Source organism: Rugamonas fusca, from assembly GCF_014042365.1.
GTDB classification, from domain to species: domain Bacteria; phylum Pseudomonadota; class Gammaproteobacteria; order Burkholderiales; family Burkholderiaceae_D; genus Rugamonas; species Rugamonas fusca.
In genome coordinates this window covers 1-57,671 of record NZ_JACEZS010000022.1, presented here as the reverse complement: position 1 = coordinate 57,671, position 57,671 = coordinate 1, and the positions used below count along the sequence as shown (strand labels likewise).

General features: G+C 65.7%; 49 protein-coding genes and 2 pseudogenes (1 of these 51 running past the window's edge). 19 read left to right on the top strand and 32 right to left on the bottom strand.

Annotated elements, in window-relative coordinates; all coding sequences use genetic code 11:
- Positions 1-231 carry the beginning of an aldo/keto reductase gene (locus tag H3H36_RS21140; RefSeq protein ID WP_182220066.1) on the bottom strand. The gene continues 747 nt to the left of window position 1, outside the view, so only the first 231 of its 978 coding nucleotides appear in the window; it begins with the start codon at positions 229-231; its stop codon lies off the left edge, out of view.
- A 109-nt stretch (positions 232-340) separates the two neighbouring features.
- Here H3H36_RS21140 and H3H36_RS21135 point away from each other — a divergent pair, with 109 nt between their 5' ends.
- Positions 341-1,219, top strand: coding sequence for a LysR family transcriptional regulator (locus tag H3H36_RS21135; RefSeq protein WP_182220065.1), 879 nt, complete (start codon positions 341-343; stop codon positions 1,217-1,219).
- 301 nt (positions 1,220-1,520) lie between these two features.
- On the top strand, positions 1,521-4,178 hold the full coding sequence (locus tag H3H36_RS21130; RefSeq protein WP_182220064.1) for a TonB-dependent receptor: 2,658 nt from the start codon (positions 1,521-1,523) through the stop codon (positions 4,176-4,178).
- A gap of 107 nt (positions 4,179-4,285) precedes the next feature.
- On the opposite strand, the gene H3H36_RS21125 is transcribed toward H3H36_RS21130, so the two are convergent.
- The 8 genes from H3H36_RS21125 to pal form a co-directional block, all read right to left on the bottom strand.
- Complete coding sequence (locus H3H36_RS21125; protein WP_182220063.1) at positions 4,286-5,581, bottom strand: RNA polymerase sigma factor; 1,296 nt, start codon at positions 5,579-5,581, stop codon at positions 4,286-4,288.
- The gene (locus tag H3H36_RS21120; RefSeq protein ID WP_182220062.1) at positions 5,581-6,306 is read right to left on the bottom strand and encodes a YciI family protein; all 726 of its coding nucleotides are present in this window, start codon (positions 6,304-6,306) and stop codon (positions 5,581-5,583) included. Before H3H36_RS21120 ends, H3H36_RS21125 begins: the two co-directional genes overlap by 1 nt.
- Positions 6,307-6,323: 17 nt before the next feature.
- A complete protein-coding gene (locus H3H36_RS21115) occupies positions 6,324-6,746 on the bottom strand; it encodes a YciI family protein (RefSeq protein ID WP_182220061.1) in 423 nt (140 codons plus the stop codon).
- Between the two features lie 15 nt (positions 6,747-6,761).
- A complete protein-coding gene (locus tag H3H36_RS21110; RefSeq protein WP_182220060.1) occupies positions 6,762-7,235 on the bottom strand; it encodes a VOC family protein in 474 nt (157 codons plus the stop codon).
- 179 nt (positions 7,236-7,414) lie between these two features.
- The gene (locus H3H36_RS21105; protein ID WP_182220059.1) at positions 7,415-9,124 is read right to left on the bottom strand and encodes a ClcB-like voltage-gated chloride channel protein; all 1,710 of its coding nucleotides are present in this window, start codon (positions 9,122-9,124) and stop codon (positions 7,415-7,417) included.
- Positions 9,121-10,428, bottom strand: coding sequence for an ATP-binding protein (locus H3H36_RS21100; RefSeq protein WP_182220058.1), 1,308 nt, complete (start codon positions 10,426-10,428; stop codon positions 9,121-9,123). Before H3H36_RS21100 ends, H3H36_RS21105 begins: the two co-directional genes overlap by 4 nt.
- Positions 10,425-11,087 carry a response regulator gene (locus H3H36_RS21095; RefSeq protein WP_182220057.1) on the bottom strand — a complete coding sequence of 221 codons (663 nt, stop codon included), beginning with the start codon at positions 11,085-11,087 and terminating at the stop codon, positions 10,425-10,427. Before H3H36_RS21095 ends, H3H36_RS21100 begins: the two co-directional genes overlap by 4 nt.
- Positions 11,088-11,248: 161 nt before the next feature.
- The gene (pal, locus tag H3H36_RS21090; RefSeq protein ID WP_229219016.1) at positions 11,249-11,773 is read right to left on the bottom strand and encodes a peptidoglycan-associated lipoprotein Pal; all 525 of its coding nucleotides are present in this window, start codon (positions 11,771-11,773) and stop codon (positions 11,249-11,251) included.
- A gap of 286 nt (positions 11,774-12,059) precedes the next feature.
- Between pal and pstS the strand changes: the two genes are divergently transcribed.
- Complete coding sequence (gene pstS, locus H3H36_RS21085; protein WP_182220056.1) at positions 12,060-13,103, top strand: phosphate ABC transporter substrate-binding protein PstS; 1,044 nt, start codon at positions 12,060-12,062, stop codon at positions 13,101-13,103.
- A 46-nt stretch (positions 13,104-13,149) separates the two neighbouring features.
- Here pstS and H3H36_RS27755 read toward each other — a convergent pair whose 3' ends face one another.
- Positions 13,150-13,431 (bottom strand): helix-turn-helix domain-containing protein, encoded by a 282-nt coding sequence (locus tag H3H36_RS27755; protein WP_375539613.1) that lies wholly within the window; start codon positions 13,429-13,431, stop codon positions 13,150-13,152.
- Between the two features lie 9 nt (positions 13,432-13,440).
- A pseudogene (locus tag H3H36_RS21080) lies at positions 13,441-14,640 on the bottom strand (sigma-54 interaction domain-containing protein); the annotation flags it as partial.
- Between the two features lie 253 nt (positions 14,641-14,893).
- On the opposite strand from H3H36_RS21080, the gene H3H36_RS21075 reads away from it, so the two are divergent.
- The 7 genes from H3H36_RS21075 to H3H36_RS21045 all read left to right on the top strand — a co-directional run bounded on the left by H3H36_RS21075 (position 14,894) and on the right by H3H36_RS21045 (position 24,669).
- On the top strand, positions 14,894-15,778 hold the full coding sequence (locus tag H3H36_RS21075) for an MBL fold metallo-hydrolase (protein WP_182220054.1): 885 nt from the start codon (positions 14,894-14,896) through the stop codon (positions 15,776-15,778).
- A gap of 31 nt (positions 15,779-15,809) precedes the next feature.
- Positions 15,810-17,480, top strand: a complete 1,671-nt coding sequence (locus H3H36_RS21070; protein ID WP_182220053.1) for a bifunctional protein tyrosine phosphatase family protein/NAD(P)/FAD-dependent oxidoreductase — start codon at positions 15,810-15,812, stop codon at positions 17,478-17,480.
- A gap of 73 nt (positions 17,481-17,553) precedes the next feature.
- The gene (locus tag H3H36_RS21065) at positions 17,554-18,351 is read left to right on the top strand and encodes a sulfite exporter TauE/SafE family protein (RefSeq protein ID WP_182220052.1); all 798 of its coding nucleotides are present in this window, start codon (positions 17,554-17,556) and stop codon (positions 18,349-18,351) included.
- Positions 18,352-18,725: 374 nt separating this feature from the next.
- Positions 18,726-19,934 (top strand): MFS transporter, encoded by a 1,209-nt coding sequence (locus H3H36_RS21060; protein ID WP_311196668.1) that lies wholly within the window; start codon positions 18,726-18,728, stop codon positions 19,932-19,934.
- 179 nt (positions 19,935-20,113) lie between these two features.
- Positions 20,114-20,821, top strand: a complete 708-nt coding sequence (locus H3H36_RS21055) for a DUF4386 domain-containing protein (protein ID WP_182220051.1) — start codon at positions 20,114-20,116, stop codon at positions 20,819-20,821.
- A gap of 123 nt (positions 20,822-20,944) precedes the next feature.
- Positions 20,945-23,626, top strand: a complete 2,682-nt coding sequence (mutS, locus tag H3H36_RS21050; RefSeq protein ID WP_182220050.1) for a DNA mismatch repair protein MutS — start codon at positions 20,945-20,947, stop codon at positions 23,624-23,626.
- 50 nt (positions 23,627-23,676) lie between these two features.
- On the top strand, positions 23,677-24,669 hold the full coding sequence (locus H3H36_RS21045) for a hypothetical protein (protein WP_229220029.1): 993 nt from the start codon (positions 23,677-23,679) through the stop codon (positions 24,667-24,669).
- A gap of 53 nt (positions 24,670-24,722) precedes the next feature.
- Here the strand turns inward: H3H36_RS21045 and H3H36_RS21040 are convergent, their stop codons facing one another.
- On the bottom strand, positions 24,723-25,262 hold the full coding sequence (locus H3H36_RS21040; RefSeq protein ID WP_182220049.1) for an FKBP-type peptidyl-prolyl cis-trans isomerase: 540 nt from the start codon (positions 25,260-25,262) through the stop codon (positions 24,723-24,725).
- Between the two features lie 113 nt (positions 25,263-25,375).
- Between H3H36_RS21040 and H3H36_RS21035 the strand changes: the two genes are divergently transcribed.
- Together H3H36_RS21035 and H3H36_RS21030 are read left to right on the top strand one after the other, a co-directional pair.
- The gene (locus tag H3H36_RS21035) at positions 25,376-26,497 is read left to right on the top strand and encodes a cupin domain-containing protein (protein WP_182220048.1); all 1,122 of its coding nucleotides are present in this window, start codon (positions 25,376-25,378) and stop codon (positions 26,495-26,497) included.
- 24 nt (positions 26,498-26,521) lie between these two features.
- On the top strand, positions 26,522-26,998 hold the full coding sequence (locus H3H36_RS21030; protein ID WP_182220047.1) for a DUF7931 domain-containing protein: 477 nt from the start codon (positions 26,522-26,524) through the stop codon (positions 26,996-26,998).
- Positions 26,999-27,246: 248 nt separating this feature from the next.
- On the opposite strand, the gene H3H36_RS21025 is transcribed toward H3H36_RS21030, so the two are convergent.
- From H3H36_RS21025 to H3H36_RS20975, 11 genes are all read right to left on the bottom strand, one after another.
- Entirely contained in the window at positions 27,247-27,606 is a 360-nt protein-coding gene (locus tag H3H36_RS21025; RefSeq protein ID WP_182220046.1) for a hypothetical protein, read from the bottom strand.
- A gap of 189 nt (positions 27,607-27,795) precedes the next feature.
- A complete protein-coding gene (gene bamC / locus H3H36_RS21020) occupies positions 27,796-28,953 on the bottom strand; it encodes an NlpB/DapX family lipoprotein (RefSeq protein ID WP_229220028.1) in 1,158 nt (385 codons plus the stop codon).
- Positions 28,954-29,045: 92 nt separating this feature from the next.
- On the bottom strand, positions 29,046-29,924 hold the full coding sequence (gene dapA, locus H3H36_RS21015) for a 4-hydroxy-tetrahydrodipicolinate synthase (RefSeq protein WP_182220045.1): 879 nt from the start codon (positions 29,922-29,924) through the stop codon (positions 29,046-29,048).
- An 85-nt stretch (positions 29,925-30,009) separates the two neighbouring features.
- Positions 30,010-30,558 (bottom strand): class I SAM-dependent methyltransferase, encoded by a 549-nt coding sequence (locus H3H36_RS21010; RefSeq protein ID WP_182220044.1) that lies wholly within the window; start codon positions 30,556-30,558, stop codon positions 30,010-30,012.
- The gene (locus tag H3H36_RS21005; protein ID WP_182220043.1) at positions 30,555-31,757 is read right to left on the bottom strand and encodes a tryptophan--tRNA ligase; all 1,203 of its coding nucleotides are present in this window, start codon (positions 31,755-31,757) and stop codon (positions 30,555-30,557) included. The genes H3H36_RS21010 and H3H36_RS21005 overlap by 4 nt, the downstream gene beginning before the upstream one ends.
- Positions 31,758-31,763: 6 nt before the next feature.
- Positions 31,764-32,420: a site-2 protease family protein gene (locus H3H36_RS21000; RefSeq protein ID WP_182220042.1), complete on the bottom strand. Its 657-nt coding sequence runs from the start codon at positions 32,418-32,420 to the stop codon at positions 31,764-31,766.
- 106 nt (positions 32,421-32,526) lie between these two features.
- Positions 32,527-33,153 carry an L-threonylcarbamoyladenylate synthase gene (locus tag H3H36_RS20995; protein ID WP_182220041.1) on the bottom strand — a complete coding sequence of 209 codons (627 nt, stop codon included), beginning with the start codon at positions 33,151-33,153 and terminating at the stop codon, positions 32,527-32,529.
- A gap of 42 nt (positions 33,154-33,195) precedes the next feature.
- Positions 33,196-34,077 carry a protease HtpX gene (gene htpX, locus H3H36_RS20990; protein WP_182220040.1) on the bottom strand — a complete coding sequence of 294 codons (882 nt, stop codon included), beginning with the start codon at positions 34,075-34,077 and terminating at the stop codon, positions 33,196-33,198.
- Positions 34,078-34,159: 82 nt separating this feature from the next.
- A complete protein-coding gene (locus H3H36_RS20985) occupies positions 34,160-34,993 on the bottom strand; it encodes a 3',5'-nucleoside bisphosphate phosphatase (RefSeq protein ID WP_182220039.1) in 834 nt (277 codons plus the stop codon).
- A 121-nt stretch (positions 34,994-35,114) separates the two neighbouring features.
- On the bottom strand, positions 35,115-36,818 hold the full coding sequence (gene ltrA / locus H3H36_RS20980; protein ID WP_182220038.1) for a group II intron reverse transcriptase/maturase: 1,704 nt from the start codon (positions 36,816-36,818) through the stop codon (positions 35,115-35,117).
- Positions 36,819-38,046: 1,228 nt separating this feature from the next.
- Positions 38,047-38,925, bottom strand: coding sequence for an alpha/beta fold hydrolase (locus tag H3H36_RS20975; RefSeq protein ID WP_182220037.1), 879 nt, complete (start codon positions 38,923-38,925; stop codon positions 38,047-38,049).
- Between the two features lie 192 nt (positions 38,926-39,117).
- Between H3H36_RS20975 and H3H36_RS20970 the strand changes: the two genes are divergently transcribed.
- Both H3H36_RS20970 and hslO read left to right on the top strand, forming a co-directional pair.
- Entirely contained in the window at positions 39,118-39,642 is a 525-nt protein-coding gene (locus tag H3H36_RS20970) for a gamma carbonic anhydrase family protein (protein ID WP_182220036.1), read from the top strand.
- Positions 39,643-39,647: 5 nt separating this feature from the next.
- Positions 39,648-40,595 (top strand): Hsp33 family molecular chaperone HslO, encoded by a 948-nt coding sequence (gene hslO / locus H3H36_RS20965; protein WP_182220035.1) that lies wholly within the window; start codon positions 39,648-39,650, stop codon positions 40,593-40,595.
- A 108-nt stretch (positions 40,596-40,703) separates the two neighbouring features.
- On the opposite strand, the gene H3H36_RS20960 is transcribed toward hslO, so the two are convergent.
- Entirely contained in the window at positions 40,704-41,021 is a 318-nt protein-coding gene (locus tag H3H36_RS20960) for a hypothetical protein (protein WP_182220034.1), read from the bottom strand.
- 171 nt (positions 41,022-41,192) lie between these two features.
- Between H3H36_RS20960 and H3H36_RS20955 the strand changes: the two genes are divergently transcribed.
- Both H3H36_RS20955 and H3H36_RS20950 read left to right on the top strand, forming a co-directional pair.
- Positions 41,193-43,637 carry a TonB-dependent receptor gene (locus H3H36_RS20955; protein ID WP_229220027.1) on the top strand — a complete coding sequence of 815 codons (2,445 nt, stop codon included), beginning with the start codon at positions 41,193-41,195 and terminating at the stop codon, positions 43,635-43,637.
- On the top strand, positions 43,637-44,761 hold the full coding sequence (locus tag H3H36_RS20950) for a glycerophosphodiester phosphodiesterase family protein (RefSeq protein ID WP_182220033.1): 1,125 nt from the start codon (positions 43,637-43,639) through the stop codon (positions 44,759-44,761). Before H3H36_RS20955 ends, H3H36_RS20950 begins: the two co-directional genes overlap by 1 nt.
- Positions 44,762-44,855: 94 nt before the next feature.
- Here the strand turns inward: H3H36_RS20950 and H3H36_RS20945 are convergent, their stop codons facing one another.
- The 6 genes from H3H36_RS20945 to pyrG form a co-directional block, all read right to left on the bottom strand.
- Positions 44,856-46,739 (bottom strand): methyl-accepting chemotaxis protein, encoded by a 1,884-nt coding sequence (locus H3H36_RS20945; protein WP_182220032.1) that lies wholly within the window; start codon positions 46,737-46,739, stop codon positions 44,856-44,858.
- Between the two features lie 147 nt (positions 46,740-46,886).
- The gene (locus H3H36_RS20940; protein ID WP_182220031.1) at positions 46,887-47,312 is read right to left on the bottom strand and encodes a GFA family protein; all 426 of its coding nucleotides are present in this window, start codon (positions 47,310-47,312) and stop codon (positions 46,887-46,889) included.
- Between the two features lie 218 nt (positions 47,313-47,530).
- A complete protein-coding gene (ftsB, locus tag H3H36_RS20935) occupies positions 47,531-47,839 on the bottom strand; it encodes a cell division protein FtsB (protein ID WP_182220030.1) in 309 nt (102 codons plus the stop codon).
- Positions 47,840-47,882: 43 nt separating this feature from the next.
- Positions 47,883-49,166, bottom strand: coding sequence for a phosphopyruvate hydratase (gene eno / locus H3H36_RS20930; protein WP_182166404.1), 1,284 nt, complete (start codon positions 49,164-49,166; stop codon positions 47,883-47,885).
- A gap of 130 nt (positions 49,167-49,296) precedes the next feature.
- Complete coding sequence (kdsA, locus tag H3H36_RS20925) at positions 49,297-50,151, bottom strand: 3-deoxy-8-phosphooctulonate synthase (RefSeq protein ID WP_182220029.1); 855 nt, start codon at positions 50,149-50,151, stop codon at positions 49,297-49,299.
- Positions 50,148-51,842, bottom strand: coding sequence for a CTP synthase (pyrG, locus tag H3H36_RS20920; protein ID WP_182220028.1), 1,695 nt, complete (start codon positions 51,840-51,842; stop codon positions 50,148-50,150). Before pyrG ends, kdsA begins: the two co-directional genes overlap by 4 nt.
- A gap of 243 nt (positions 51,843-52,085) precedes the next feature.
- On the opposite strand from pyrG, the gene H3H36_RS20915 reads away from it, so the two are divergent.
- On the top strand, positions 52,086-52,505 hold the full coding sequence (locus H3H36_RS20915; RefSeq protein ID WP_182220027.1) for a PRC-barrel domain-containing protein: 420 nt from the start codon (positions 52,086-52,088) through the stop codon (positions 52,503-52,505).
- 66 nt (positions 52,506-52,571) lie between these two features.
- On the opposite strand, the gene H3H36_RS20910 is transcribed toward H3H36_RS20915, so the two are convergent.
- Together H3H36_RS20910 and H3H36_RS20905 are read right to left on the bottom strand one after the other, a co-directional pair.
- Positions 52,572-53,042 carry a GNAT family N-acetyltransferase gene (locus H3H36_RS20910; protein WP_229220026.1) on the bottom strand — a complete coding sequence of 157 codons (471 nt, stop codon included), beginning with the start codon at positions 53,040-53,042 and terminating at the stop codon, positions 52,572-52,574.
- Between the two features lie 51 nt (positions 53,043-53,093).
- Positions 53,094-56,273, bottom strand: a complete 3,180-nt coding sequence (locus H3H36_RS20905) for an error-prone DNA polymerase (protein WP_182220026.1) — start codon at positions 56,271-56,273, stop codon at positions 53,094-53,096.
- Positions 56,274-56,381: 108 nt separating this feature from the next.
- On the opposite strand from H3H36_RS20905, the gene H3H36_RS20900 reads away from it, so the two are divergent.
- Both H3H36_RS20900 and H3H36_RS20895 read left to right on the top strand, forming a co-directional pair.
- Entirely contained in the window at positions 56,382-57,200 is an 819-nt protein-coding gene (locus H3H36_RS20900; RefSeq protein ID WP_182220025.1) for a PhzF family protein, read from the top strand.
- Between the two features lie 220 nt (positions 57,201-57,420).
- A pseudogene (locus tag H3H36_RS20895) lies at positions 57,421-57,671 on the top strand (TonB-dependent receptor); the annotation flags it as partial.

Sequence of the window (57,671 nt, the reverse complement as noted above, 5' to 3'; positions counted from 1 at the left end):
GGCCACTTGGACGCGGCCCTGCTTGCCGCGCAGGAAGCGCCCCAGCAATTGCTCGTTGTGGCCAAAGCCGTAGGCGTCGGCCGTGTCGTACAGCGTGACGCCGGCCGCGTACGCCGCCTCCAGCGTGGCCAGCGACTGGGCGTCGTCCGTGGCGCCGTAGAACTCGGACATGCCCATGCAGCCCAGGCCCAGCGCCGATACCGTCAATTCCCCGATCTTACGTTGTTGCATGTCGCGCTCCTCCATTGGTTGATGGAGACCAGTCTAGCCACCGGCCCATGCTGGAGGAATGTCCAGAATCGTGATACCTTTTGGGTATCACGACGGAGAACGCCTAGCCATGAGAAAGCTCGACAGCCACGCCTTGCAGGTCTTCGTCGCCGTCGCCACCTGCCTCAACTTCCGCCAGGCGGCCGAGCAATTGCACATGACGCAGCCGCCATTGAGCCGCGCCATCCGCCAGCTGGAAGCCCGGCTGGCCACGCAACTATTCGAGCGCGACACCCAGCACGTGGCGCTCACCCCGGCCGGCCGGCAATTGCTGCCCATGGCCCAGCAAATCCTGGCCATGCTGGACGCGGCCGAACTGGCCATGCGCGACCATCCGGCCCCCACGCGCGTGCGGCTGGGCCTGACATCATCGATGGAGGCGGACCTGTTCCGCCCGTTCACGGACGCGCTGGCGGCCGCGCTGGGCGCCCCGCTGGAGCCCGTGTTCGCCACCTCGCCACAACTGGTGGCCAGCGTGCGCGCCGGCCGGCTGGACGCGGCCGTGATCGCGTTGCCCACCGCCACCCGCGAGCTGCCCGTGCTCACGCTGGGGCGCCAGGCGATGCTGGCCGCCCTGTCCAGCCGCCACCCGCTGGCGCGCCGGCGCACCCTGGCGCTGGCCGACCTGGCCAGCGAACCCGTGTACTGGTTCGAGCGGGCCCGCCAGCCGGCATTCTTTGACCACTGCCACGCCGTGTTCAAGCGCCACCGGTTCGCCCCCGCGTTCGTGCGCGAACCGCACGACCACCATGTGCTGCTCAGCGACGTGGCGGCCGGCAAGGGCATCGCCCTGCTGCCCGCCTCGTTCGCGGCCCTGCGCCGCAGCGGGGTGGCCTACCGCAAACTGGCCGAGGGCGACGAGCTGGCGGCCCGGCTGGGTCTGGTGACGGCGCCCGGCCATCCGGCCGCCGCCACGCTGGCCGGGCTGGCCCAGCGCACGCTGGCCTGAGTACCGCCCCCGCCAGCCGCCGCGCCGCCCCAATACCAGAAGCATACCGAATCGCCAGGTAGCGATGCCTGAAATACGTTCTTTTGCACCAAAGCCGTGTGAATCGTGGGAATTTCCTGCTTTTCTTGTCAAATATACGCGTAAAATCCGCAACGTTTCAAAAATTTATTAAACTGGTAGTAGTTTGGTATTTGAAATTGCCGTATATTGGCGTCGAACTGGTTCTGTTATTGGTTATGCAAGGGAGACTCCCGGCCGCCGCGGCCCTGGGCGTCATGCGAACAAACTTTGGAGATAGACGATGAGTGTCGAATTGAATGCAAGCAAACGCAACGCCGTCCGCCTGACGCCGATCGCGGCCGCCATCGGCCTGCTGATGGTGGGCGCGGCTGTGCCGGGCCAGGCCCAGGAAGCGGCCACCCAGGAACAGCCGGCCGTGGTCACCGTGTCCGGCGTGCGCGCCGCGCTGGAACAGTCGCTGAAACAAAAACGCAACGCCGATTCCGTGGTGGAGGTGGTGACGGCCGAAGACATCGGCAAGATGCCCGACAAGAACGTGGCCGACGCCATCCAGCGCCTGCCCGGCGTGAACATCCAGTCCTCGGCCGGCGGTGAAGGCGGCTTTGGCGAGAACGACCGCGTCAGCCTGCGCGGCACCAGCCCCAGCCTGCAGCAAACCCTGTTCAACGGCCACGCCATCAGCACCGGCGACTGGTTCGTGCTCAACCAGGTGGGCGGCTCCGTGGGCCGCTCCAGCAGCTTCTCACTGCTGCCGTCCGAACTGGTGGGCTCCATCGTCGTGCACAAGAGCCAGACGGCCGACCTGGTGGAAGGCGGCGTGTCCGGCGCCATCGACGTGATCACGCGCCGCCCGCTGGACTTCAAGAAGGCACTGACGGTGGAAGCGTCGGTACAGGCCGCGTACAACGATTTATCGGGCAAGACGGAGCCGCAATTCTCCGGCCTGGTGAACTGGAAGAACGACGAGAAAACGGCCGGCGTGCTGCTGCAAGCGTTCTCGGAGAAGACCCGCGTGCGCCGCGACGGCCAGGAAATCCTCGGCTACTCGACCATCTCCCCCACCAGCGCGGCGGCCAAGGCCAATCCGGCGCTGGCCGGCCTGCGCGTGCCCACCTTCATCGGCGCCTCGCTGTTCGAGCAAACCAAGAAGCGTGAAGGCGGCGCCTTCGACGCCGAAATCCGCCCCAGCAAGGAACTGACGCTGGACCTGAACGGTTTCTACTCCAAGCTCAGCGCCCCGCACCAGAACACCAACTGGCTGGCCGCGCCGGCCAACTCCATCAACCGCGACGGCCTGATCCCGACCGGCACCACGGTGGCCAACGGCACCCTGACGGCGGCCAACTTCAGCAGCAACTCGGGCGAGGTGGACAACATCTACCGTCCCGACGCGGGCGGCGAATCGTGGTACGTGGACGCCAACTTCAAGTACCGCGCCACGCGCGACCTGACCCTGAGCGGCAAGGGCGGCTCCACCCACGGCGTGGGCTTCGACCGCAACGACGTGTACTACCAGAACAACGTCGACGGCGGCATGCACTACGCCTTGAACGGCCTGAGCCCGGCCAGCGTCAGCTACCCCGGCGGCCACACCGACAAACCCGGCTCCACGGCCTGGGCGGGCGGCGGCGAATCGCAATCGGTCGACAAGGAACAATATGGCCAGCTCGACGCCGACCTGCGCATGGCCGACGGCGTGCTCGAATCGCTCAAGTTCGGCGCCCGCCTGACCGACCACAAGCGCAGCGCCGAACACCCGCTGGAAACCCGTCCCGGCCCGCTGGGCTTTTCCAACCCCGGCCCGGCCTGGAACGGCCAGATGTACCCGAGCGACTTCGGTTCCAACCTGGGCGGCAACCTGTCGTCGAACTACTTCAAATACGATGGCGCGGCGCTGGGCGCCTGGGGCGCCGTACCGGGCAACCGCCTGCTCGACTACACGCTGCGCCACAACTGGACCGACGAATTCCGCCTGCAGGAAAAGACCTCGGCCATCTACGGCATGGCCAACCTGCAGGGCGACGCGTGGAGCGGCAATGTCGGCCTGCGCGCCGTGCGCACCAGGCAGACCACGGTGGTCAACCTGTCGGGCGGCGCCAACCCGATTACCGGGTCCGCGTTTGGCCCGTACACGCCGACCACCTATGAGCGCACCTACCATGACGTGCTGCCGAGCGCCAACGTCAAGTTCGACGTGAGCCAGGATCTCGTCGTGCGCGCCGCCATCGCGCGCGCCATGTCGCGTCCCGACTACAGCGCGCTGGGCGGCTCCGTGTCGCTCAACGACGACGCGCTCAGCGGCAGCGGCGGCAACGTCAACCTCGACCCGGTGCGTTCCAACAACGCCGAAGTGAGCGCCGAATGGTATTTCGCGCCCAAGTCGGCCGTCTCGCTGGGCCTGTTCTACATGGACCTGACCTCGATCGTGGCCCAGGGCACGTCCAGCGGCACGTTCTTCAACAACAAGCAGAACAAGCCGACCGTGTACCAGATCACGTCGCCGTACAACACCAGCGGCAAGAACAAGGGCCTGGAACTGAGCTACCAGCAACCGCTGCTGGGCAGCTTCGGCACGCTGCTCAACTACACCTATGCCGATGGCGAACTGGCCGACGGCAGCGAGTTGATCAACTCGTCCAAGAGCACCTACAACGTGACGGGCTTCTACGAGGACGCCAAATTCAGCGCCCGCCTGGCCTACAACTACCGCTCGGCCTACAAGGCGGGCGTGGACCGTGGCGCCAGCCAGCACGTGGCCGGCAGCGGCAACCTGGCCGCCTCGCTCAACTACAAAGTCAACGAGCAGCTGACGCTCACGTTCGACGCGCTGAACCTGACCAACACCACCATCAAGATGTACGCGGAGACCAAGGACCAGCCGCGCGCGTTCTACTCGAACGGCCGCACCTTCTACCTGGGCTTGCGCGGCAAGATGTAAGGCCAGCACGGGCCGCCGCGCGCTGGCGGCCCGCTCATCCTGTCACGCCGGCGCTTGCACCGCGCCACTTGCACGCAGGTCCCGTCCCCCGGGCCTGCGTTTTTTTGCTATCGCCGAAGCCATGCGGCACCGGCCGCTTCGGCCCGCGCCAGCAACAATTCACGCTCGCGTGCGTTGTGCGCCAGCGCGGCGGCCCGTATGAATTCCTGGCGCGCTTCCCCATGGCGGCCCAGCTTGAACAGCAAGTCGCCGCGCACGCTGGGCAGCAGATGGTAGTGGCGCAGCGCCGGTTCATCGAGCAAGCCATCGACCACTTCCAGCCCGGCCGCCGGGCCGAACGCCATGCTCAGCGCCACCGCCCGGTTCAGCTCCACAATGGGCGACGGCGCCAGTTGCGACAGCGCGTCGTACAGCGCGGCGATGCGGCCCCAGTCCGTGTCGGACGCCGTGCGCGCCCGCGCGTGGCAGGCGGCGATGGCGGCCTGCAGGCCATATGGCCCCAGTCCCTGCCCCGTATCGCCGGCCCGTTCCAGCGCCGCCAGGCCGCGCCGGATCAGCAACTGGTCCCAGCGCGCGCGGTCCTGCTCGAGCAGCAGCACGGGCGCGCCGTCCGGCCCCACGCGGGCGCGGGCGCGCGAGGACTGGATTTCCATCAGCGCCACCAGACCGTGCACTTCCGCCTCCCCTGGCACCAGCCCGGCCAGGATGCGCCCCAGCCGCAGCGCTTCGTCGCACAGGGCCGGCCGCATCCAGTCGGCGCCCGCGCTGGCCGTGTAGCCTTCGTTGTAGATCAGGTAGAGTACTTGCAGCACGGCGCCCAGCCGCGCCACCAGTTCGTGCGCGCGCGGCACCTCGAACGGCACGCGCGCCTCGGCCAGCGTGCGCTTGGCGCGCACGATGCGCTGCGCCACCGTCGCCTCGGGCACCAGGTAGGCGCGTGCGATCTCGCCCGTGCTCAGGCCACCGAGCATGCGCAGCGTGAGCGCCACCCGGCCATCCATCGGCAGCACCGGATGGCAGGCCACGAACACGAGCCGCAGCACGTCGTCGCCGATGTCGTCCTCCAGCGCGCGCGCCACGTCCGCCTCCAGGTCGGGGGCCGCGTCCTGCAGCAGGCCTTCGATTTCGTAGCTGATCTGTTCTTGCCTGGTTTGATGCAGCTGGCGCTGGCGCAGCACATCGAGCGCGCGGTGTCTGGCCGCCGTCATCAGCCACGCGGCCGGATTGTCGGGCACGCCCGTTTGGGGCCAGCGCTCCAGCGCGCTCACCAGCGCATCCTGGGCCAGCTCCTCGGCCGTGCCCACGTCGCGCAGCATGCGGGCGACGGCGGCGATGATGCGGGCCGATTCGATCCGCCACACCGCCTCCACCACCCGCGCTACCGCTGCCGATCCTGCCGCCATCACCGTACCGGCGGCCCGCCCTGCGCCGCCGCTGGCTCGCGCACCTGGCGCATTTCCAGCGTCACGTCGCCTTCGCCCGGGTAGGGATAGTGGCGCATGCATGCCAGCGCCGCCTCGGGCGAGCCGGCCTGCAGCATCCAGTAGCCGGCAATGAGCTCCTTCACTTCCGTGAACGGGCCGTCGACCACCGTGCTGGCGCCGGCGGCCAGGCGTACCCGCGCGCCGCGCGCGCTGGACTTCAAGCCTTCGCCCGCCAGCAGCACGCCGTCGCGCACACCCTGCTCGTTGTGCCGGTTCATGGCGGCGATGATCTCGGGCGGCGGTACGAAGTCCCGCTCGAGACTGGCGTCGGCGCGGATAAAGAACACGTAACGGGTCAGACGCGGATCGCGCCGCGGCACGTTGCCGCCCACCGTGCCGCGCTCGTCGAAGCCCGCGCAGCCGCCGGCGCAGCCGGCTTCGCGCAGCTCGTAGACGGTATCGCCATCACCGGCAGGCCAGGCCCGCACCTGGGCGATGGCGTCCGGCAGCGAGGCCGCGTCCAGCAGTGCGAACGCGTCCACCAGTTCGGACGGCGGGAACGGGCCCGGTTCGACCCGCCACTGGCCGTTCCGGCGCAGCAGGCGCACCGCGTCCGCGCCGTCGCGCAGCGTGATGCCGGGCACCGGCAACGGCCCGGACGACGGCACCGCGCCGTCGCCACGGCGCATCACCATGTAAGCCATGATGGCCGCCCGCCCCGTCAGGCCTGCGCCAGCTGGGCGCGCATGCGTTCCTCCTGCGCGCACAGTTCCGGCGTGACCGCGTCACCGAAATCCTCCATCTCGAACACCTGGCGGATTTCGATTTCGGAGTCGCCCTCGAACGGCTTGGGACAGCGCCGCACCCATTCGATGGCCTCCTCTCTGGACTTGACCTGGATCAGCCAGAAGCCGGCGATCAGCTCCTTGGTTTCCGCGAACGGGCCATCGACCACGGTGCGCTGGTTGCCCTCGAACTTCACGCGCGCGCCGCGCGAGCTGGGATGCAGTCCTTCGGCCGCCAGCAACACGCCGGCGTTGACCAGCTGTTCGTTGTACTTGCCCATCTCGGTCAGCAATTGCTGGCTGGGCATCTTGCCGGCTTCGGAATCGGCCGTCGCCTTTACGATGATCATGAATCGCATGTCGATCTCCTCCGTTCAGGATGCCGGTTGCATCATCTTGGCCATGCCTTGCTTGATCTGTTCCGGCGTCAGGTCCTGCTTGTGGGTGGCGACCGACCAGTGGTGGCCGAACGGATCGGTCAAGGCGCCATAGCGGTCGCCCCAGAACATGTCGGCCACGGGCATGCGGGCCGTGGCGCCGGCCTTCACGGCCTGGGCAAAGGTGGCGTCGGCGTCCTGCACGTACAGGTGGACGGTGACGGGCGAGCCTTTCAGCGCCAGCGGACCGTAGCCGCCGCACTGAGGCGCTGCGTCGCACAGCATCAGCACGGAATCGCCGATGCGCAACTGGGCATGCACGACCTTGCCGTCGGGGCCGTCCAGGCGGCCCAGTTCCACGGCGTTAAATGCTTGCTTGTAGAAAGCGATGGCCTCGGCCGCGCCTTCGCAGAACAGGTGGGGGGTGATGGTATGCATTCCTTCAGGAATGGGACGTACTGGTGCAGTCATGGTGTTCTCCTTGATGGTCAATATGGGGGAGCAGAACGATCCGGATACTGGTTCAGGCACGCGCCGGAAAATTCGTACTCTACCCCTACGACGGGCGAACACACTTCAAATCGACATATTTTTTTATTTTTTTGAGAATATTTTTTAACATGCTGATTTGCCCTGGACAAACCAGCGGTTCAGCCCCCTGCGACGGGGTCGCGGAACAGCAACACCAGGTCGGTCTTGGTCAGGTAACCGAGCAGATGGCCGGTTCCGTCCAGCACCGGCAACCGTTCGCCCGGATGGGTGGCGAACGTTTCCATCACTTGCCAGGCTGGCGCCGTGTCGCGCACGCGCGGGTAGTCCACGCGCAGCAAGGCGGACGGCCAGCGCCCCTCCAGCGCGGCGCCGGCCTGCAACAGCGGTGCGAAGTCGTGCAGCGAGATGGCGCCGGCGAACACGCCTTCGCCGTCCACCACGTACACGTGCTGCCAGCGGCGGCGCTGGAACAGGGCCGCCAGTTCGCCCATGCTGGCGCCCAGCCCGATCACGGGCGGATCGGGACACAGCAGGTCAGACGCCATGGCCAGCATGGGCGCATGCTGGGCCCGGCCCGCGCCGGTGGCGTAGATGGAGCGCGCATGCAGCACGCGCGAGATGGTGTAGGCCAGCACGCAGGCCGCCATCAGCGGCACCACCACGCTGTAGCTCTCCGTCATTTCGAACAGCATCAGCACCGACATCAGCGGCGCGTGGGTGCAGGCGGCCAGGAAGGCGCCCATGCCCACGGCCACGGCGGCCGGTACCGGGATCAAGCCGGGCCACAGCGCATGCAGCGCGCCGCCGCACAGCGCGCCCAGCACGGCGCCGGTGAACAATGTGGGGGTGAAGATGCCGCCCACGGCGCCCGAGCCCGTGGTGGCCGCCACGGCCAGCAGCTTGAACGCGAGCACGGCCAGCAAGGCCTGCCACGCCCAGCCCCCTTGCAGGATGGCGTTGACGACGCTGTAGCCATTGCCCCAGACGGCCGGCTGCGCCAGCGACAACAGCCCCACCAGCAGGCCGCCGGCGCCCAGCTTGCACCACAGGGGGCCATGCCAGCGGCCAAACAGGGCCCGCGCGCCGTCCAGCAACGCCAGGTAAGGTGGCGCCAGCAGGCCGGCCAGCACGCCCACGATGGCCAGCGCCAGCGTCGCCGCCCCGTGGCCGAGCAACAGCGGCGGCATGTGGTAGGCCGGTGCGAAATCCGTCAAGGTGCCCACCACCACGTTGGCCGCCACGGCCGCCACGATCAGCGGCCCCAGGCTCTCGATGGCCAGCGAGCGCAGCACGATCTCGGCCACGAACATGGCGCCGGCAATGGGCGCGTTGTAGGCCGTGGCGATGCCGGCCGCCGCACCGCAAGCCACGTACAGGCGCCGGCGTGGCACGGGCACGTTGCGCCAGCGCCCGAGCAGTGCGCCGCACAGGGCGGCCAGTTGCACCATCGGCCCTTCGCGGCCGATGGCGCCGCCGCTGGCCACGGTGGCGGCCGAGGACAAGGCCCGCAGCAGCGAGGCGCGCGCGCCCAGGTCGCCGCTGCCCAGCGCCACGGCCTCCATGTAGTCGCCGCCCTTTTCCTGTTCCGGCTGGCGCCGGGCCCACGCCAGCAGCAGCCCGGCCAGCACCCCGCCCGCGGCCGGCGCCAGCACGCGCTGCCAGGGCGGCAAGCCGGTGGCGATGTGCACCAGGCTGCCGCTGCGGTCGCCGTAGACCAGCCATTCCACCAGCAGGATGGCGCTGCGAAAGCCGATGGTGGCCAGCGCCCCCAGCACGCCGATGACGCCAGCCACGGCCAGCGTGCGCTGCGCCGCCAGCGGCCGCAAGCGCGCCAGCAGGTCGTCGCGCCAGCGCGCCGGCCCGTTCATGGCGGTGCCGGCTGGAACAGCACTTTCACCACCAGGCCGCCGTGCGCGGAATTGCGCAACTCCAGTACCGCGCCCAGGTGGTTGACCACGGCCTGCACGATGGCCAGTCCCAGCCCGCTGCCGTTCTCCCCGGTGCCAGGCACGCGGTAGAAGCGGTCCGTCACGCGCGCCAGGTCGGCCGGCGGAATGCCGGGGCCGGAATCGGCGATGGTCAGCACGCCCTGCGTGCCGCGCCGCTCGACGCCGATGGTGACGGCGCCGTGGGCGGGTGTGTAGCGCACGGCGTTGTCGAGCAGGTTGCGCAGCAAAATCATCAGGCTGTCGGCGTCGGCCCGCACGGCCACCGGCGAGGCGTCGAGGAAGCTCAGCTCCACGCCCTTGCCGCTGGCGAACGGCGCCACCTCGGCGATGGCGGCGCTGGCGTACTGCACCAGGTCCACGCTGGCGTCGCCGGCGCTGGCCTGGCTCAGCGCGTCCTGGCGGGCCAATCCCAGCAACTGCTCCACCATGCGGCTGCTGCGCGCGATGGCGCCGCCCAGCGCGGCCAGCGAAGCCTTGCGGGCCGCCTCCGGCTGGCTGCGGCCCAGCATCTGGATCTGCACCTGCAGCACCGTCAGCGGCGAGCGCAATTCGTGCGCCGCGTCGGCCACGAACTGGCGCTGCGAGGCGATGGCGTCGCGCACCTTGCGCAGCAATTCGTTGATGGCCTCGATCAGCGGCATGATCTCGCGCGGCGCGCGCGCGCCGTCCACCTGCTCGAGCGCGTTGGCGTCGCGCTGGGCGATCTGCTGCTGCACGGTCGCCAGCGGGCGCAGCGCCACCGACACCAGCCACCACATGGCGCCAGGCAGCACCACGGCCATCAGCAGGATGGGCCACAAGGTGTTGATGGCCAGCGCGATGGCTTCCTGGCGCCGGGCCGACATCTTCTGCGCCACCTGCACCAGTCCGCCCTCGAAGGCGGCGGCGTAAATACGCCACTCGCCATTGGCCATGGTGACCGTGGAATAACCGAGCGCGGCACGGTGCGGCAGTTCGCGGTGCTCGCGCTGCTGGTAGACGGTCATCTCGTCGTGCCGCCAGCGCTGGATCACCAGGTCGTATTCCAGCGGGTATTCGCGGTAGGCTTCCGGCACCTGGCCCTGCATCTGGCCCAGCGTGACGGCGATGCGCAGCAACTGGGCGTCGAACAGGCGGTTGGTCTGCGCCAATGAGGCGCTGAAGGTGGCGGCGAACTGGATGCCGCTGGCGGCCACGATCAGCACGCCCAGCAGCAGCAGCAAACGGCTGCGGATGCCGTTCATGTGGATTTGGGAACCATGTAGCCCAGGCCGCGCACGTTGATGATGGCTTCCGGCCCCAGCTTGCGGCGCAGGCTGTGGATGTGCACTTCCACCACGTTGCTGTCGACGTCGGCCACGCTGCCGTACAGCGCCAGCTCGATCTTGGCGCGCGAGTAGATCATGCCGGGGCGCGCCACCAGCAGGTCGATGATGGCCCACTCCTTGGCCGACAGCGCCACGGCCTGGCCATCGAGCGTGGCCCGACGCGCGTCCGTGTCCAGCGCCAGGCCGTTGTGCTGGTAAGCCAGTTGCTGGCGCCCGCGCGCGCGCCGCACCAGGGCGCGCACGCGCGCCAGCAGTTCGTCGCAATCGAACGGTTTGACGAGGTAGTCGTCGGCGCCCGCGTTCAGGCCCTGCACGCGGTCGGCGATGGTGTCGCGCGCCGTCAGGATCAGCACCGGCACGTCGTGGCGCGCCGCGCGCAGCGCCTGCAGCACGTCCAGGCCATCGCGGCTGGGCAGCGACAGGTCGAGCAGCACGGCGTCGAACGCGCCGCTGTCGAGCAGTTGTTCCGCGCCGGCGCCGTCGCGCCGCCATTCGACTTCGATATCCTCGCTCACGAGCGCCTGGCGCACGCTTTCGCCGATCAGGGCATCGTCTTCAATCAACAGCACTTGCATGGCCGGCCGGGCTCCTTCGCAATAAAAAAAACCGGGTCCGCGCCGTTCCCGGCACGCTGGCGCGTGCTGGGGGCGGGAACCCGGCGGTCTGGCATGGCGGCCCAGTCAGACTGTGGCCGCACGCCGCGCGCATGCCTGACGGCCTGCGCGCGGCTGCGACATCAAGGATACACGATGTCGGCGCGGCGGTTCTGCGACCAGGCCGCTTCGTTGTGGCCTTCGGCCTTGGGCTTTTCCTTGCCGAAGCTGACCGCTTCAACCTGGGCTTCCTTGGCGCCCTGCACGACCAGCACTTTCTTCACGGCTTCGGCGCGCTTCTGGCCCAGGGCCAGGTTGTACTCGGCGCTGCCGCGTTCGTCGGAATTGCCTTCCACGCGCACCTTGATGTCGGCCGCGGTCGACAGGAACTTGCCGTGCGCGGTCAGGGCCGTGTTGTACACGGGCTTGACGGTGTAGTTATCGAAGTCGAAGAACACGCTGCGTTCCTTGTACAGGATGTTGCTGGGGTCCTTGTACGGTGGCAGCACCGGCGCTGGCGCGACCACGGCGGCCACTGGCTTGGCTGGCGCCGGCTGGGCAGCGGCCACGGGAGCGGCCGGTGCGGCTGGTGGAGGGGTGGTGGCGCAGGCGCCGAGCAGCGCGGCGGCAGCGGCGCACGTCAGGATATTTTTCATGGGAGTGGTCATCTAGTTTTGCTTGGTGTTGGATTACGTCCGATACGCCTCAAAGCATGGCCTTGTGGGCTTCTTGTGCCGCCGGCGTCTTGCAGCCCGCATTGTGGCTATACCACGGCGCCGTGATTATGCCCAGCCCAGCTTAACTCCCCCTTAATTTTCTTGCCACGGAGCACGATTTTGTGGCGAACGATGTTTTTTTTCACCACCGGCAACGGCGATGGCCAATTGTCATGCCTTTGTCACAATCGATGCCTAGAATTCGGCGCTTTCCACCCCGTTCCGTAGAGGACTTACCATGCACATCCACACCGTACTGAAGACCATGACCGCCATCATCGGCGCGACCGTTGCCCTGTCCTCCGCGTCGGCCGCCGACATGACCGGCGCCGGTTCGACCTTCGTCTATCCGATCGCCGCCAAATGGGCCGAAGCCTACAAGCACGTCAGCGGCAATGGCCTGAACTACCAGTCCATCGGTTCGGGCGCCGGCATCAAGCAGATCAAGGCCAAGACCGTGGACTTCGGCGCCTCCGACATGCCGCTGTCGGCTGAAGAGCTGGACAAGGAAGGCCTGATCCAGTTCCCCGTCATCATGGGTGGCGTGGTGGCCGTGGTCAACCTGGAAGGCGTGGCGCCGGGCCAGCTGAAACTGAACGGCCCGGTGCTGGCCAACATCTACCTGGGCAAGATCACCAAGTGGAATGACAGCCAGATCACGGCCCTGAACCCTGGCGTCAAGCTGCCAGCCGAAGACATCACCGTGGTGCACCGCGCCGACGGTTCGGGCACCTCCTTCCTGTTTACCGACTACCTGTCCAAGGTCGATGGCGAGTTCAAGTCCACCGTGGGCGCCGGCACGGCCGTCAAGTGGCCGGTGGGCGTGGGCGGCAAGGGCAACGAAGGCGTGGCCGCCAACGTGCAGCGCATCAAGGGTTCGATCGGCTACGTGGAATTCGCCTACGCCAAGAAGAACAAGATGGGCTACACCCAGCTCAAGAACAAGGATGGCCAGTTCGTGCAGCCGACCGATGACAGCTTCAAGGCCGCCGCTTCGGGCGCCGACTGGGCCAAGACCCCAGGCTTCGCCGTGGTCGTGACCGACCAGCCAGGCAAGGCCGCCTGGCCGATCACGGGCGCCACCTTCGTGCTGATGCACAAGACCCAGGCTGACGCCGCCAAGGGCAAGGAAGTGCTGAAGTTTATCGACTGGGCCTACAACAACGGCGCCGGCATGGCCACCGAACTCGATTACATCCCGATGCCAGCGCCGGTCGTCAAACTGATCGAAGGCGCATGGAAGATGCAGATCAAGGACAGCGCCGCCAAGGCCATCTGGTAATCCGAGCGCATGCAGTAACGCCAGCGGGGGCTGGCCTGGGCGATGCCTAGGCCAGCCCTTGTGCTTTCAGGCGCCGGTACAAGGTGCGCTCGCTCATCCCCAGGTGGGCCGCCAGTTCGGCGCGCGTGCCGCGAAAGGCCGCCACGGCGCGGGCGAAGCCGGCCGCGTCGTCCACGGCGCGGCCGGCGGCGGGGCCAACAGCGGCATGGGCGCCGGTGTCCGGGCCAGCATGGGCGCCCGCATCGTGGCCCGCCTGCGCGGGCGCGGCCACTGGCGGCGCCAACGCCGGCACGGCTGGCGTCCCTGCCGCCAGCGGCGCTGTCGTCATGACAGGCATCATTGGCATCATGGGCATTTCCGCCAGCGCCGGCTCGTCCCAGTGCGGCAAATGGGCCGCCCGGATCTTGCCATCATCGGCGAACAGGCGCGCCCGTTCCAGCACGTTGCGCAGCTCACGGATATTGCCCGGCCAGTCGTGGCGCTGCAGCGCTTCCAGCGCGTCCGGCTCGATCGTCAGGCGCTTCTGCCCCGGCACGGCCCGCTGCAGGAAGGAGTGCACCAGCAGCGGAATGTCGTCGCGCCGTTCGCGCAGCGCCGGCAAACGGATCGGGAACGCGCTGATGCGGTAGTACAGGTCGGGCCGGAACAGCCCCTGCGCCATCATCTGCCGCAGCGGCTTGTGGGTGGCCGCCACCAGCCGGAAGTTGGCGTGCTGGGTATCGATGCCGCCCACCCGGCGGTACGTGCCCGATTCGATCAGCCGCAGCAGCTTGACCTGCATGGCCAGCGGCACGTCGCCTATCTCGTCGAGGAACAGGGTGCCGCCCTGCGCCGTTTCCACCAGCCCCTGCTTGCGGGCCGTGGCGCCCGTGAACGCGCCCTTCTCGTGGCCGAACAATTCGCTCTCGAACAGCGTCTCCGTCAAGCCCGAACAATCGACCACCACGAACGGGCCGCTGGCGCGGTCGCTGGCCTCGTGCACGGCGCGCGCGAACAACTCCTTGCCGGTGCCCGATTCGCCCAGCAGCAACACCGGCAGCATGGACGGCGCCACCCGCTGCAACGCGGCCAGCGCCGCGTTGAAGGCGGCCGAGCGCCCCACCAGCCCCGCGCCGCTGGGACGGGCCGAGGCGCTGCGCACCAGCGTCAAGCGCTCCACGTAGGCGGCGATCTCGCCATGCGCGTCGAGGATGGGGCGCAACTCCACTTCCACGTGTTCCGGCCCGCGCGGCGTGTGGTGGATGTGCAGCACCCGGTCCGGCCCGCGCGACAAGCGCGCCTGGCGCATCGGGCAATGCTCGCCGGCCTGGTCGCACGGCACGTCGTAGTGGTGCGAGATGCGGTAGCACTTCTGGCCCAGGTAGGGTGCGTCCACGCTGCCGAACTGGCGCTGGTAGGCGATGTTGGCGGCCAGGATGTTGTAGTCGGGATCGAGCACGATCATGGGCTGGGCCTCGTGCTGGAGAAACGACACCAGGGCCTGGACCTGGGGGACGTTGGGCAAATTCTCTGCGGCGATCGGGATGATGGGGTGCATGGCGGCTCCTGGCGATGACGCTACTGTGCCACAGAACGGCAAACTCTGCCACGCGACTGCCAAATCACCGCCAAAAACTGCCAAATTTGCTGCCAATCACGGCCACGACCGTGCCACGGCACGCCTCGCGCCACCCCGCCCCGTCGTGTTTTCCTTGATTTGAATCAAGGACTTATGACTCGCACTTACTCTAAATAAACGCCTGGCACGCAAATTGCGCTTAGTGCCGTATCATTTAACAAGGAGACCGGCCATGTCCACCACCGCCCAGTTGCATGTCGAAGGCTTTTTCGACCCCGCCACCTCGACTGTCAGCTACCTGCTGCTCGATAGCGCCAGCAAGCAATGCGCGCTGATCGACAGCGTGCTCGATTACGACCACAAGTCCGGCCGCACCTCGACCCATTCGGCCGACCGCCTGATCGAGCGTGTGCGCGCACTGGGCGCGACCGTGCAATGGATCCTGGAGACGCACGTGCACGCCGACCACCTGTCGGCCGCGCCCTACCTGCAGCAGCAACTGGGCGGCCAGATCGGCATCGGCAAGCAGGTGACGACGGTGCAGCAAGTGTTCGGCAAGCTGTTCAACGCCGGCGCCGACATGCGCCGCGACGGCAGCCAGTTCGACCACCTGTTCAGCGACGGCGACACCTTCGAAGTGGGCGGCCTGCAATGCCGCGCCCTGCACACGCCCGGCCATACGCCGGCCTGCATGAGCTACGTGGTCACGGACGGCCGCCAGACCGGCGTGTTCGTCGGCGACACCCTGTTCATGCCCGACTACGGCACGGCGCGCTGCGACTTCCCCGGCGGCGACGCGCGCACCCTGTACCACTCGATCAACCGCGTGCTCAGCATGCCGGCCGATACCCTGCTCTACATGTGCCACGACTACAAACCGGGCGGACGCGAAGTGCAGTTCATCAGCACCGTGGCCGACCAGCGCGAACTGAACATCCACGTGCGCAACGGCATCAGCGAAGACGAATTCGTCGCCATGCGCAGCGCCCGCGACGCCACGCTCGACATGCCGGCGCTGCTGCTGCCGTCGGTGCAGGTCAACATGCGCGCCGGCCACTTCCCCGAGCCGGAAGACAACGGCATGCGCTACCTGAAAATCCCCCTGAACGCGCTGTGATGCGCGCCTGGCACAGCACGGAGACAAGCCCATGACCAAACAACCACTGGCGCCCGGCCTGGCCGTCGCGCCCCAGATCCAGCCCGCCGACGTGGCGCAACTGGCGCGCGAAGGCTACCGCACCATCATCTGCAACCGCCCGGACGGGGAGGCGGGCGACCAGCCCGTGTTCGCCCAGATCGCCCAGGCGGCCCAGGAACACGGCATCGAAGCCCATTACCTGCCGGCCGAATCGGGCAAGGTCAGCGACGAACAGGGCATCGCCTTCGGCCAGTTGCTGGCCAGCGTGCCCAAGCCCGTGCTGGCCTACTGCCGCACCGGCATGCGTTCGACCACCATGTGGGCGCTGTCGCAATCGGCCAGCCAGCCGCTGCCCCAGTTGCTGGCCGCCGCCGCGGCCGCCGGCTACGATTTGAAAGGCGTGGTGCGCCGCATCGCCAACCATGGCCGCACCCCGGTCGAAGTGGCGGAAGCGGAACACGCCGTGGTCATCATCGGCGGCGGCGCGGCCGGCATCGCCACGGCCGCCAGCCTGCTGGCGCGCGCGCCCGAACTGGACGTGGCCATCATCGACCCGGCCGACGTGCACTACTACCAGCCCGGCTGGACCCTGGTGGGCGCCGGCGTGTTCGACGCCGCCTCCACGGCGCGCACCATGGCTTCCACCATCCCGCGCGGCGTGCACTGGATCAAGGCCGCCGTGGCCGCGTTCGAGCCGGAACGCAACGCCGTGATCCTGGACGGCTGCCGCGTGGTGCGCTACCAGCACCTGGTGGTGTGCCCTGGCCTGAAACTGAACTGGCAAGGCGTGGACGGCCTGGCCGACACGCTGGGCCGCAACGGCGTGACGTCGAACTACCTGTACCACCTGGCGCCGTACACCTGGCAGCAGATCCAGTTGCTGCGCGGCGGGCGCGCCCTGTTCACCCAGCCGCCCATGCCCATCAAGTGCGCCGGCGCGCCGCAAAAAGCGATGTATCTGGCGGCCGATTACTGGCGCCGCGAAGGGCGGCTGAATAGCATCGACATCGACTTCTGCAGCGCCGGCGCGGCCCTGTTCGGGGTGGCCGACTACGTGCCGGCCCTGATGGAATACGTGCAGCGCTACGACATCCATTTGCGCCTGGGCGAGACGCTGACGGCCGTCGACGGCCCGGCCAAGCGCGCCACGTTCACGCGCGCGCGCGCCGACGGCGGCAAGGAAGTGATCACGCGCGAATTTGACATGCTGCACGCCGTGCCGCCGCAGATCGCGCCCGACTTCGTGCGCGTGAGCCCTCTGGCCGACGCCGCTGGCTGGGTCGAAGTCGATCCCGCCACGCTGCGCCACAAGCGCTACCCCAATGTGTACGGCCTGGGCGACGCGGCCGGCACCACCAACGCCAAGACGGCCGCCGCCGCCCGCAAGCAGGCGCCCGTGGTGGCGCACAACGTGCTCAACGCAATGGGCAGGGAAAACGGCGTGGCCCAGTACGACGGCTACGGTTCCTGCCCGCTGACGGTGGAACGGGGCAAGATCGTGCTGGCCGAGTTCACCTATGGCGGCAAGCTGGCGCCCAGCTTCCCGCGCTGGCTGATCGACGGCACCCGCCCATCGCGCCTGGCGTGGCTGCTCAAGGAACGCATCATGCCGCCGCTGTACTGGAAGGGCATGCTCAAGGGCCATGAGTGGCTGGCTACGCCGGAGCTGACTGACCGATGAGCGCGCACCTCTCACGCGGGCGGACGGCGCGCCGCGCGCCCGGCCCCACGCCGTGCACACAGAAGGAGACCCTATGCTGACCACTTTGCTGCTGGGCCTGGGCATCGGCATCATCCTGGCCCTGACGGGCGCTGGCGGCGGCATCCTGGCCGTGCCGGCGCTGGTGTTCGGCGCCGGCCTGAGCATGGCGCAGGCCGGCCCGGTGGGGCTGCTGGCCGTGGGCCTGGCCGCCGCGCTGGGCGCCGTACTGGGGCTGAAGGCGGGCACGGTGCGCTACCGCGCCGCCACGCTGATGGCCGGCGCCGGCATCGTGTGCGCGCCGGCCGGATTGTGGCTGGCGCAGCGCAGCCCGAACCGCCCGCTCAGCGTGGCCTTCGCGCTGATCCTGCTGTACGTGGCGTGGCGCGGCTATCGGCGCACGCTGCCCTCGGCCGCGTCGCCCGAACACCACGAGATCCCGCCCTCGTGCCAGACGGACGCCATGCGCGGCCGCCTGATCTGGACCGCGCCGTGCGCGCGGGCGCTGACGGTGACGGGCATGGTGGCCGGCACCTTGTCCGGCCTGCTGGGCGTGGGCGGCGGCTTCGTGATGGTGCCGGCGCTGCAGCGCTACACGGACTTGCGCATGCAGTCGGTGGTGGCCACTTCGCTGGCCGTGATCGCGCTCGTATCGATCTCGGGCGTGACGGCCAGCGCGCTGGCCGGCCACCTGCAATGGGCCGTAGCCCTGCCCTTCTCGGCCGGCGCCATCGCCGGCATGCTGGGCGGCCGCGCGCTGGCCGCGCGCCTGGCCGGCCCGGTGCTGCAACGCGGCTTCGCGCTGCTGTCGGCGGCCGTGGCGCTGGCCATGATCGTCAAGGCGGCGGGCTGAGTCGATCGCGCGCGCCGGCCACCGGCAAGTGGCTGGCGCGCGCGCCGTGGTTCGCCCTTGGCCAGCACATCCCGGCCTATCCAACCCGCACGATGTGCAGCCCCTCGCCCTCGGTCGGCGGCACGAAATAGCAGGTGATCTGCTCGAATTCCGCGGCGGCGATCTTGCCGCAAACGAGGTGCAGGGTGGTTTCCATGGGGAGCGGGACGGCGCGCAAGCAGCGCCTCGTGTTGTACGTTGACCAACATTGACACGCTGGATCAAATTAGTCAACCTGCAAGCTGGACACCGATCGACATCCAAGCGAGGCCAATGATGAGCAACATCGATGCGCAGGCAACGGCAGCCGTCCCGGCGCACGGCCCGCGACAGCCGTGATTCCGCGCCTGCTGCTGCCCGCCGGCGCCAGCGCGGCCGCCCGCCCCCTGCTGCAAGGCCGGGCGCTGCGCGCCTTCGCCGACGGCTACGTGGCCGTGCTGCTGCCCGCCTATCTGATCGCGCTGGGACTGGGCACCTGGACCGTGGGCCTGGTCGCCACCGCCACCCTGCTCGGGTCGGCCCTGGCCACGCTGGCCATCGGCGCTTGGGGACACCACGTCCACCATGGCCGCCTGCTGCCGGGCGCAGCCATGCTGATGGCCGCCACCGGCTTCGCCTTCGCCGCCAGTTCCTCTTTTTGGCCGCTGTTGCTGGTGGCCTTTGCCGGCACCCTCAATCCCAGCGCGGGCGACGTGAGCCTGTTCCTGCCGCTCGAGCACGCGCGCATTGCGAAGGCAGCCGAAGGCGAAGCGCGCACGGCGCTGTTTGCCCGTTACAGCCTGCTAGGTTCCCTGCTGTCGGCCTGTGGCGCGCTGGCCGCCACGTGGCCGGCGCGGATCGCAGCGTGGACCGGCCTGTCGACACTGGCCGCGCTGCGCTGCATGTTCGTGCTCTATGGCCTGATCGGCTGCATGGTGTGGCTCCTCTATCGAAACCTGCCGGAACCGGACGAGGAGAGGCACAAGGCGCCGGCGCCGCTGGGTCCATCGCGCGCCATCGTGATCCGCCTGGCCGCGCTGTTCTCGGTGGACTCCTTTGCCGGCGGGCTGGTGGTCAACGCGCTGCTGGCGTATTGGCTGTTCCAGCGTTTCCACCTGTCGCTGGCGGCGGCGGGACAGTTCTTCTTCTGGTCCGGCCTGTGCTCGGCCGCGTCGCAGCTGGCCGCGCCGCTGCTGGCGCGGCGCATCGGGCTGCTCAACACCATGGTGTTCACGCACATACCGGCCAGCATGTGCCTGATCGCGGCCGCGTTCACACCCGGCCTGTCCGTCGCGCTCGGCCTGCTGATCGCACGTTCGCTGCTGTCGCAAATGGATGTGCCGGCCCGCAGCGCGTTCGTGATGGCCGTCGTCACGCCCGAAGAACGGGCGGCGGCGGCCAGCTTCACGCTGGTGCCCAAGAGCCTGGCCTCGGCCGCCGCACCCGGCATCGGCGGCGCGCTGTTCGCCAGCGGCCTGCTGGCCGCGCCGCTGGTGGCCTGCGGCATACTGAAGATCGCTTACGACCTGGCCATCTGGCGCAGCTTCCGCCAACACCCGCATTGACGCCGTCGCAACGGCCCATCCTGACCGCCGCCAAAAATTGATCGAATTTGCATCAAATATGCGTTGCACATCTATCACGTGTCAGATATTCTTTACACGTGACATGGATACACGAACGCATGGATGGCGATCGCCAGCTGACCGCCCCGCCCTGCCAACACAGCGCAACTGGAGAACGCATGAATACGAAGAACAAGAACACCCGTATCGCCGGCCTGGTCTATTTGCTGCTCATCCTGATCGCGCCATTTCGCCTGATCTACATTCCCGGCAAGCTGTTCGTCGATGGTGACGCGGCAGCGACGATCAACAACATCGCCACCCATGACATGCTGTTTCGCCTCGGCCTGACAGGCGACCTGGTGACAGCGGCCATCAGCCTGCTGCTGACCTACACCTTGTACCGCTTGTTCAAGGATACCGATCGCCACGTCGCCTTGCTGATGCTGATGCTGGGCTTTATGGACACGCCGCTGTATTTCTTCAACGCGCTCAACGACATGGCCGCGCTGCTGCTGGCCCACGGGGCCGACTTCCTGGCCGGCTTCGACCAGGCCCAGCGCACTGGCCTGGCCATGCTGTTCCTGCGCATGCATGGCCTGATGACCTCTGCGTCGGAAATCTTCTGGGGCCTGTGGCTGTTCCCGCTGGCGCTGCTGGTGTACCGCTGCGGCTTCATCGCGCGCTTCGTGGCCGTGTGGCTGGCCATCAACGGCGTCGCCTACCTGGCGCTCAGCTTGACGGGCTTGCTGCTGCCGCAGTACAACGACATGGTCGCCAACTTCGCCTTCCCCTGCCAGTTGGGAGAGGTTGCCTTCATGCTGTGGATACTGGTGCTGGGTGCGCGGCCCCGGCTGGCGGCCATGCCGCGCGCACGGGCCGCCTGACGGTGACAGGGGTTGCGTGCGCCAACGCCTATCCGGTTCCCGAACGCGGTAAAATGCAGGGTTCATCGCGCGGCAGCCTGCGCTGCCGCAAACCAGACTCATCGCACCGCCGAAAAAGAACCAATGACCACCGTCCCGACCGAAATCAACGCCGCCGCCGTCAAGAACAGTCCCGCCGAGAAAGTGACCCCGATGATGCAGCAATACCTGCGCATCAAGGCCGAGCATCCGACGATGCTGGTGTTCTACCGCATGGGCGACTTCTACGAGCTGTTCCACGAAGACGCGGAGAAGGCGGCGCGCCTGCTGGGCATCACGCTCACGGCGCGCGGTTCGCAGGGCGGCCAGCCGATCAAGATGTGCGGCGTGCCCTTCCATTCGCTGGAAGGCTACCTGGCCAAGCTGGTCAAGATCGGCGAGTCGTGCGCCATCTGCGAGCAGATCGGCGACCCGGCCACCAGCAAGGGCCCGGTCGAGCGCAAGGTGGTGCGGGTGGTCACCCCCGGCACGCTGACGGATGCCGACCTGCTGCCGGAAAAGGCGGAACGCCCGCTGCTGGCCATGTGCCTGATCAGCCAGCGCAAAGTGGTCACGGCCGGCCTGGCGTGGCTGTCGCTGGCCAGCGGCGCGCTCAGGCTGATGGAATTCTCCGGCGACAGCCACACCGTCAACACCCGCATGCAGCAGGAACTGGAACGCATCGCGCCGGCCGAGATCCTGCGCGGCGATAACGCCGACCTGTTCGAGGAAACGACGATCTGCCACGTCAACCGCGTGCCGGACTGGCATTTCGACGTGGTCAGCGGCCACAAGGCGCTGCTGGACCAGCTGGGCGTGGCCACGCTGACGGGCTTTGGCGCCGACGGCCTGGGCGCCGCGTTCGGCGCGGCCGGCGCCCTGCTGCGCTACGCCCAGGCTACCCAGGGCCGCGGCCTGCAGCACGTGCGCAGCCTGACGACGGAAACGGAAAACGAATTCATCGGCCTGGACGCGGCCACCCGCCGCAACCTGGAACTGACGGAAACCATCCGTGGCCAGGAATCGCCCACCCTGTTCTCGCTGCTCGACCACTGCCGCACGCCCATGGGCTCGCGCCTGCTGCGCTACTGGCTGCACCACGCGCAGCGCGCGCAAAGCGTGGCGCGTGCGCGCCACGAGGCCATAGCCGCGCTGGCCGCCAGCGATGTGACGGGCGCCCTGTCGGCCACGCTGGCGCAAGTGCCCGACATCGAGCGCATCACCACCCGCATCGCGCTGCTGTCGGCCCGCCCGCGCGACCTGGCCAGCCTGCGCGACGGCTTGCAGCAGCTGCCGGCCCTGCGCCACGGCATGCAACGCAGCCTGACCGGCGGCGAGGACAGCCTGCTGGCGCAAACCCATGCCGCCCTGTCCACCCCGGCCGACTGCCTGGACCTGCTGGTGCGCGCCGTGGCGCCGGAACCGGCGGCCATGGTGCGCGACGGCGGCGTGTTCGCGCGCGGCTTCGACGCGGAACTGGATGAACTGCGGGCCCTGTCGGAGAACGCAGGCCAGTTCCTGGTCGACCTGGAAACGCGCGAGCGGGCCCGCACCGGCATCGCCAACCTGCGCGTGGAGTACAACAAGGTGCACGGCTTCTACATCGAAGTCACGCACGGCCAGACCACCAAGGTGCCGGACGACTACCGCCGCCGCCAGACGCTGAAGAACGCGGAACGCTACATCACGCCGGAACTGAAGGCGTTCGAGGACAAGGCGCTGTCGGCGCAGGACCGCGCGCTGGCGCGCGAGAAGCTGCTGTACGACCAGCTGCTGGCCGACCTGGCGCCGCACATCGGCACGCTGCAGACGATCGCGCAGGCGCTGGCGCGGCTCGACGCGCTGACCGCCCTCACCCAGCACGCGCTGCGCCACAACTGGTGCGCGCCGCAACTGGTGGCCGAACCGTGCATCAACATTACGGAAGGCCGCCACCCGGTGGTGGAAAACCAGATCGAGCGCTTCATCGCCAACGACTGCCGCTTCGTCAACGAGCGCCGCCTGCTGCTGATCACGGGCCCCAACATGGGCGGTAAATCGACCTTCATGCGCCAGGTGGCCTTGATCACGCTGCTGGCCTACGTGGGCAGCTACGTGCCGGCCACCAGCGCCGTGATCGGCCCCATCGACCGCATCTTCACCCGCATCGGCGCCACCGACGACCTGGCCGGCGGCCGTTCCACCTTCATGGTGGAGATGACGGAGGCGGCCGCCATCCTGAACGGCGCCACCGAACACTCGCTGGTGCTGATGGATGAAGTGGGCCGCGGCACCTCCACCTTCGACGGCCTGGCGCTGGCCTGGGCCATCGCGCGCCACCTGATCGACACCAGCCGCAGCTTCTCGCTGTTCGCCACCCACTACTTCGAACTGACCCAGCTGCCCGAGAGCCATCCGACGGCGGCCAATGTGCACCTGTCGGCCGTGGAGCACAAGGACAGCATCGTGTTTCTGCACGCCGTGCAGGACGGCCCGGCCTCGCAGAGCTACGGCTTGCAGGTGGCGCAACTGGCCGGCGTGCCGCAGCCCGTGATCCGGGCCGCGCGCAAGCACCTGGCGCGGCTGGAGGCGCAGGCGCTGGACGCCACGCCCCAGCTGGACCTGTTCGCCGCGCCGGCCGTGGACGCCGACGACGAAGTGGTGGCGCCGGCGCCGGCGGCAGACAACCCGGCCGTGCAAGCCCTGCTGGGCGCACTCGACGCGCTGGACCCGGACGCGCTGTCGCCGCGCGAAGCGCTGGAGCGCCTGTACGAAATCAAACGCCTGGCGCAACCGGCCCTGGCATGATGTCGCGCGCCGGCTCGCCACTCCGCCGCCCATGGTCCACTACGCGGGCAATGCAGGCCGCGCTGGTGGCGCTGGCCTTCGCCGGTGCCGCGCCGGGTGCATGGGCTGGTGGCCGCGCGACGCCGGCCTCGGCCTCCCATCCGGCGTCCGGCACGCGCGGCGCACCGTTCCAGTTCAGCGTAATCGGTCACATTTGGCGCGACAGCGGCGGTGTTGACAGCGGCAGCGACGAAGCCATGCTGCGGCGCGCCCTTGCCGACGCGGGCGCCGCCGCGCCCGCCTTCATCGTCGCCACCGGCCTCAAGGCCACCGCGGAACCCTGCAGCGACAAGCTGTATGGCCAGCGCCGCCAGCTGTTCAACGACGTGGAAGTGCCGCTGATCGTGTCGCTGGCCGGCAGCGACTGGACCGAGTGCCTCAATTCGGCCGGCCGCTCCAACGCCATCGAACGCCTGAACCGGCTGCGCGAATTGCTGTTTACCGACAGCCAGTCGCTGGGCGGGCGGCGCCTGACGCTCACGCGCCAGTCCGGCACGGCCAAGTTCCGCAGCTACGCCGAGAACGCGCACTGGGAGTATGGCAACGTGCTGTTCGCCACCATCAACCTGCCCGCAAAGAATAACCACTTCCGCCCGGAGGCCGGCCGCAACAGCGAATACGAGGACCGGCTGGTGGCCAACCGCGCCTGGCTGCACCGGCTGTTCGCGCTGGCCGAGCACCGCAAGCTGATTGGCCTGGTGCTGTTCTCGGATGGTGACGTGGGCGTGCAGGCGGAGCGCAGCTTCTCGCTGCTGTCCGGTTTCCTGCCCAAGCAGGATGGCTATGCCGAACCACGGCGGCAGATACGCAACCTGGCGGAGCAATACAAGGGAACGGTGCTGCTGGTGGATGCCCAGGGTACGGGCAATGAGCCGGCCATCAACTGGCACGGCAAGGTGGGGCATCTGAGCCTGGCCGCCGACTGGGCCGAGGTGCGCATCGCGCCCGGCGCCGCCACCCTGTTCGTCGTCAAGGGCGGCAACGCGGACGCGGCGCCACAATAAACCAATCACCGCATGGCCGCGCGTGGCGGCCGATGTGGCGATGGCCCGCGGTGTCAGTGGATCGGGTGGATGGCGACGTGATCGCCCTCTTCACCTTCGTCGCCCTCGTCATCATGGTGGTGGCCATGGGCGCCGTGCACGTGTTCGTGGGCGATTTCCTCCTCGGTGGCGTGGCGCACTTCGGCCACGCTCAGCGAGAAGCGCAGCGCCATGCCGGCCAGCGGATGGTTACCGTCCAATACCACCTTGTCTTCCGCGATGTCGGTCACGGTGAAGATCATGGCTTCTTCGTCGGCGCCGTCGGGCATGCCTTCGAACTGCATGCCCACTTCCAGCGGCTCGGGCAGGCGGCTGCGGTCTTCCACCTTGACCAGGGCGGGATCGTAGTCGCCGAACGCGTCTTCCGGCTCGATCTGGATGATGGACGCATAGCCCACTTCCTTGCCGTCCAGCTCTTCTTCGATTTTGGGCAGGGTGTTCTCGTAGCCACCGTGCAGGTAAACCATGGGCTCGCGGCCGTCTTCGATCAGATTGTCCTGCGCGTCGGACAGTTTGTAGTTCACAGTCACGACCATGTTCTTGGCAATCTTCATTGTTGTATCCTTTCTGTAATGAGCAGGCAGATTATACAGCCTTGCCTGGCCGCCCGCCGCAAAAGCGGCGTCGCGAAGGCGCCGCCGCACGGGCCCGGTTGTTATAATGGGGCATGAAAAAATTACCTCTCCTCGGCAACATCACGCCCGCCCAGTTCCTCAGCGAATACTGGCACAAAAAACCCCTGCTGATCCGTCAGGCCATCCCCGGCTTCAAGCCGCTGGTGAGCCTGGACGCGCTGCAAGCCATGGCCACCAAGGACCACGTGGAATCGCGCCTGGTGACGGCCGCCGGCGGCCACTGGAACCTGCAGCACGGCCCGCTCGAACACCTGCCGCCGCGCACCCAGAAGGAATGGACGCTGCTGGTGCAAGGCGTCAACCTGCACGACGCCAAGGCCGACGCGCTGCTGCGCCAGTTCCGCTTCCTGCCCGACGCGCGGCTGGACGACCTGATGATCAGCTTCGCCACGGACGGCGGCGGCGTCGGCCCCCATTTCGATTCGTATGACGTGTTCCTGCTGCAGGCGCAGGGCCAGCGCCGCTGGCGCATCGGCCCGCAGAAGGACTTGAGCCTGATCGACGGCCTGCCGCTCAAGATCCTGTCCAAGTTCAAGCCGAACGAGGAATTCGTGCTCGAGCCGGGCGACATGCTGTACCTGCCGCCCCACTACGCGCACGACGGCGTGGCCATCGGCGACTGCCAGACCTATTCCATCGGTTTCCGCTCGCCGTCCTACCAGGAGCTGGGCGAAGCGTTCCTGCAATTCATGGCCGATTCGATCGACCTGCCGGGCCGCTACGCCGATCCCGAGCTGGAAGCGACCAGCAAGCCGGCGGAAATCCCGCGCCACATGCTCGCCACCATCGCCGACGAGCTGAACAAGGTGCGCTTCACGGACGACGATGTCACCATCTTCCTCGGCGAGCACTTGTCCGAGCCCAAGCACAACGTGTTCTTCACGGGGCCGGCCAAGCCGCTCACGGTGGGCAAGTTCGCCGAGGCCGCCGCGAAGAAAGGCCTGGTACTGTCGCGCAAGACGCAAATGCTGTACCGTGGCAAGCACGTGTTCATCAACGGCGAATCGTTCGCCATCGGCCGCGCCGACAAGGTCACGCTCGAAGCGCTGGCCAACCAGCGCGCGCTCGATGGCGCGGCCATCGCCGATGCGTCGGACGACGTGATGGATGCGCTCTACACCTGGTATCAGGACGGCTGGATCGAACTGGGCTGACCGGCCCGTCACTTGGGAGGCTCCGTGGACAAGCAAACGCGCGCGTTTTCGACCCGCCTGGAATTCGAGCAGCTGCTGCAGCTGTGCCTGTCCCGGGCCCGCCTCCAGCTGCAGCTGTTCGACCCCGACTTCGCGCTGTGGCAACTGGGCAGCAGCGCCACGGACGCCATCTTGCGCCAGTTTCTCGGCGGCGGCGGCAAGCTGCAGCTGATCGCCCACAGCAATGCCCACCTGGAGCGCGACGCGCCGCGCTTCCTGCGCCTGCTCAAGGAGTATGGCCACGCCATCGAATGCCGGCTGACCCACAAGAACCTGCGCCAGCTGACCGATTCCTTCTGCATCGCCGACGGCCAGGATCAGGTGCGCCGCTTCCACGCCGGCCACCTGCGCGGCGAGGCCGTATTCGGTTCGCCGCCCGACATACAAGTCTGCGCGGAACGCTTTATTGCCATCTGGCAGGAATCTTCGCCCGGTTTACATGCAAGTACAACTGGATTGTGAGCCAGATCAAGGTAAAATACCGGGTGCGCGTGTGGATGCCGGTAACGGGTGATAATTCCGTTCCACGGGGTTTGAAACGAAATGTTGCGATATCGCAAAATAGTTATAAAAAACGATTGATTGCGCTATTGCGACGCACCAAAAATCGCTATAATATTCGGTTAGGAAGTTTCCGTTGTCTGGCAGGCACCTTATGGTACGAAAAGCCTTCGAAGACGACCTAATGAGCGATAATTACCGGTAATTATTCATCGCAACAATGTTGTTTTTAATTTTGAATTAATTAAGGAAAACCCCATGAAAAAATCCCTGCTGATCGTCTCCCTGCTGGCTGTTGCTCTGGCTGCTTGCTCGAAAAAAGAAGAAGCTCCTGCCGCTCCTGCTCCAGTAGCCGCTCCTGAAGCCGCTGCTCCTGCCGCCGCTCCTGCTGCCGCTCCTGCCGCTTCGGACGCCGCTGCTGCTCCTGCCGCTTCGGCTGCTCCTGCCGCTTCGGACGCTGCTGCTCCTGCCGCTTCGGCTGCTTCGGCTGCTTCCGCTGCTTCGAAGTAATCAGCTTGTGTAAAGAAACCGGTCTTCGGGCCGGTTTTTTTACGCCTGGACTTCAGCAAACCGGCTCATGGGCCGGTTTTTTTTTCGTCCAAACAAATGCCATTGCCGTACGTCATGCCTTCAATATAGTTCAGCCAGTTTCATAATCAAGGCCGGCAATGCGGCTGGGTACAAAAAAACCGGCCAGCGGCCGGTTGCGGTGGCTGGCCAGCCACGCGCTCGCGCGCGGGACTGGCTAACGGTGAATATTATTTCAATTGCTCGTGCAGCAGGGTCAGGATCTTTTCCGCCACCGGACCCGTTTCCGGCTTGCCGGCGTTGTTAAGCACCGTGACCAGGCTGTCGTTGCCCGCGCCGGCCTTGACGGCGATGCGGTAGCGCTGCGCTTCCTTGTCCGCCTCGGATTCGCCCCAGCTGAACAGCTTGCTGAAGAAGCCCTTGGTTTCACCGGCCTCCTGGCTCACATAACGCACGAAGTACATGCCCTGGGTGCGGTCGCGGTCTTCCACCGTGAAGCCGGCGCGGTCCAGCGCCAGGCCCACGCGGCGCCAGGCGCGGTCGAAGCCCTCGTCCACCGACACGGCACGGTCGGCGCCCGCGCCCACCAGCGAAGCGTGCTGCGGCTGGACGATGGCGTTGGAGACGGCCGTCTTGGCTTGCGCGTCTTCCGTGCTGCCCAGCTTGGTCATCAGGCGCGCCAGGAATTGCGCTTCCAGGCCCGGATCGTTGGGACGGGCGGTCCACATCGTCGTTTCCTTCTGGGCCCCCGTCACCACTTCCTGGGCGCCGCGGTGGCTGATGTAGATCTCGGTGCTGCCGTCGGCGGCACGCTCGAGGCGGGTGCGGAACTTGTCGCGCTCACCGCTCGAATACAGCGAATCGAACACCTTGCCCACCGTGTTACGGATGAAGTCCTGCGGAATCTTGGCCCGGTTCTCGTTCCATTCCGTTTCCATGATGCCGGCCGTCGGCATGTCCAGCGCCAGCGTGAAGCCCGAATCTTCCCAGAACTGCTTCAGTTGCGGCCACAGCTGCTCGGGCGTCTGCTTGACCACCAGCCAGCGCTGGTTGCCGGCGCGCTCCACGCGGATGTCGTTCATCGACGTCGGCGCCACGGCCGTGCCAGCTTGCACGGAGGCGACCGGACCGTTGCCCTTCTGGGCGTTGTAGCCGGACGCGGTGGCCACGCCATTGGCCGAATCAGGCAGCGAGTAGCGGTTATCCTTTTGCAATTGCGTCAGATCCGGCGGCACGTCGAGCGTGCTGGCCTTTTTGGCGGACTTGTAGTCCACCTTGTCATTGCCGACAACGGAACCGATCATGCCGCAACCGGTCAAACTGGCCATCAAGGCGCCCACGATCAGGGCACGTTGCGAGGAAATAGATGCTGTCTTGCGAATAGTCATGTCGTTACTGGTTAAGAAGCTGGATGACAGCTGGGATCAGGATTGAGCGCGAACCGCTTGCGGCAAGCGGTTCGCGGACGGCGAACGGCCGCTTACGGCAGGATGCCCGCTTCGCGCAGCGCCGCGCGCACGGCGTTGTGGTACTCGCCAGCCAGCGGCACCAGCGGCAGGCGTATGCCGGCCGGCATCATGCCCATTTCGGCCAGCGCCCACTTGACGGGCACGGGGTTCGGTTCGATGAACAGCTTCTGGTGCAACGGGAACACCTTGTTGTTGATCTCCACGGCCTTGGCGATGTCGCCTTCCATGGCGGCCTTGCACATCTCGTGCATGGCGCGCGGGGCCACGTTGGCCGTCACGGAAATATTGCCCTTGCCGCCGGCCAGCATCAGGGCCATGGCCGAAGGATCGTCGCCCGAGTAGACGGCGAACGACTTGGGCGCCAGGCGCAGCAGGTCCAGGCCACGGCCGATATTGCCGGTCGCGTCCTTGACGCCGACGATATTGGGGATGGCGGCCAGGCGCAGGATGGTGTCGTTGCTCATGTCGGCAACGGTGCGGCCAGGCACGTTGTACAGGATGATGGGCAGGTCCACGGCTTCGGCGATGGCCTTGAAGTGCTGGTACATGCCTTCCTGGGTAGGACGGTTGTAGTACGGCACCACCAGCAGCGCGGCGTCGGCGCCCGCTTGCTTGGCGTAACGGGTCAGCTCGATCGCCTCTGCGGTCGAGTTGCCGCCGGTGCCGGCGATGATGGGGATGCGGCCCTTGGTATGGTCAACCGCGGCCTTGATCAGCGCGCAGTGTTCTTCCACGGTGACGGTGGCCGATTCGCCGGTGGTGCCGACGATCACGATGCCATCCGTGCCTTCGGCGATGTGCCAGTCGATCAGCTTGTTCAACCCCGGGAAGTCCAGACTGCCGTCTGCGTGCATCGGGGTGACGATTGCTACTATGCTGCCCTTAATCATAGGAAACCAATTGCATAAAGGATTAAAACAACGATTGTAGACGATAGCCCGCGCCTGTGGTGCATCGCCACCTACAAATCACTGTTCAAAATGGCGGCAACAGGGCCGCCACGCGGGGAAAGTCCTGCTTGACGGCGCACAGGCGTTGCACCATCGCAGGTTTAGGCGCTTCAACCACGCCATCCTCGAACGCGACGACGCGCAACTCGTGGTCGCGCGCCAGCTCCAGCAGTTCGCCCGCCTGCAGCAAAAAAGCGGGATTGGATGGTTTGCCGAACTGGGCGTTCCCGTCGGCGAAGGTTTCGTAAATCAGCACACCATGCGGCGCCAGGCTGCCCACCATGGCGGCCAGCAGCGGACGGTGCAAATAATTGGTGACGACGATGCCGGCGAAGCGGCCAGGGCCAAACGGCCACACGGCGCCCTCGGCCTCCAGGTCCACTTCCGAGGTGACGATGCCGGGGCCGGCCGCGGCGGCCAGCGCGGCCGGGTCGCGGTCCACGGCGATGACGGCATGCTCGAGCGCGGCCAGGTAGCGCGCATGGCGGCCGCTGCCGCAGGCCAGGTCCAGCACTTCGCCGCCCGGGATCAGCGGGGCGTAGCGGCGTACCCAGGCGGAGACCAGTTCGCTCATGCGTACGCCAGGCCCATCGCTTCGCGCACGTCGCGCATGGTTTCCTGGGCCAGCTTGCGGGCCACGTCGTTGCCGTCGGCCACGATGGCGCGCACCAGCGACGGATCGTCCAGGTACTGCTGGGCACGCTCGTGCATCGGTTCCTGTTCCTTGACGATGGCGTCGATCACCGGCTGCTTGCATTCGATGCAGCCGATGCCGGCCGACTTGCAGCCCTTGACCACCCATTCCCTGGTGGCCGTATCGGAATAGACTTCGTGGAACTGCCACACCGGGCACTTGGCCGGGTCGCCCACGTCCGTGCGGCGCACGCGGGCCGGGTCGGTGGGCATGGTGCGCACTTTTTTCGTGACCACGTCCTTGTCTTCGCGCAGCGCGATGGCGTTGCCGTAGCTCTTGGACATCTTGCGGCCATCGAGGCCCGGCAGGCGCGAGGCGGCCGTCAAACGGGCCTGCGGCTCGACCAGGATCAGCTTGCGGCTGCCTTCGAGGTAGCCAAACAGGCGTTCGCGGTCGATCATGGACAGGCTCTGGGCGTCGTCCAGCATGGCCTTGGCCTGCTCCAGCGCATCGTCCTTGCCGTCCTGCTGGTATTCCGTGCGCAGCTCGTTGTACAGCTTGGCGCGCTTGCTGCCCAGCTTCTTCACCGCTTCCTGGGCCTTTTCCTCGAAGCCCTTCTCTTTGCCGTACAAATGGTTAAAACGGCGCGCAATTTCGCGCATCATCTCGATATGGGGCACCTGGTCCTCGCCCACCGGCACCTGGCTGGCGCGGTAGATCAGCACGTCGGCCGCCTGCAGCAGCGGGTAGCCGAGAAAGCCGTAGGTGGCCAGGTCGCGGTTGGCCAGGTTCTCGATCTGGTCCTTGTAGGTGGGCACGCGCTCGAGCCAGCCCAGCGGCGTGGCCATCGACAGCAGCAAATGCAGCTCGGCATGCTCGGGCACCTTGGACTGGATGAACAGCGTCGATTGCGACGGGTCGATGCCGGCCGCCAGCCAGTCCACCAGCATGTCCCAGGTGCTGCGTTCGATGATGGACGGATCGTCGTAATGGGTGGTCAGCGCATGCCAGTCGGCCACGAAGAACAGGCAAGGCAGTTCGGACTGCATCTTGATCCAGTTTTTCAGTGCACCATGGTAGTGACCAAGGTGCATGGCGCCCGTGGGGCGCATGCCGGAAACGACGCGATCAGGATACATAATGGGTCAACTTAAAAGGAAAGAAAGCGGCGTGAGCAGCGTATGCAGGACGAATTCCGTCAGCATGGCCAGCGGCACGACGAAGAAATTGAGAATTTTGAAGTATATCAAGGCCAATACGATGTAAAAACCATATGGCTCAATACGGGCGAACTTGTAGGCCATCGCGTGCGGCAGCGCGCTGGTGAGGATGCGGCCGCCGTCGAGCGGCGGAATCGGCACCAGGTTGAAGGCGAACATCAGGATATTGGTCAGGATGCCGGCCTGCGCCATGCGCACGAAGAACGGCTCCGTCACGCCGGCGCCCATCTCCAGATAGCTGAGGATCATCCAGCCCAGCGCCATCACGAAGTTGGCGGCCGGACCGGCCAGGGCCACCCAGGCCATCTGCTTTTTCGGGTTGCGCAAGGCGGAAAAGTCCACCGGCACGGGCTTGGCGTAGCCGAACACGAATTTGCCGTCCGTGGCCAGGTACAGCATGATGGGGATGATGATGGTGCCCAGCAAATCGATATGCTTGAGGGGATTCATGCTCATGCGCCCGGCCAGGTAGGCCGTGCTGTCGCCGAAATAGCGGGCCGCGTAGGCGTGGGCCGCTTCGTGCAGCGTGATGGCGAACAGCACCGGCAGCGCGTACACCAGGATGGTTTGGTAATCGTTCATGGGGTGGATTTTATCAGAGCGGCGATGGCGCCATGGGAGCGGGCGCCCCTTAAGGCGGGGTTAAACCCGGCGCGGCGGATGGGCTGGGCGCCCAGGCAGGTGTCCACTACAGGCCGAACACGGCCGCATCGCCCCGGCCCTGGCGCACCAGTTCCGGCTCGTTGCCGCTCAGGTCGATCACGGTGGTGGGCTCCAGGCTGCAGGCGCCGCCATCGACGATCAGTTCGATCTGCTTTTCCAGCTTCTCGCGGATGTCGTCGGCGTCCGTCAGCGGCGTGTCGTCATCGCCGGGCGGAATCAAGGTGGTGCCCAGCAGCGGCTGCTTGAGCTCCTCCAGCAGTGCCTGCACGATGGCGTTTTCCGGCACCCGCAGGCCGATCGTCTTGCGCGACGGGTGGCTCAGCCGGCGCGGCACGCACTTGGTCGCTTCCAGGATGAAGGTGAACGGGCCCGGCGTGGCGGCCTTGAGCAGGCGGAACTGGCGGTTGTCCACGCGCGCGTAGACGCCGATCTCGCTCAGGTCGCGGCACAGCAAGGTCAGGTGGTGCTTCTCGTCGATGCCGCGGATGCGGCGCAAGCGCTCCACGGCCGACTTGTCGTCCAGATGGCACACCAGCGCGTAGCACGAGTCCGTGGGCAGCGCGACGATGCCGCCGTCATGGATGATCTGGGCGGCCTGCTTGATCAGGCGCTGCTGCGGGTTGTCGGGGTGAATCTGGAAGAATTGACTCATAAGCCGGTCATGGGGACGCTCAGGCGCCGCGCTGTTGATTTCTCACAATTGTACGCTACGCAAGGCCGCGATCCGCTGCTCGAACGGCGGATGGGTGGAAAACAGCGCGCCCCAGCCGCCACCGGCCGTGATGCCGGACGCCGACAGCGATTGCGGCAACGCGCCCGGCTCCATGCCCCCGAGGCGGGCCAGCGCGTGCTGCATGGGCAGGCTGCTGCCCAGCAGGCGGGCCGAACCGGCGTCAGCGCGGAATTCGCGCTGGCGCGAAAACCAGGCCACGATCAGCGAGGCCGCCAGCCCGAACACGATTTCGCACACGAACACGGTGACCGTGTAGCCGATGCCGGGGCCGCGCCGCTCGTCGTCGCCCTTGAGCACCACGCGGTCGACGACATAGCCGACCACGCGGGCCAGGAACACGACGAAGGTGTTGACCACGCCCTGGATCAAGGTCATGGTCACCATGTCGCCATTGGCCACGTGGGCCATCTCGTGGCCCAGCACGGCTTCCACCTCGTCGCGGTTCATACTCTCCAGCAAGCCGGTGGAGACGGCCACCAGCGCCGAATTCTTGAATGCCCCCGTGGCGAAGGCGTTCGGTTCGCCCGCGTAGATGGCCACTTCCGGCATGGCCACGCCAGCCCGCTCGGCCAGCGCCTTGACCGTGTTGACCAGCCACAGTTCGGTGGAATTGGACGGCGTGTCGATCACGCGCGCGCCCGTGCTCCACTTGGCCATCGGTTTGCTGATCAACAGGGAAAAGATGGCGCCCGTAAAGCCCACCACCAGCGAGAACGCCAGCAAGTTGCCCAGGTCCAGCCCGCCACTGGCGCCAGGGCGGCCGATGCCCAGCACGGACAGCACGATGGACAACACCAACAGCACCGCGAGGTTGGTGGCGATAAACAGGAAGATGCGTTTCATGTGGGTTTCCCTGATGTCAATGCCGAAATCCTAAGATACGGGCGATCACCAGGAAAAACAAGCTGATAGTTACAATCGGCCGTCAAAACCAGTCATGCCAGACCGGCGTCACATTGGCCGGCAGCGGCGGCAGCAGCGCGAAATCGACGCGCGCCTCGCCCGGCGCATGGAAGTCCGTGCCGCGCGAGGCCAGGAAGCCGTACTGGTTGGCCAGCTGGGCATAGACGGCGTACTGGTCCGGCGTGTGGCTGCCCGTTACCACTTCGATGGCCGTGCCGCCCAGTTGCTTGAATTCGTCGAACAGCACGCCCTGCGCCATCTGGTTGAACTTGTAGCGGCCCGGATGGGCGATGACGGCGATGCCGCCCGCGCCCCGTATCCAGCCGACGGCGTCCGACAGGCTGGCCCAGCTGTGCGGCACGTAGCCGGGCTTGCCTTCGGTCAGGTATTTCTTGAACACGTCGGGCACGTTGGCGCACACGCCAATTTCGATCAGGTAGCGGGCGAAGTGGGTGCGCGACATCAGGTCCGGGTTGCCCACGTACTTGAGCGCGCCTTCGTAGGCATCCGGAATGCCGACGGCGGCCAGCTGGGCCGCCATCTCGCGCCCGCGCGCGTCACGCCCGGAACGGGTGCGGGCCAGGCCGGCCAGCAGGGCCGGGTTGGTTTCATCGACCTGCAGGCCGACGATGTGCACCGTCTCCCTGGCCCAGGTGATGGAAATCTCGACACCGGACACGAACAGCATGCCCAAGTCCTGCGCGGCGACGCGGGCGGCGGCCACGCCATCGACTTCGTCATGGTCGGTCAGCGCCCACACGTCGACCCCCGCATTGCGGGCATGGGCCGCCACGGCGGCCGGCGCGAGCACGCCGTCGGAGACGTTGGAATGGCAGTGCAGATCGACTTTTAACATACGAAAACCAGGCCTTGCTTCAACAGTAGGAGGGTAGGAAGGGCCTGTTACCAGAACCCCTCCCCCCTAAGAACCGTGCTTGCGACTTTCACCGCACACGGCTCAAGCTTAATAAAAGTTCCTATACAGGAACCGGTTTAACAACTTTCAATCCAAGACTATGCACTTGTTTATGGCAATTGGGGTGCAATAGTACGCGATTTCCTAGAGCATCAGAACCTCCCATCACACGGTACTCCATGTGGTGGTCGTGCCATCCTGTGTCCAGATTCATCTCGTACCCACACAAAGCGCACAGGCCACGTTGATCGAAATACAGCTTTGCCCATTCCTTTCGGTAACTCATGCTTTTCAGCATGCGTTCCTGCCGGAGGGCTTCGCCGTATTCCTCGCATTGCGGATCATAAGGATGATAGTCCCCTTTGATCTTCCTGTGCCGCTCGATGGTCGTACCCGCGAGCGAATACAGTTCCATCACACCTTTACCGCCTTCTTTAGTGGCGACGTCCACAGCAAACACCCAACTCCGGTCACCGATCTTCCGCCAGTATTTCTTGCGAATCCAATCAGTAGGCTTTTTTGGATGCCTGCGCTTGGCCCACCGCATCAGCCGCCAGAACATCAACGACTGCATGTACGAGAACGCCTGTTTGGCCACCACGGGACTGTGATATTGCGCCCAGCCCCGCAGCATCGGGTTCAGCAGCCGGATCAAATCCTCCTGCTTTGCCATCAACTGTTCGCCGATGATTTTCCTAAGCTTTTCATAAAACGCCTTCACGTTTTTCTTACTCGGCTTGATGAGCAATTTTCCCTCGTACTTCCGGAAATTCCACCCCAGAAAATCAAAACCTTGGTCGATGTGTACGATCTTCGTCTTGGCTTGCGATAGCCGCAGGCCTCGCCGTGCAAGGAATGCTTCTATCCATGGTCGGATTTCTGTTTCCAGCAGCTCTTGTGAAGCGCCGGTCACCACGAAATCGTCCGCGTATCGTATGACACCAACTTTTAGCTTCTGGAATTTCGACGGCCCGAAGCGTACACAGAGGTGTTCGATCAGTTCCGTTTCCAGTCCATTCAGCGTCCAATTTGCCAGTGCAGGGCTGATAATGCCGCCCTGCGGCGTTCCGGCTGTGGTTGCCAGCAATTGCGCCCAGTCGACCACCCCGGACTTCAGCCACTTCCGAAGTATCGATTTATCCATGCGGACATGGTCGATCATCCAGTCGTGATTGATGTTGTCAAAGAAGCCTTCAATATCCGCATCCAATACCCATTGGGCCGAAGTCCTCTGGGACATTCTTACGAATATCTGACTCATTGCATCAGCCGTCGAGCGATTTTTCCGAAACCCATAGGAGTTCGGGTCACTCACCGTTTCCAGTACCGGATCAAGCGCCAGCAAATGCAACGCCTGCATAGCTCGATCCTTCATGGTCGGAATGCCCAGCGGGCGTTCCTTTCCATTGGCCTTTGGAATATAGACCCGCCGTAGTGGTAGGGGCCGATACTGACGCTTTTCCAACTGCGCAATCGCCGCGAACTTCCGCGACGGCGTTTCCCATAACTGCCGGTCTACGCCTGTGGTACGTTTGCCTTGATTTTCAGTCACTCGTTTTACAGCCAGCGCTTTCGCACTGAACGAGTGGGTCAGCCATCGTTGCAGAGATTTCACCCTGCGCCAATCGCCTTCCTGTGTTGCCTTCGTTAATCGGATCTGCATGACTCTCACATTCTTCTGAACGCGCCGCCAGTTGATGGCAGCCCATTCAGTGGGAGCGTGTGAGGACGCAGAATCGATTGCATTGCCATCGATTACTCTCATTGCCGAACCTCGTCGTAGTGATGCTCGTCGAGGACGCAGTGCTCCCCCGAAGGGAAGACTGCATCCCTTCGGGGCTATTTAAATAAGAACGACTTTGTCTATGTAGTCGGTTACGACTATTGCACCAGATGGAAGTCTGCACGTTTTCACGGTGGGACAAATTTTGAATCCCTATCCCCTCCATTACAGAGGGACATTCGCTTTTTCCATCCTCCCATACCCACTGCGCCATGAGTTTCCCTTGCGGGTTACTTGCTTCCCGATGAATTGAGTAGCGGCGGATTGGGCTTACCACGTTCCCTGAGATACCCGCACGGCCAAATTGCGCCGTACATGACTGTTTAGGGTCTGACTTTCCCCCGGTGGTTTGAAGACGACGTATCCCCACTTTCGACGGAGATATCCAACCACGTACCTTTTGGTTCAGGCCAACAGCAGCTTGGGCCTGTCAATGATCACGAGGGTTCAAACGTCAGTTCACTTTATGTTACCCATGCAGCCTCACCTAGCCCCTTCACCGCCTCGCTGCTGGCAGTTTCCAGACCCACCATTCACATGGTGGGCCCGCCGCTTGCGCGGGGGTACATTGTTATCAGAGCTTCACACCTCTCCGTTACCAGAGACGCATGTCCGACTAGGTGACAAGTGGTCGTACACCCGGTCACAGCATCACGCTTCCAGAAATCAAAAGTCCGAATTCAGAGTCGTAAAGTGTGACAAGGCATCTCAGAGTTTGCGCGATCTTACTGTTCCATTCTGTTTTGACAAGGTCCGAAACGACCTACCTTGAATATCCTGATTTCCAGGAATCCGATTGTTCAAAAATTCCTCAAAATTCTTGGAATCTGTTGTACATAGGCAACGCAATGTCCGCCTTGTGAGCGGAAAACTGGGGTAAATGGCGTTGAAGTCCCGGTGAAACCGTGATTTCAACCTCTCCAGCCAAGTCTTTTTGAACAGTGCGATTGTTTGCTTTTGTCCGAAATTGCAGACGCAATTAGGGAGCCCACGGTGTTTATTGCCAGTCTCGTTTTCAGATTTAACGTAGTCAAATCAGAGACTTACCGCCAGGCTTGCAGGATGGATACAGCTTTTTGGTTACTAGTTACTACTTTGACACTTTGCCGCGAAAGCGGCGATCGCGACGACGTGTCGCACCGGAAAGGTTCATTGTACGCTGCTTGTCACGCTCCCGTTAGAGCTGGCGTAACACTTGCTCACGTTCACGTCAGGCCAGGAATTCCTCGATCATCCGGGCCAGCACTTCGGGCTGGTCGTGGTGCAGCATATGGCCCGCATCGTCCATCATCTTGCACGTTACGTCGGCCAGGTGGCCCAGGCGGCGGTCGATCTCGATGCGCGCCTCGGGCTTCGGCCCCATCCAGTCCCACATATTCGTGTGCACCGCTTCCACCCACAGCACGGGCGCCGTGATGGCTTTCCAGCACGCCATCACCTCCTCCACGTGGTACAGCAGCGGGCCCATGCGCTTGTGGGCCGGGTCGCCGAGGATCTCCCACTGTCCCGCGTCGTTCTGGGCCGACCAGTGCTGGGCCAGGAACGCGGCACGCGCGTCCGTCAGGCGCGGATTGGTCTTTTGCAGCCGGGCCGCCACCGCGTCCAGCGAGGCGTAGCCGCGCATGACAGGCGGTTCCAGCATCTCGTCCATCCACTTGGCGTAGCGCTTGGGCGCCTGCTCGGGCCGGTTGGCGCGCAGGCCGAAGCCTTCCAGGTTGATCAGGCGCCGGATGCGCTCGGGCCGCGCGCCCGCGTACAGGCCCACCACGTTGCCGCCCATGCTATGGCCCAGCAGGTTGATGGCTTCGTCGGGCGCGTAGTGGCGCAGGATGGCGTCCAGGTCGGCCAGGTAGTCGGGGAACCAGTAGGTGTCCGCGCCGGACCGTTCGGACAGGCCGAAGCCGCGCCAGTCCGGCGCGATCACGTGCCAGTCGCCCTGCAAGGCGTCGACCACGAACTGGAATGAGGCCGACACGTCCATCCAGCCATGCACCATGACGATCTTGGGCGCGCCCACCCGGCCCCAGTGGCGCACGTGGTAGCGCAGGCCGCGCACGGTCAGGAATTCGGAGCGGGATGCTGTATGCATGATGATCTGCCTTGAAAAGAGTGCGCGGGGCGCAATATGGGCGGCTTGCCGGCCAGAAAACAAAATAATAGCACGACCGTTCGCAACACGTACGCGGGCCCGGTCTGATCGCGTTATCGGCCGTTTTTTAGCGGGAACGGGTGGCCACAGCGTAAAATAGCGCCATCCCGTTGCTCTCAACCAAGGTATCCCATGACTATCTACCAACTGGGCGAACATACGCCTGAGATCGCCGCATCCGCCTTCATCGCCGACACCGCCAGCGTGATCGGCAAGGTCACCGTGCAGGACAACGCCTCCGTCTGGTTCGGCGTGACGATACGGGGCGACAACGAGCGCATCACGATCGGCGAGAACAGCAATGTACAGGAATCGACCATCATGCACACGGACATGGGCTATCCGCTGACGGTGGGCCGCAACGTCACCATCGGCCACCAGGCCATGCTGCACGGCTGCACCATCGGCGATGGCGCGCTGATCGGCATCCAGGCCGTGGTGCTGAACGGCGCCGTGATCGGCAAGGGTTGCCTGGTGGGCGCCGGCGCGCTGGTCACGGAAGGCAAGCAATTCCCGGATTACTCGCTGATCATCGGCGCCCCGGCCAAGGCCGTGCGCACGCTGACGGCGGAAGAAATCGAGCGTCTGCAAGGCAACGCGGACAACTATGTCCAGCGCGGCCAGATGTTCAAGACGCAACTTAACAAGATTGGATAAGAAACATGAGTACCACCCCGGACACCCTGCAGAAATTCATCTTTGAAAACGCCGCCGTGCGCGGTGAATTCATCGACATTTCCGCCACCTGGCGCGAGGTGCTGTCGCGCCACCACTACCCGGCACCCGTCAAGCGCGTGCTGGGCGAAATGGTGGCCGCCGCGGCCCTGCTGTCGGCCAACCTGAAGTTCAACGGCTCCATCGTCATGCAGATCCATGGCGACGGCCCGGTGCGCCTGCTGGTGGTCGAGTGCGACGCCGAGCTGCGCCTGCGCGCCACGGCCAAGCTGGCGCCGGACGCCGCCATCGCGGACGATGCCGGCCTGAAGGCGCTGCTCAACGAACACGGCAAGGGCCGCTTCGCCATCACGCTCGATCCGGCCGACAAGGTGCCGGGCCAGCAGCCGTACCAGGGCATCGTGCCGCTGGACGGCGAGGACGTGGCCACCGTGATCGAGAACTACATGCTGCGCTCGGAACAGCTCGACACCAAGCTGTGGCTGGCCACCAGCGACGAGGTGGCACGCGGCCTGCTGCTGCAAAAGCTGCCCTACCACGGCGGCAAGGCGGAAGCCGTACCGCTGTCGCAGGAAGATGCGCTGGAAACGTGGAACCGCGCCGTGATCCTCGGTTCCACGCTCAAGCACGAGGAATTGCTGGAAACGCCCATCGCCGTGCTGATGCAGCGCCTGTTCTGGGAGGAGACGATCCGCGTGTTCGATCCCGTGCACCCGTCATTCCACTGCAGCTGCACGCGCGAAAAAGTGGGCAACATGCTCAAGATGCTGGGCCAGGAGGAAATCGACGGCGTGCTCGCCGAGCTCGACCACGTGGGCGTGCACTGCGACTTCTGCGGCCAGCACTACGAATACGACCGGGTCGATTGCGCCCAGCTGTTCACCAGCGATGTGCCAGTCGAAGTATTGATCCCGGCCGGCGAGGCCAAGCACTAAGAAGTCATGTCAAAAAGCCCATGGCGTCGTTGTGGCGCCTTGCCGTGCAGGCGCACTGTCTTCGGCACCACGCCTAGCCATGGTCATTTTGAAACAACTTCCAAGGCACTACCAGTGCACGCATTTGATGGGCGCGATATCGACCGCGCCCAGTGTCTTGCCTGAGCCGGCGCGGCTCAGGTTCACTTGCTCGATGCAGCTGCCGGGGAAGATCCGCTGCTGGCTGCGCGTGCACACGATGGCCGGCGGCGCCGCCTTGCCGTCGCAATAGAATCCCTCCGCTGTCATGCGCACCAGCGCCTGCTCCATGGGCATGCCGGGCGTGACCGTGCCGGCCACGAAGGTGGAAAAACGGTTCTGGTCCACCGTGTAGCATCCCGTCAGCGCCATCGCCACCACCACCGCCAGCATCCCCGTCGCGCGCATCGCTCCCCCGCCTTGCTTGAAAGTTATTGGGCGCAGTGTACGAGCGCCCCGCCCGCTTGTCCAGCCGTGGACAGGGACGTTTGGAATAGCGCCTCCAGCGACCGTCATCATGGCGTCACACAGACTGCCTATCATCCGCCGCGTCGCAGTTCCCCAACCAATGGAATTCCAATGATGATACGCACGACTCCGCGCGCCCATGGCGGCGCCATGGCCGCCTGCCTGGCCGCCCTCAGTTTCCCGATGCTGGCGATGGCCGCCAACGTGGCCTCCGCCATGGCCGACATGGGCAACCTCGACAGCGCCGCCCTGATGCTGGCCGACAGCTCGGCCACGGCAGCCGACTTCGCCACCGAGGCGGCCGCCGCTGTGGGCCCCATCACGACGGTGGAAATCGCCACCCGCAAGACCCGCTCCTCCGTCGCGCTGGGCAAGGCCGACATGCAGAAAATCCTGCCCGGCGTGAATCCGCTCAAGGCGCTGCACACCCTGCCCGGCGTGAGCTTCCAGACGGCCGACCCGTGGGGCAACAACGAGCAGAACCTGTCGCTGTTCGTGCACGGCTTCTCGGGCCAGCAACTGGGCTACACGCTCGATGGCGTGCCGCTGGGCGACCAGCAGTACGGCAACTACAACGGCCTGTCGCCGCAGCGCGCCGTCATCAGCGAGAACGTCAGCAGCGTGATCCTGTCGTCCGGCGCGGGGGACCTGGCCACGGCCTCGACCAGCAACCTGGGCGGCACCATCGAAACCTTCTCGGCCGACCCGCTGGCCACGCGCGGCGCCACCGTGCAGCAGACCGTGGGCAGCCAGCGCACCTCGCGCACCTACGCCCGTTTCGACACGGGCGAGTTCGGCAGCGGCAACAGCGCCTACCTGTCGGCCATCCACCACGAAGCGCGGGCCTGGGACTTCCAGGGCCGCCAGGGCGGCAACCAGGTCAACGCCAAGTACGCCAACCGCGCCGACGCGGGCAAGCTGACCGTGTTCTTCAACTATTCGGACAAGATCGAACCGAACGAGGACAGCACGGTCCACGTAGCCGGCGAAAAGAGTGCGCCCTACACCCGCCCCTTCCTGTACCCGGACTTCGCCGCCGCGCTGGCCTATTTGTCGCCCACCGGCGCCACCCCGGCCGCCGACGGCAACAACTACCGCAACTACTACAGCGACGCCCAGCGCACCGACTACCTGACTTACGCCAAGTACGAAGCCAACCTGAGCGATGCCACCACCTGGTCCAACCAAATCTACTACCACCACGACGATGGCGTGGGCGTGGTGGCCGGCCCGATCGGCGTGGCCGGGCTGCCCGGCCTGTTCAGCGTCTACTACCCGAACCAGAACCTCAAGCAAGTATTCGGCAACTCCGGCTACGCCACCCGCACCACGGAATACGCGATCAACCGCGCCGGCCTGCTGTCGACCGTGCGCATGGAACTGGGCGACCATCAAGTCCAGGCCGGCCTGTGGCTGGAGCACAACCGTTCGGAAGCCTACCGCCGCTGGTACGCGCTGGACGTAAACCACCCGAGTTCGCCGTACGACCGCCCCAGCGATCCCTTGATCACCCAGTGCGGCAGCGAGATCAACAACAAGGTGGCCCAGCTGCACCTGCAGGACGAGTGGCGCGTGCGGCCCGACCTGGCGCTGCAGGCCGGCTTCAAATCCAGCCTGCAATTCGCGGAAGGCACCTTCCCCGTGCAGCCGGCCAAGGGGGCGATCGCCAATGGTTCGCTGGCCTTGCCGGTGGGCGAGATCATCACGAAGAAATGGTTCCTGCCGCAAGCGGGTGCGCGCTGGGACATCAGCGCCCAGGACCAGCTGTTCGTCAATGTTCAGAAGAACCTGCGCCAGTTCGTCACCTACGGCGGCGGCGGCGCCTCGCCGTGGAGCCTGGCCAGCCAGCAGGCGTTCGACCTGTTCAAGGCCACGGCCAAGCCGGAAACCTCGGTCACCTATGAAGCGGGGCTGCGCAGCAACCGCACCCTGCCGTCGGGCCCGGTGACGGCCATCGACAGCCAGATCAGCCTGTACCACGTGGACTTCAAGGACCGCCTGCTGCAGATCAGCCCCACGCCCGTGCTGCTGGCCATCATCGGCGGCAATCCCGTGCTGGCCAACGTGGGCAGCGTGAAGACCGATGGCATCGACCTGTCCGCCACCCTGCACGTCGGCCGCGGCTTCTCGTTCTACGATGCGCTGTCGTACAACCACTCGACCTACTCGGACAACTACAGCAACGGCGCAGCCATCGTGCCCACGGCCGGCAAATCGGTGCCGGGCAGCCCTAAGTGGATGAACAAATTTGTCGCCACCGCCACCGTGGCCGACACGGAATTCCAGCTGATGGGCGACTACGTGGGCAAGCGCTACGCCACCTACACCAACGACTTGAACGTGCCCAGCTACTTCCTGCTGGGCCTGGGCGTGTCGGGCAAGCTGCCATTCCTGAACGGCGGCGTGATCAAGAATGCGCGCTACCGGGTCAACGTCAGCAACCTGCTGGACCGCGAAGGCAGCCTGAACGTGGTGGTGGGCGCGGCCGACAAGACCTACAACACCTTCCCGATCGCCCCGCGCCAGGCTTTCTTCACCGTGATGGCGAACTTCTGATGAACACGATACGCACCCCTGGCCGCCTGTCGCGCCGCCACTTCCTGCACGCGGCGGCCGCCACCGGCTGCGCGCTGCTGGCGCCAGCCGCCGCGCTGGCCGCGCCTACGCAATCGAAACCATTGGTGTTCGGCCACCGTGGCGCCAGCGCGCTGCGGCCCGAGCACACGCTGGCCTCGTACGCGCGCGCCATCGCCGACGGCGCCGACTACGTGGAGCCTGACCTCGTGTGCACCAGGGATGGCGTGCTGGTGGCGCGCCACGAAGCGAACCTGACGGAAACGACGGACGTGGCCAGCCGCGCCGCATTCGCCAGCCGCCGCGCCCGCAAGACCATCGACGGCACAAGCCACGAAGGTTGGTTCGTGGACGACTTCACGTTCGCGGAACTGAAAACGCTGCGCGCCGTCGAGCGCCTGTCCGACGTGCGTGCCGGCAGCGCCGGCTACAACGGCATGTTCCAGGTGGTGAGCTGGGAAGAGATCATCGACTTCGTGGCGGCCGAGTCGGCCGCGCGCGGGCGCGTGATCGGCCTGGTGCCGGAACTGAAAAGCTCGACTTACTTCGCCAGCGTCGGTCTGCCGCTGGAGGAGCGCTTCCTGGCCATCCTGGCCGGCCATGACTACACGCGCCGCAATCCGGTCGAGATCCAGTCGTTCGAAGTGGCCAACCTCAAATACTTGCGCGGCAAGCTGGGCCGGCGCGCCAACCTGCGCCTGATGCAACTGGTGGTGCCCGACGCCGTGCGTCCCAGCGACGTGGCGGCGGCCGGCGGCACGCTCACCTTCGCCCAGATGTGCACGCCGGCCGGCCTGCGCGATATATCGGCCTACGCGGACGTGGTGGCGCCGCCCACGCGCGCCATCATCCCGCTGGCCAAGGATGGCAGGCTGGGCCAGCCTACCTCACTGGTGGACGATGCGCACCGCGTGGGATTGCGGGTGGAACCGTGGACTTTCCGTCCCGAGAATTGCTTCCTGGCGGCCGACTTCCGCGATGGGGCCGGCGACAACGCCCGCAACGAAGCGGGCTCGGTGGCCGAGATGCGACGCTACCTGGCCACCGGCATCGATGGCTTCTTCACGGACGATCCGGCGCTGGGCCGGCGGGCGGTGGACGGGTAAAAAAAACCAGCCGGTGGGGCAGTTCCGGCATCCCGCCGCGAGCTGGCGAATTGCCGGAACTGCCCCCCGCTTTTTTCTATGGCGTTGTTTCGTTCTAGAACCGGACGAAGTTGCTCTCGTCCGGTTCCGCCACCAGCGCCGCCTTGCCGCCACGGCCGCCGAAATTGATGGATGGCCGGCGCTCAGGTTTGCCACCGCGGCGCGGTGCGGAGCGCGCCATCTGGCTGCCGCCCATCTTGAAGAACGACATGGTCTGTTGCAGCATCTCGGCCTGCCCGCTCATTTCCTCCGACGTGGCCGCCAGCTCCTCCGAGCTCGATGCGTTCTGCTGCGTGGTCTGGCTCAGTTGGCCCACCGCGCTGTTGATCTGCCCCACGCCCGACGATTGCTCCTCCGAGGCGGCCGTGATTTCCTGCACCAGGTCGGACGTCTTGCGGATATTGGGCACCATCTGGTCGAGCAGCCGCCCCGCCTTCTCCGCCAGGTCCACGCTGCCGGTGGCGACCTGTTCAATTTCCTGCGCCGCCAGCTGGCTGCGTTCGGCCAGCTTGCGCACCTCGGCCGCCACCACGGCGAAGCCCTTGCCATGCTGGCCCGCGCGCGCCGCCTCGATGGCCGCGTTCAGCGCCAGCAGATTGGTCTGGTAGGCGATGTCATCGATGATCTGGATTTTCTTGGCGATCTGCTTCATGGCCGCCACGGTCGAGCGCACGGCCTCGCCGCCCTCGACCGCCTCGCGCGCGGCCTGGCTGGCCATGCCGTCGGTAACCTTGGCGTTTTCCGTGTTGGCGGAAATGGAGGCCGTCATCTGCTCGATGGCGGCGCTGGTTTCCTCGGCGCCGGCGGCCTGTTCGCTGGCCGCCTGCGACAAGGTCTGCGCCGTGGCGCTGATTTCCTCGGACGCGCTGGCCAGCGCCTCGGCGCTGCTGTTGACCTCGGCCACCACCTGGGCCAGCTTCTGCACCGTGTTGTTGCAGTATTCCTTGAGCTGGCCGAACGCGCCCTCGTATTCCTTGTCGATCGCGCAGTCCAGGTCACCTTCCGCCATGGCGCCCATCATGCGCACCACGTCGGCGATGCTGGCGCCGGTGGTGGTGACGAGGTTGTTCAAGCCCTCGCCCATCTCCTTCTGGAAACCCTGCAAGCCGGCCAGGTCCACCCGCGTGTCGAAGTTGCCGCGATTGGCCGCGTTCACCACGCGGGCCTGGCTATCGATCACCTGGCGCAGGCTGGCGATCATGTGCTGCATGGCCGTCAGCAACTTGCCCGTTTCATCGCGCGCATCGCTGGCCACGTCGATCGCCAGGTCCCCCCGCGCCAGCGTCTCGGCCACCGTGACGGCGCGGCCGATGGGGCGCGTGATACTGAGCGTGATCAAGACGCCGGACGCGATCGTCAGCAGCACCGTCACGCCCAGCGTGACCAGCACGCGCGACCGGGCTTCCGCGCTCACTTCCGTCATCTTGAGGTCGGCCTGCTTGAGCGTCTCGTCGGTGCGTGCCGTCAGGCTGGCCAGGGCGGCCCCGATGGGTTTGTCGGCGCCGGCCACGGCCTTGTCCAGTTCGTTGGGCCGATCCGTCCTGGCGCGCATGGTGATCAGGGTCTGCATGTCGCGGCGGTAGGCGGCGGCGCCCTCACGCAGCTGGTTCATCAGCTTTTCCTCGTCCGGATGGAGCGCGCCGATGGCCCGGTAATCGTCGGCCACGCGTTCCACCGCCGCCATGTCGTTGCCGAATTTCTGCGCATAATCGCCGCCGCGCAGGATGAAGTTCTTGAAGTGGTGGATGCCGTCGCCGAGCGCGATATTGCCCCGGTTGACGGCGTTGCGCTTGGCCAGCGCGTCCTGCCGGATGGCTATCCACTGCTCGTTCATGGCCGACGTCTCCTGGATGGCGATCCAGCCCAGGAACAGCGATAGCACGGTCAGCAAAAAGAAGGCCATACCCAAGCGGGTACCGATGCGTACATTCGACAACATTGACGTCTCCTCGTAGCGTAGGTTTTATTGCGTCAACTGCAGTTTCTTGCTTCTTGTCAAATGTAATACTACCTTCGTTTAAACTATTTTAATACCCGCCACTGGCGCTTGGCCGGCAAAAACGACAAGCCAGCCAAACCATGCTGGTCATGCGCCAGCGAACGTGACGTTGGCGATCCAGTTGCGCTTGCGCCGGGCCAGCCGGGCATCCTCGCCTTCGCCATCGAACGCGGCGCTGCCATGTTGGAGCAGCGCGCGGTCCACGTCGTCGAACGCATTCACGCTGACGACAGCGTACAAGTGATCGTCAATACGGCTGGTCACCACCGGCACCACGCCGCATTGCGTGCACAGGTGAAATTGCGCCGTCTTGGTGCCGAAATGGTAGGGCGACACGTGGGCCGGCTCGCGCACCGTCACCGCCAGCGCGCCCGTCGGGCAGGAAGTCCACACGCCGCCGTGCTTGACGCAAAAGCTGCAGGTGCAGGCGCGGGCCGGAATGAAGGCCGGTTCAGGCGCCCAATCGAGCGCGAAGGAGATATTGCCGCAGTGGCAGCTTCCGTGTATGAGCATAAGAATTTTCCACCGGTGTCACCACCGGTGTCAGGTCTGTCATTCGGACAGTTACCGCGCATCTTTGATATTTATCATGATGCGCTTTTTCGATTGACAGTGGTAGCGCAAATGACAAGGCATATACCGCAAGCGGTATACCACCGATTGATTAAACTCAAGGGTATTGTCTTTCTGTCCGAATGACAGACCTGACACCGACTAGGGTGTGACACCGACTAGGGTGCGGCGGTGGCCGGTGCGGACGTTGCCTGCCCCTTGCCGACGATCTGGATGAAGATTTCGTTCTGCTTGATCATGCTGAGCTCGTAGCGAGCCCGTTCTTCGACCGCGCCCGTGCCGTCCTTGAGGTCGCGCACTTCGGAGTCGAGCTTGGCGTTGCGGGCGATCAGTTCCGCGTTCTTCTTGTGCGCCGCTTCCACCTGCGCCTCGTAATCGGCCACGCGCAGCCAGCCCCCTTTGCCCAGCCATAACGGGTACTGTATCAGCAGCAGCAAGGCCGCCAGTGCGAGGGTGATCAGACGCATGGTGTGAAAAAGCGGCCGGATCGCTCCGGCCGCAGTGTGGCTATTACTTCAGATTATAGAACGCATCGCGGCCAGGGTAGGAAGCGATATCGCCCAGGTCTTCCTCGATACGCAGCAGCTGGTTGTACTTGGCCATGCGGTCCGAACGGGACATGGAGCCGGTCTTGATCTGCAGCGCGTTCAGGCCCACGGCGATGTCGGCGATGGTCGAATCTTCCGTCTCGCCCGAGCGGTGCGAGATCACGGCCGTGTAACCGGCGCGCTTGGCCATTTCGATGGCGGCGAAGGTTTCGGTCAGGGTGCCGATCTGGTTGATCTTGATCAGGATCGAGTTGGCGATGCCCTTCTGGATGCCTTCCTTCAGGATCTTGGTGTTGGTGACGTACAGGTCGTCGCCCACCAGCTGCACCTTCTTGCCCAGTTCCTTGGTCAGGATGGCCCAGCCGTCCCAGTCGCCTTCAGCCATCGCGTCTTCGATCGAGATGATCGGGTACTTGTCGCACCAGGTGGCCAGCAGGTTGGTGAATTCGGTGGCCGTCAGGCTCAGGCCTTCGCCCTCCAGCTGGTACTTGCCATCCTTGTAGAACTCGGAGGCGGCGCAATCCAGGCCCAGTGCGATCTGGGTGCCTGGCTCGTAGCCGGCTTCCTCGATGGCCTGGATGATCAGCTTGATCGCTTCTTCGTGGTTGGTGACGGACGGTGCGAAGCCGCCTTCATCGCCCACGGCCGTGGTCAGGCCCTTCTTGTGCAGGATCTTCTTGAGCGTGTGGAACACTTCGGCGCCGTAGCGGATCGCTTCCTTGAACGACGGTGCGCCCACGGGAATGATCATGAATTCCTGGATATCCAGGTTGTTGTCGGCGTGCGCGCCGCCGTTGATCACGTTCATCATCGGCACCGGCAGCTGCATGGCGCCCGAACCGCCGAAGTAGCGGTACAGCGGCAGGCCGGCTTCTTCAGCGGCGGCCTTGGCGACGGCCATCGACACGGCCAGCATGGCGTTGGCGCCCAGGCGGCTCTTGTTCTCGGTGCCGTCCAGGTCGATCAGGGTGCGGTCCAGGAAGGCTTGCTCATTGGCGTCCAGGCCCATGATGGCTTCCGAGATTTCCGTGTTGATGTTCTCGCACGCTTGCAGCACGCCCTTGCCGAAGTAGCGCTTGGGGTCACCATCACGCAGTTCGATCGCTTCGCGCGAGCCGGTCGAGGCGCCCGACGGCACGGCGGCGCGGCCCATCACGCCCGATTCCAGCAGAACGTCGCACTCCACGGTCGGATTGCCGCGCGAATCGATAATTTCACGGCCGATAATATCAACAATAGCACTCATGTCATTCTCCAAAGGTTAAGCGTAACGGTTCGCGCGTTGCGTCTGGTGCGCAATCTGCGGCTTGTGCGTAACGGGACGTTGGCCGGCGCCGTGGTGGACATGGCGCCGGACAAGGACCAGCTTGCTGCAATTAATTGAAGCTGGTTTCGAGGAAGCCCGCTTTCTTGGTGACGCGATCGAGCTCGATCAGCGTCGACAGCAGTTCCTTCATGCGGCCCAGCGGCACGGCGTTGGGGCCGTCCGACAGCGCCGTGGCCGGCGTCGGGTGGGTTTCCATGAACAGGCCGGACACGCCCACGGCCACGGCCGCGCGCGCCAGCACCGGCACGAACTCGCGCTGGCCGCCCGACGACGTGCCCTGGCCACCGGGCAGTTGCACCGAGTGGGTGGCGTCGAACACCACCGGGCAATTGGTTTCGCGCATGATGGCCAGCGAGCGCATGTCCGACACCAGGTTGTTGTAGCCGAACGAAACACCGCGCTCGCAGGCCATGAACACATCGTCCGGCAGGCCGGCGGCCTGGGCCGCGGCACGTGCCTTGTCGATCACGTTCTTCATGTCGCCCGGCGCCAGGAACTGGCCCTTCTTGATGTTGACCGGCTTGCCCGACTGGGCGCAGGCCGTGATGAAGTCCGTCTGGCGGCACAGGAAGGCCGGCGTCTGCAGCACGTCCACCACCGACGACACGGCCGCGATCTCCTCGACCGAGTGCACGTCCGTCAGCACCGGCACGCCCAGCTCGCGTTTGACGTCGCCCAGGATTTCCAGGCCCTTGTCCATGCCGGGACCGCGGTACGAGGTGCCCGAGGAACGGTTGGCCTTGTCGAACGAGGACTTGTAGATGAAGGGGATGCCCAGCTCGGCCGTCATTTCCTTCAACGCGCCGGCCGTGTCGAACGCCATCTGGCGCGATTCGATCACGCAGGTGCCGGCGATCAGGAAGAACGGCTGGTCGAGGCCGACGTCAAATCCGCACAGTTTCATGCCGCATCTCCTTGCAGCTCGCCCTCTTTGACGGCGTGCAAGCGGGGTTTGCCGCTGGCGGCCTGGTGCGCGAGGGCGGCCTTGATGTAGGACGTGAACAGCGGATGGCCGTCACGCGGGGTCGATTTGAACTCGGGGTGGTACTGCACGCCCATGTACCAGGGGTGGGCGTTCTCGCCGGTGCGCGGCAGTTCCATGATTTCGCACAGGTCTTCCGTCGGGGTGCGGGCCGCCACGATCAGGCCGGCCGCTTCCACGCGCGGCAGGTAGTGGTTGTTGGCTTCGTAACGGTGACGGTGACGCTCGGTCACCACGCCGCCGTAGATCTCGGCCGCCAGCGTACCCGGCTTGACGGCGCAGGTCTGCGCGCCCAGGCGCATGGTGCCGCCCAGGTCGGAATTCTCGTCGCGCTTCTCGACCTTGCCATCCTGGCCTTGCCATTCGTCGATCAGGGCGACGACGGGCTGGTCGGTGTTCAGGTCGAACTCGGTCGAGTTGGCGTTGGTCAGGCCGGCCTTGTGGCGCGCGTATTCGATCAGCGCCACTTGCATGCCCAGGCAGATGCCCAGGTAAGGAATCTTGTGCTCACGGGCGAACTGGGCCGCCATGATCTTGCCTTCCACGCCGCGCTTGCCGAAGCCGCCCGGCACCAGGATGGCATCGTACTTGGCCAGCTCGGCGCAGCCGCGCGTTTCGATCTCTTCCGAGTCGATGTATTCGATGTTCACGCGCGCTTCGTTGTGGATGCCGGCGTGGCGCAGCGCTTCGGTCAGCGACTTGTACGATTCCGTCAGTTCCACGTACTTGCCCACCATGCCGATAGCCACTTCGGCCTTCGGATGCTCGAGCGTGTAGATCAGCTTGCTCCACACGGACAGGTCGGCCGGGGCCGGGTCCAGATCCAGCGCGTCGCAGATGATGGCGTCCAGGCCCTGGTCGTGCAGCATCTGCGGCACTTTGTAGATGGTGTCCACGTCCCACACGGAGATCACGGCCTGCTCTTCGATGTTGGAGAACAGCGAGATCTTGGCGCGCTCGTCTTCGGGAATGCGGCGGTCGGCGCGGCACAGCAGCGCGTTGGGCGAGATGCCGATTTCGCGCAGCTTCTGCACCGAGTGCTGGGTCGGCTTGGTTTTCAGCTCACCGGCCGAGGCGATGTAAGGCACCAGCGTCAGGTGCACGAAGGCCGAGTTCTTGCGGCCGGCGCGCAGGCTCAGCTGACGGGCCGCTTCCAGGAACGGCAGCGATTCGATATCGCCCACGGTGCCGCCGATTTCGCACAAGGCCACGTCGTAGCCTTCCGCGCCGCGGCGGATGTAGTCCTGGATTTCGTTGGTGATGTGGGGAATCACTTGCACCGTCTTGCCCAGGTACTCGCCGCGGCGTTCCTTGCGGATCACCGATTCGTAGATCTGGCCGGTGGTGAAGTTGTTCACCTTTTTCATCCGGGTGGAAATGAAGCGCTCGTAGTGGCCCAGGTCGAGGTCGGTTTCCGCCCCGTCGTCGGTGACGAACACTTCACCGTGTTGCATGGGGCTCATCGTGCCCGGATCGACGTTGATGTACGGGTCGAGCTTGAGCATGGTGACTTTGAGGCCGCGCGATTCGAGGATCGCGGCGAGAGAGGCGGCGGCTATCCCTTTACCAAGGGAAGACACGACGCCGCCAGTGACGAAGACAAATTTGGTCATTGCAGATGGTGCCGAACGGCACGTGCGGGAAATTGAAATTATAGCCTAAACTGAGTCATTCTTCATCCTTCCCGCCGGAAAATTCCCATTCCGGGCGTAGAATCGGGGCAGGAAAGCGGTGAAAAATAGCAGGTTTTTTAATTTCCTTTCGACATCATTGCCTTTCCGGCAGCAGTGTGAGGCAACGAACCGACCGGCATGCCGGACGGGGCCAGACTGGCAACTTTCTCCTGGGAGGTCACCATGCACTACCAAGACCGCGATGCCGACGGCGTCTACGTGGACACGGGCCACCACGGCCCCGGCCCCGACCTGATGGGCGCCAGCACCGTGATCGGCGACCCGGTGCGCAACCTCAAGGGCGAACACCTGGGCCAGATCCGCGAAATCATGCTCGACATGCGCAGCGGCGCCATCGCCTACGCCGTCATGGCGCACGGCGGCGTATTTCAGCTCGGCGCCAAGCTGTTCGCCGTGCCCTGGCCAGCGCTCACGCTGGACCCGGCCCACAAGGGCTTCACGCTCAACATCGACAAGCAGCGGCTGGACGAGGCGCCCGGCTTCGACCCGGACCACTGGCCCAACATGGCCAACCCGGCCTGGGCGGCGCAGATCCACCAGTACTACGCCCATCCCACGGAACAGGGCTCCGGCCTCAGCTAAGCGCAGGCAACGAGCGCCATTGTCGCTGGCGCACGGGCCGGCGGGCTATGAGCACGCATATACCTGCTATGCGCACGGCGGCAGGTGCATGGGCACCCATGCCACGCCGCCCTCCTCCACGCGCGGCCCTGTCGGCAGGAAACCCCAGCGCTGATACATGGGGAAGGCATAGTCGGACGAATTGACGGTGAAACCCACCGTGTTGCCCGCCACCAGCGCGGCCGTGCGCGCGGCCAGCCACAACTGGCGGCCCAGGCCGCAGCCATGGAATTCGCGCGCCACGAACAGGTGGAACAGGTGGCTGCGGTCGCGGATGGCGACGGCGCCGGCCAGCACCGAACCGATGAAGCCCAGCTGGTACTGGTAACGGGGCTGGGACAGGTAGCCGGCGATGGCCGGTTCGGCCATGCTGGCCATGAATTGTTCGGCGCCGGCGCCATCGGCATCGAGCGTCATATAAGGCATCAAATCGGCGATCAGTTCGCTGATCGCGCCGGCGTCGTCTGGTACCGCCGGCCTCAATGTTAAAGTTTTCATATTAGCATTTTGCCATTATTTGACGCGTTTTTGGGAAAAAAACATGCTCTTTCAGCAAAAATTGCGGCTGATCGTGGGCAACCGGCCCAGTAAATGTGACATATCGACCAGGCGCTTGGCCACCAGGTGGCACACCGTGCCCTCGCGCTGCCACACGCCATACACCCCCAGCAGGGCCGCACTGAGCACTTCCCGCCGTTGCTGCTCGACCAGCGCCGGCCACACGATCACGTTCACATTGCCCGTCTCGTCCTCGATGGTGATGAACAGCACGCCCTTGGCCGTGCCGGGCCGCTGGCGCACGGTGACGATGCCGCAGCCGCGCGCCAGCTGGCCGTTGCGGTATCCTTGCAAGGTGGACGCGGGCAGGAAGCGCTGCTCCAGCAATTGCGGGCGCAGCAGCGCCAGCGGATGGCGTCCCAGCGTCAATCCCTGGGCCCGGTAGTCGCCCAGGATGGTTTCCCCTTCCGACGGCGCGGCCAGCGCCGGCACTTCCTCGTCCGGCGTGGTGGGGCGCAGCAAGTCCTTGTCCGGCACGGCGCCCACGGCTTGCCACAGCGCTTGGCGGCGGTGGCCGGCCAGTTGCTGCAGGGCGTTGCCGCCGGCCAGCACCTGCAAGTCGTGCCGGTCCAGCCCGGCGCGCCGGGCCAGGTCGGCCACGGACGCGAACGGCCGCACGGCGCGCGCCTCCTCGATGCGCTGGGACGGCTCGGCCCGCATGCCGCGCAGCAGCGACAGGCCCAGCCGCACGGCCGGCTGGCCGCGCGCGCCGGCCACTTCCTCCAGCGTCGATTCCCAGCCGCTCACGGCCACGTCCACGGGACGCACCACCACGCCATGCCGCCTGGCGTCCTGCACCAGTTGCGACGGGCCGTAGAAGCCCATGGGCTGGCTGTTGAGCAAGGCGCACAGGAAGGCGGCCGGTTCGTGGCACTTGAGCCAGGAACTGGCGTAGGTCAGCAGCGCGAAACTGGCCGCGTGCGATTCGGGAAAACCGTATTCGCCAAAGCCCTGGATCTGGCTGCAGATGGCTTCGGCGAATGCCAGCTCGTAGCCGCGCTCCAGCATGCCGTTGATGATGCGGTCGTGGTACTTGTCCATGCCGCCCTTGCGCTTCCAGGCCGCCATCGCGCGCCGCAGCTGGTCGGCCTCGCCGGGCGAGAAGCCGGCCGCCAGGATGGCCACCTGCATCACCTGCTCCTGGAAGATGGGCACGCCCAGCGTGCGGCCCAGCGCCGTTTCCAGGCCGGGCGGGAATTGCACCAGCGTGGGGTCCATGCGCCGCTGCAAATACGGGTGGACCATGCCGCCCTGGATCGGGCCGGGCCGCACCAGCGCCACTTCGATCACCAGGTCGTAGAACTGGCGCGGACGCAAACGCGGCAACATGCTCATCTGCGCGCGCGACTCGATCTGGAACACGCCGATGGTGTCGGCCTCGCACATCATGTCGTAGGTGGCTGGGTCTTCGGGGGGCACGTCCTGCATGCTGAACACGGACTGGCGCTGCTGGCCCACCAGGTCGAACGCCCGCCGCAGCGCCGACAGCATGCCCAGCGCCAGCACGTCCACCTTCAGCAAGCCCAGCTCCTCCAGGTCGTCCTTGTCCCACTGGATCACGCTGCGCTCCTCCATGGTCGCGTTCTCCACCGGCACCAGGCGCGACAGCTTGCCCTGGGCGATCACGAAGCCGCCCGGATGCTGCGACAAATGGCGCGGGAAGCCCAGCAGGCTCTGGGCCAGCGTGGCCCACTGCCGGGCCAGCAGCGAGGTGGGGTCGAGGCCGCATTCGGCCAGCCGGTTCAGCAGGTCGCGCTTGCCGTCGAACCAGTGGTGCGAGCGCGCCACTTTTTCCACGATGGCCAGGTCCACCCCCAGCGCCTTGCCGCTGTCGCGCAATGCGCTCTTGGGCCGGTAGCTGATCACCACGGCCGCCAGCGCGGCCCGCGTGCGGCCGTATTTCCGGTAGATGTACTGGATCACTTCCTCGCGCCGCTGGTGCTCGAAATCGACGTCGATGTCAGGCGGCTCGGCCCGCTCGCGCGAGATGAAACGCTCGACCAGCAGGTTGCCCCGGGCCGGGTCCACTTCCGTGATGTGCAGGCAGTAGCACACGGCCGAATTGGCGGCCGAGCCACGCCCCTGGCACAGGATGCCGTTGGCGCGCGCGTAGCGGACAATATCGTAGACGGTGAGGAAGTACGGCTCGTAGCGCAGCGCTTCGATCAGCTCCAGCTCGTGTTCGATCTGCTGCTGCACCTTGGCCGGGATGCCGTCCACGAAACGCTGGTGGGCGCCGATGTAGGTTTCCTGGCGCAGGTAGGTGGTGGGCGTGTGGCCGGGCGGCACCAGCTCGTCCGGATATTCGTAGCGCAACGCGTCGAGTGAAAATGTGCACAGGCTGGCGATGCGCACCGTCTCGGCCAGCGCCGCCGCCGGATACAAATTGGCCAGCCGCAAGCGCGGACGCAGGTGCTGCTCGGCGTTCTGCGCCAGCGCGTAGCCGCACTCGGCCACCGGCTTGCCGATGCGCACGGCGCACAGCGTGTCGTGCAGCGGCTTGCGCGAGCGTACGTGCATGCACACATGGCCCACGGCCACCACGGCCATGCCATGCTGCGCGGCCACCTCGGCCACGCTGATGCGGTGCGCCTCGTCAAACGCGCGTTGCAACAGGTTCAGCCCCACCCAGGCCCGGCCGGGAAAGGTGGCCGCCATCCACGCCGCCTGCGCGTGCAGGCGGTCCACGTCGTCCGGCTGGTGGGCCGGATAATGGGGCAGCAGGATCAGCAGGCAATCAGGCAAGCCTTGCAGGTGGGCGAACTCGGGCGGCGGCGCGGCCAGGTCGTCCAGCGTGAGCAGATAGCTGCCCTTGGCGGCCCGCGTGCGGCCGATGGTGATCAGCTCGGACAGGTTGCCGTAGCCATTGCGGTTCTGCGCCAGCGCCACCAGCGACAGCGCCACCTGCCCGTCCGCGCCGCGCAGCTGGAATGCGGCGCCGATCAGCAGCGGCAGGCCGGCCCGCTTCGCTTCCGCATGGGCCCGCACCACGCCGGCCAGCGAGCACTCGTCCGTCAGGGCCAGCGCCGCATAGTCAAGCTGGGCCGCGCGCGCAACCAGTTCCTCCGCATGGGAAGCACCCTGCAGGAAGGAGAAATTGGACAGGCAATACAGCTCGGCATAGGCCGGCAGGCCGGCGCTGAACGGAGGCGAAGGTGGGACGGAGGACATGGCAAGGGCGGGTGAAGGCGCGACAAATTTACTGTGTTTATATACAGTATTTTACGCTGTTTGGCCGCCTGCGGTATAGTCCATGATCCACCGCAATATGATACGAAAATGACAACCACCATCCAGGAAGTGGCATGCTTTGGCGCCACGCCCAGCAGCGGCAACGCGGCCCTCGTGATCCAGGGCGACCATGGCACGGACGCGCAGCGCCAGCAGTTCGCCCGCGCCAGCGGCCGTAGCGCCTGCGTCTTCATCGATCCCGTGGCCGATGGCGACACGCAAGCGGACTGGGTGTTCGACTATGTCTACCCGCACGCCCGCAGCCCGCTGTGCCTGCACGCCACGCTGGCGGCCGGCCGCGTGCTGCTGAGCGAACAGCGGCCCGCGCTGCGCGCGCGCACGGCGCTCAAGGGCCAGTTGCTGGACCTGGCGCTGGACGGCGGTGAAGTTGCCATCCTGCTGGCGCCGCAAACGCCACCAGCCGTCACGGTGGCGCCAAACTTGCCGGCCGCCCTGCTGGCCGCGCCCGGCCTGGCGCTGGCGTCGGCGCCCGCCATCGCCTCCGTCGGCAGTCCCAAGCTGCTGCTGGAAGTGGCTGACAGCGCCACCCTGCTCGCCCTGCGCCCCGACCTGGCGCGCATCGCCGACTGGGGCCGGGAACACGGCGTGAGCGGCTGCTATGTGTATTGCCGGCGCCCCGACGGCGCCTATGAAGGCCGCAACTTCAACCACCTGGACCCGGCGCTGGAAGACACGGCCACCGGCGTGGCGGCCGGCGCCCTCACCATCCAGCTGGGCCAGGCCGTCACGCTGTACCAGGGCGCGCAACTGGGCCAGCCTTGCCTGATTCGCACCGCCATGCGCGACGGCCGCATCGCCATCGGCGGCGCGGCCCGGCTGCTGCCCACACCCATGCAATCTTGCTGATTTCTACACGATGACGGGCGCGCGCACGATTGCGCGCTCCGTTTTGTATGCAAAACAGCACAATTATCCAAATTTTGTTGTAGCGCTACCAAGATTTGATGCTTGTCTATGCATATCTTGTCTAGAATCATGCTTTTCATAGGGAGACGCCAACGTGTTCGCTACTTCAACCTTACGTAAAGCCGTCTTGCTGAGCCTGTACGGCAGTGCCGCGCTGGCCATGATGGCGCCAGCATCCTACGCCCAGACCACCGATACCGGCATCCAGACCGTGAACGTGGTCGGCTCGCGCCGCGTCGCCAGTTCCGCCACCGACACCACGGTGCCGGTCGACGTGATCCCCATGAACAAGGTGGCTGAATCGGGCGGCCAGTTCGACCTGGCCCAGACCCTGACCAATATTTCGCCCTCGTTCAACTCGACCCGCCAGACCGGCGCCGACGGCGCCGACCTGGTCGACTCGGCCGCCCT

Coding starts and splice junctions, on each gene's coding strand:
- H3H36_RS21135 (WP_182220065.1), top strand. CDS start 341: ATGAGAAAGCTCGACAGCCACGCCTTGCAGGTCTTCGTCGCCGTCGCC.
- H3H36_RS21130 (WP_182220064.1), top strand. CDS start 1,521: ATGAGTGTCGAATTGAATGCAAGCAAACGCAACGCCGTCCGCCTGACG.
- htpX (WP_182220040.1), bottom strand. CDS start 34,077: ATGAAACGCATCTTCCTGTTTATCGCCACCAACCTCGCGGTGCTGTTG.
- H3H36_RS21105 (WP_182220059.1), bottom strand. CDS start 9,124: ATGAACGGGCCGGCGCGCTGGCGCGACGACCTGCTGGCGCGCTTGCGG.
- pyrG (WP_182220028.1), bottom strand. CDS start 51,842: ATGACCAAATTTGTCTTCGTCACTGGCGGCGTCGTGTCTTCCCTTGGT.
- hslO (WP_182220035.1), top strand. CDS start 39,648: ATGAGTACCACCCCGGACACCCTGCAGAAATTCATCTTTGAAAACGCC.
- H3H36_RS21000 (WP_182220042.1), bottom strand. CDS start 32,420: ATGAACGATTACCAAACCATCCTGGTGTACGCGCTGCCGGTGCTGTTC.
- H3H36_RS20975 (WP_182220037.1), bottom strand. CDS start 38,925: ATGCATACAGCATCCCGCTCCGAATTCCTGACCGTGCGCGGCCTGCGC.
- eno (WP_182166404.1), bottom strand. CDS start 49,166: ATGAGTGCTATTGTTGATATTATCGGCCGTGAAATTATCGATTCGCGC.
- H3H36_RS20960 (WP_182220034.1), bottom strand. CDS start 41,021: ATGCGCGCGACGGGGATGCTGGCGGTGGTGGTGGCGATGGCGCTGACG.
- H3H36_RS21120 (WP_182220062.1), bottom strand. CDS start 6,306: ATGGCTTACATGGTGATGCGCCGTGGCGACGGCGCGGTGCCGTCGTCC.
- H3H36_RS21040 (WP_182220049.1), bottom strand. CDS start 25,262: ATGAAGATTGCCAAGAACATGGTCGTGACTGTGAACTACAAACTGTCC.
- pal (WP_229219016.1), bottom strand. CDS start 11,773: ATGACCACTCCCATGAAAAATATCCTGACGTGCGCCGCTGCCGCCGCG.
- pstS (WP_182220056.1), top strand. CDS start 12,060: ATGCACATCCACACCGTACTGAAGACCATGACCGCCATCATCGGCGCG.
- mutS (WP_182220050.1), top strand. CDS start 20,945: ATGACCACCGTCCCGACCGAAATCAACGCCGCCGCCGTCAAGAACAGT.
- ftsB (WP_182220030.1), bottom strand. CDS start 47,839: ATGCGTCTGATCACCCTCGCACTGGCGGCCTTGCTGCTGCTGATACAG.
- H3H36_RS21095 (WP_182220057.1), bottom strand. CDS start 11,087: ATGCAAGTGCTGTTGATTGAAGACGATGCCCTGATCGGCGAAAGCGTG.
- H3H36_RS20900 (WP_182220025.1), top strand. CDS start 56,382: ATGACAACCACCATCCAGGAAGTGGCATGCTTTGGCGCCACGCCCAGC.
- dapA (WP_182220045.1), bottom strand. CDS start 29,924: ATGATTAAGGGCAGCATAGTAGCAATCGTCACCCCGATGCACGCAGAC.
- H3H36_RS20910 (WP_229220026.1), bottom strand. CDS start 53,042: ATGAAAACTTTAACATTGAGGCCGGCGGTACCAGACGACGCCGGCGCG.
- H3H36_RS21115 (WP_182220061.1), bottom strand. CDS start 6,746: ATGCGATTCATGATCATCGTAAAGGCGACGGCCGATTCCGAAGCCGGC.
- H3H36_RS20970 (WP_182220036.1), top strand. CDS start 39,118: ATGACTATCTACCAACTGGGCGAACATACGCCTGAGATCGCCGCATCC.
- H3H36_RS20945 (WP_182220032.1), bottom strand. CDS start 46,739: ATGTTGTCGAATGTACGCATCGGTACCCGCTTGGGTATGGCCTTCTTT.
- H3H36_RS21125 (WP_182220063.1), bottom strand. CDS start 5,581: ATGGCGGCAGGATCGGCAGCGGTAGCGCGGGTGGTGGAGGCGGTGTGG.
- H3H36_RS20985 (WP_182220039.1), bottom strand. CDS start 34,993: ATGTTAAAAGTCGATCTGCACTGCCATTCCAACGTCTCCGACGGCGTG.
- H3H36_RS21045 (WP_229220029.1), top strand. CDS start 23,677: ATGCAGGCCGCGCTGGTGGCGCTGGCCTTCGCCGGTGCCGCGCCGGGT.
- H3H36_RS20915 (WP_182220027.1), top strand. CDS start 52,086: ATGCACTACCAAGACCGCGATGCCGACGGCGTCTACGTGGACACGGGC.
- H3H36_RS20905 (WP_182220026.1), bottom strand. CDS start 56,273: ATGTCCTCCGTCCCACCTTCGCCTCCGTTCAGCGCCGGCCTGCCGGCC.
- H3H36_RS20995 (WP_182220041.1), bottom strand. CDS start 33,153: ATGAGTCAATTCTTCCAGATTCACCCCGACAACCCGCAGCAGCGCCTG.
- kdsA (WP_182220029.1), bottom strand. CDS start 50,151: ATGAAACTGTGCGGATTTGACGTCGGCCTCGACCAGCCGTTCTTCCTG.
- H3H36_RS21100 (WP_182220058.1), bottom strand. CDS start 10,428: ATGAACGGCATCCGCAGCCGTTTGCTGCTGCTGCTGGGCGTGCTGATC.
- H3H36_RS27755 (WP_375539613.1), bottom strand. CDS start 13,431: ATGACGACAGCGCCGCTGGCGGCAGGGACGCCAGCCGTGCCGGCGTTG.
- H3H36_RS20950 (WP_182220033.1), top strand. CDS start 43,637: ATGAACACGATACGCACCCCTGGCCGCCTGTCGCGCCGCCACTTCCTG.
- H3H36_RS21010 (WP_182220044.1), bottom strand. CDS start 30,558: ATGAGCGAACTGGTCTCCGCCTGGGTACGCCGCTACGCCCCGCTGATC.
- H3H36_RS21005 (WP_182220043.1), bottom strand. CDS start 31,757: ATGTATCCTGATCGCGTCGTTTCCGGCATGCGCCCCACGGGCGCCATG.
- H3H36_RS21075 (WP_182220054.1), top strand. CDS start 14,894: ATGTCCACCACCGCCCAGTTGCATGTCGAAGGCTTTTTCGACCCCGCC.
- H3H36_RS20955 (WP_229220027.1), top strand. CDS start 41,193: ATGATGATACGCACGACTCCGCGCGCCCATGGCGGCGCCATGGCCGCC.
- ltrA (WP_182220038.1), bottom strand. CDS start 36,818: ATGAGAGTAATCGATGGCAATGCAATCGATTCTGCGTCCTCACACGCT.
- H3H36_RS21070 (WP_182220053.1), top strand. CDS start 15,810: ATGACCAAACAACCACTGGCGCCCGGCCTGGCCGTCGCGCCCCAGATC.
- H3H36_RS21065 (WP_182220052.1), top strand. CDS start 17,554: ATGCTGACCACTTTGCTGCTGGGCCTGGGCATCGGCATCATCCTGGCC.
- H3H36_RS21055 (WP_182220051.1), top strand. CDS start 20,114: ATGAATACGAAGAACAAGAACACCCGTATCGCCGGCCTGGTCTATTTG.
- H3H36_RS20940 (WP_182220031.1), bottom strand. CDS start 47,312: ATGCTCATACACGGAAGCTGCCACTGCGGCAATATCTCCTTCGCGCTC.
- bamC (WP_229220028.1), bottom strand. CDS start 28,953: ATGACTATTCGCAAGACAGCATCTATTTCCTCGCAACGTGCCCTGATC.
- H3H36_RS21035 (WP_182220048.1), top strand. CDS start 25,376: ATGAAAAAATTACCTCTCCTCGGCAACATCACGCCCGCCCAGTTCCTC.
- H3H36_RS21110 (WP_182220060.1), bottom strand. CDS start 7,235: ATGACTGCACCAGTACGTCCCATTCCTGAAGGAATGCATACCATCACC.